This window comes from Streptomyces sp. NPDC048521, assembly GCF_043199855.1.
Lineage (GTDB): Bacteria > Actinomycetota > Actinomycetes > Streptomycetales > Streptomycetaceae > Streptomyces.
Window position 1 is genome coordinate 1 of record NZ_JBICWR010000019.1, and the last position, 56,574, is coordinate 56,574.

The window sequence follows — 56,574 nt, forward strand, 5'->3', positions numbered from 1 at the left end:
GAACTGCTCGTTCGACATGATCTGCAGGCCCGGCCGGGCCAGCTCGGCGCGCATGAGCAGCGCCATCACGCCACCGATCAGGAAGAACGCGAACGACGTCGCCAGATACAGCGTGCCGATCGTCTTGTGGTCGGTGGTCGTCAGCCACTTCACCACGACATTGCCGGGCTGCTTGCGCCGGACCGGCAGCTCGTCCGCGTACGAGCCTTCAGCCGCCGCGGCACCCTGGGGTTCGTTGAGGATGCTCACAGGATGTTCGACTCCCGGTTCTTCTCGTGGGGCGTCTGCTCGATGCCCGCGGGAATGTAACCGGTCTGCCCCTTCTTGACGAGGTCCTTGAGGTGCTGCTCGTAGCGCTCCGGGGAGACGACCTTCACGTTGAACAGCATCCGGGCGTGGTCGACGCCGCAGAGCTCGGCGCACTTGCCGAGGAAGGTGCCCTCCTTGTTGGGGGTCACCTGGAAGGCGTTGGGGTGGCCCGGGATGACGTCCTGCTTCATGAGGAACGGCACCACCCAGAAGGAGTGGATGACGTCACGCGAGGTCAGGACGAAGCGGACCGTCTTGCCCTTGGGGAGCCAGAGCGTGGGACCGGGGTTGCCCGTCTGCGGGTTCCGCGTGCCGGGCGTACCGACGTCGTAGACACCGCCGGCGTTCGCCGGGAAGTTCTTCTTGTACCGGTCCGGGACACCGGCCAGGTTCTTGTCGGTCTTGGCATCGCCGGTGGAACCCGGGACGTTCTCGATGTAGTTGAAGCCCCAGCTCCACTGGAAGCCGACCACGTTGACCGTGACATCGGGCTTCTTGGACATGTCGAGGAGCTTCGACTCGTCCCGGGCGGTGAAGTAGAAGAGCACCGAGATGATGATGATCGGGACCACCGTGTACAGGGCCTCGATCGGCATGTTGTACCGAGTCTGCGGAGGAACCTCGACCTTGGTGCGGCTGCGCCGGTGGAACATGGCGCTCCACAGGATCAGGCCCCACACCAGCACGCCGACGGCGAGCGCGGCAGCCCAGGAGCCCTGCCACAGGGAGAGGATCCGCGGAGCCTCTTCCGTGGTCGGGGTGGGCATGCCAAGGCGGGGGAAGTCCTTGTATGTGCAACCGGTTGCGGTCGCCAGGACCAGGCCCGCGGTCAGTGCCTGCAGCAGCTTCCGCCGCATCGGGCGCCGCGGCGAGCGGTCGGAGCCGTTGGGACTCACGTAGCGCCTTCCCGAGAGTCTCGCCCGCGCGGTCGGCTGCGGCCTTCTCGCTGGTCGGTCGCCGCCCTGCGTCGGGCAGGGGTTTGGATGTTTATGCGGACCAAACCCTAGCCGACGCCTTTCGGGGGTTCGCGGGGAGGGGGGCATACGCGCCGCCTGTCACTCCGAAGGGGTGGGATTGGGTGCCTAAAATCTTGGGTTGTCGCGGTTTGGGTTGCGCCTGCGGGTGCGTTGTGGCTGGTCGCGCCGTTCCCCGCGCCCTTCTTTCCGCACCGGCGTTCTACCGTTGAGCTGTGTCCTACTTCGACTCCGCCTGTGCCGCACCCCTCCATCCCGTAGCACGCCAGGCGCTTTTGGCCTCCCTGGACGAAGGGTGGGCGGACCCCGCCCGGCTCTACCGGGAGGGGCGCAGGGCCCGCATGCTGCTCGACGCCGCTCGGGAGGCGGCGGCCGAGGCGGTCGGCTGCCGGGCCGACGAGGTGGTGTTCACGCCCTCCGGGACGCGGGCCGTACACACGGGTGTCGCGGGGGCGTTGGCCGGGCGGCGACGGGTCGGACGCCACCTGATCGTGTCAGCGGTCGAACATTCCTCGGTACTCCATTCGGCGGAGGCCTTCGAGGCCGACGGCGGAGAGGTCACGAGGGTGGCCGTGAACCGGGCCGGAGCCGTCGACCCCCGGGCCTACGCCGCCGCGCTCCGGGCGGACACCGCGCTGGCCTGTCTGCAGTCGGCCAACCACGAGGTGGGGACCGTGCAGCCGGTGGCCGAGGTGGCCGAGGTGTGCCGGGCGGCCGGGGTGCCGTTGCTGGTGGACGCGGCGCAGTCGCTGGGGTGGGGGCCGGTCGAGGGTGACTGGTCGCTGCTGGCGGCGAGTGCGCACAAGTGGGGCGGGCCGTCGGGGGTGGGGCTGCTCGTCGTACGCAAGGGTGTGCGGTTCGCCGCCCAAGGCCCGCTGGACGAGCGGGAGTCGGGGCGGGCACCCGGGTTCGAGAACATCCCGGCGATCGTGGCGGCCGTGGCCTCCCTGCGCGCCGTGCGGGCCGAGGCGGCCCAGGAGGCGGTACGGCTGCGCGCGCTGACGGAGCGGATCCGGACGCGGGTGCCGCAGCTGGTGCCGGACGTGGAGGTGGTCGGCGACGCCGAACGGCGGCTGCCGGGGATCGTCACCTTCTCCTGTCTCTATGTCGACGGAGAGGCGCTGCTGCACGAGCTGGACCGGGCGGGCTTCTCCGTCTCGTCCGGCTCCTCCTGCACGAGCAGCACGCTGACGCCCAGCCATGTGCTGAAGGCGATGGGGGTGCTGAGCGAGGGCAACGTGCGCGTCTCGCTGCCGGCGGGGGTGGCGGAGGCGGACGTGGAGCGATTCCTCGAGGTGCTGCCGGATTCGGTGGCGGGGGTGCGCGAGAAGCTGGGAGCGCCCGCACCGGCGACAGCGGTACGGGCGCGGGAGCTGGTCGTCGACTCCCTCGGCAAGCGCTGCCCGATCCCGGTCATCGAGCTGGCCAAGGTGATCGGGGACGTGCCCGTGGGCGGCACGGTCCGGGTGCTGTCGGACGACGAGGCCGCCCGCCTGGACATCCCGGCGTGGTGCGAGATGCGGGGCCAGGACTACGTCGGTGAGGAACCGGCGGACCGGGGTACCGCGTACGTGGTCCGCCGGGTGAGCTGAACGGGGGGCCGGGGGCGGAGCCCCCGAAGGGGCGCGGGGCCGTGTCGACCCGCGGCTTCGCCGCGTGGACGCGACCAGCCCCCGCGCACCGCACGAGAGGGAGGAACCTCAACCGAGGTGGGCCCGCACCTCCTCCGCGGCCGACTCCCCGTACGCCTTGGTGAACCGCTCCATGAAGTGCGCCCGCCGCAGCTGGTACTCCTGCGTGCCGACCGTCTCGATGACCAGCGTGGCGAGCATGCAGCCGACCTGCGCGGCGCGCTCCAGGGAGACGCCCCAGGCGAGGCCGGACAGGAAACCCGCCCGGAAGGCGTCGCCGACGCCCGTCGGGTCGGCCTTGCGCTCCTCATCCGGGCAGCCGACCTCGATCGGGTCCTCGCCGACGCGCTCGATGCGCACGCCGCGCGAGCCGAGCGTGGTGACGCGATGGCCGACCTTGGACAGGATCTCCGCGTCGGTCCAGCCGGTCTTGGACTCGATGAGCCCCTTCTCGTACTCGTTCGAGAAGAGGTACGTCGCGCCGTCCAGCAGTATCCGGATCTCCTCGCCCTCCATGCGGGCGATCTGCTGGGAGAAGTCGGCGGCGAAGGGGATGTTCCGGGAGCGGCACTCCTCCGTGTGGCGGAGCATGGCCTCCGGGTCGTCGGCGCCGATCAGGACCAGGTCGAGGCCGTCCACGCGGTCGGCGACGGTCTTCAGCTCGATCTGGCGGGCCTCGCTCATCGCGCCGGTGTAGAACGAGCCGATCTGGTTGTGGTCGGCGTCGGTGGTGCACACGAAGCGGGCGGTGTGCAGCGTCTCGGAGATGCGGACCGACTCGGTGTCCACGCCGTGCCGGTCGAGCCAGGCCCGGTACTCGTCGAAGTCGAAGCCGGCGGCACCGACCAGGATCGGCTTGGTGCCGAGCTGGCCCATGCCGAAGGCGATGTTCGCGCCGACGCCGCCCCGGCGCACGTCCAGGTTGTCGACCAGGAAGGAGAGCGAGACCGTGTGCAGCTGGTCCGCGACGAACTGGTCGGCGAAGCGGCCGGGGAAGGTCATGAGGTGGTCGGTGGCGATGGAGCCGGTGACTGCGATGCGCACGTCGGCATTCTCCTGCGGGAGGCTGGGTTGACAGTTCACGCTACCCGTTCGCGCCCCGCCACTGAAGCTGGCAAAACTACCCGATAGTAGATCTTTCTTCGCGGGCCGGAGCATGCCTACGGTGCGGTCATGACGAACCTCAAGGTCCACTCCAGCGCCCCGGCCGACCTAGAGGGCGACCTCGCCGGCCTGCGCGGCGACTGCGCCCGGATGGCTCCGCACTGGGCGGTTCCCGAGCGCCCCGAGTCGCGGCCGGTGCCGCCGTCCCGCATCCACGGGGTGACCGTGCCGGCGCGGTCCGCGCGGCTGCTGGACGCGATGTCGGACTACGGCGACTGACGCGCGGGGCGTACCCCGGGGAACCGGGCGCTCCCCTCCCGCGTCCCATCGCCGTCCCCCTTGACGGGGAGTGCGGGCTACGACGCGGCGAGGAGCGATGCGGTGAACACCGAGGGGCCTGAGAACTCCGGTGACGCGGAGGTTCCGGAGACTTCCGGGGAGCATGCGGCGCAGGAGCCGCGGGCCGGCGACGGGGACGCGGGTGAGCGGTCCGCCCGGCGCCGCTCCCCGCTGGTCGTCGCCTGTGTCGCGGCCGCGGTGCTGCTGGTCGGCGGCGGTGGCGCGTACCTCGCCGCGAGCGGTGGCCCGGACGGTTCCGCGAGTCCGGGTACGTCCGGCGGTGGCGGCACTCCGCCGCCGCTGGCCCTGGACGGCTGGACGGGCATGAACGGCACCGCGTCCGGGGAGCCCGACCCCTACGGCGCGAGGTACGCGGCGCGGGGCGAGCTGCCCGAGGGGCCCGGTTCGGCGCCGGTGTACGGGCCGCGGGGCGAGGTGGGCAAGGACGCGGTGGCCCGGCTGGCGAAGGCGCTCGGGATGGACGGGGCGCCGGTGGCCGAGGGACGGATCTGGCGGGTCGGCGGCAAGGACGGTTCCGGGCCGAGCCTGCACGTGAACCGGGACGCGCCGGGCAGCTGGACCTACAGCCGGTACGCGCCGGGCACCGACAACTGCACGAAGGGGACCCTCTGCGTGCACGACCCGATGGGCCCCGCCGGCACCCCGGTGAGCGCCCGGAAGGCGACCGGGGTGGCGGCGCCGGTGCTGAAGGCGGCCGGGCTGGACGACGCGAAGACCGACGCGAGCCGGGTGCTGGGCGCCCAGCGGGTGGTCAACGCCGATCCGGTGGTGGGCGGGCTGCCAACGTACGGCTGGACGACCGGCCTGACCGTGGGCGCGAAGGGCGAACTGGTCGGCGGCCACGGACTGCTGGGCACGCCGGCGAAGGGCGACACGTACCCCGTGCTGGGCGCGCAGAAGACGCTCGCGCTGATGAACGGGGCGGCCAGGAGCGGCCACCGGATGGGGATCGGCGGCTGCGCCACCCCGGTGCCGGCGAAGGACCGGCTGGAGCAGCCGTGCGGTGCGTCCACCGGGGTGCCCAAGCGGACGGCGGACACGGTCACGGTCGAGAAGGCGGTGTTCGGGCTGGCCGCGCACTCGGTCGGCGGGCGGCAGGCGCTGGTGCCGTCCTGGCTGTTCGAGGTGCGGGGGCCGGCGGCGCGGGACACGTTCACGGTGACGTATCCGGCGGTCGACCCGGAGTACCTGACCGCGGCCCGGTCGGCACCTTCGACGGGGCCGTCCGCCGCTCAGGGGACCCGGGACGTGAAGGTGACCGGGTACACGGCCGACGGCCGGGAGCTGAGCGTGAGCTTCTTCGGCGGGGTGTGCGCCGACTACACGGCGTCGGCCAGGGAGAGCGGCGGCCGGGTGACGGTCACGGTCACCGAGAGGCCCTGGCCGGACAAGGTGTGCGTGCTGATCGCCAAGGAGTACGTGAAGACCGTACGGCTGGACGCGCCGCTGGACGGGCGGACGGTGGTCGGCGCCGACGGTGAGCGGATCGCGAAGTCCGAGCCGGGAGCACTGCGGCCGCAGGCCCGCTGACCGCACGGGACGGACGAAGGCGGCGGCCCCCGTGCGGGGGCCGCCGCCTTCTCGCGTCAGACCGTGACGCTCAGTGCGTCATGACCCGTCGGCTCAGCTGAAGGAGTCGCCGCAGGCGCAGGAGCCGGTCGCGTTCGGGTTGTCGATCGTGAAGCCCTGCTTCTCGATCGTGTCCACGAAGTCGATGGTCGCGCCGCCCAGGTACGGAGCGCTCATGCGGTCGGTGACGACCTTGACCCCGCCGAAGTCCTTCTCCACGTCACCGTCGAGCGAGCGCTCGTCGAAGAAGAGCTGGTAACGCAGGCCGGAGCAGCCGCCGGGCTGGACGGCGACGCGCAGGGCGAGGTCGTCACGGCCTTCCTGGTCGAGCAGGGCCTTGACCTTGGACGCGGCGGCGTCGGTCAGGACGATGCCGTCGGTGACGGTGGTGGTCTCGTCCGATACGGACATCTACATCTCTCCCGGGTTGTACGGAGACTGCTTGCCGACGAGTGCAACCGGCGCTTCCGCGGATTCATTCCGGGCCGGGCATTCGCGTGGTCGCGTTTTCACTTCTTTCTTCATGCTCGCACACGCCCGGCGGCAGACACAGTGGCGCGGACGGGAGCCGGGCGGGATTCACGTCACATCGACGCTATGGCCATCGTCAAAGTGACGTGAAGCAGTTATGATAGATAGCGTCAGTTAGACGAAAAGTAGAAAGGGTGCGTGCCGTGACCACCGCCCAGACCCCGGAACTCGACGTACAGCCGACTCCGCTCGCCCTGCTCCTGCTCGGCCGCGAGGCCGACCCGAAGAGCGAGCGGGGCGTCGAGTGCCCCGGTGACCTGCCGTCGCCGTCCGACCCCGACCTGGTCGAGCGCGCCCGCGCGGCCAAGGAGAAGCTCGGCGACAAGGTCTTCGTGCTCGGCCACCACTACCAGCGTGACGAGGTCATCCAGTTCGCCGACGTCACCGGCGACTCCTTCAAGCTGGCCCGGGACGCGGCCGCGCGCCCGGACGCCGAGTACATCGTCTTCTGCGGTGTGCACTTCATGGCCGAGTCGGCGGACATCCTGACGTCCGACGACCAGAAGGTCGTCCTCCCCGACCTCGCCGCCGGCTGCTCCATGGCCGACATGGCGACGGCCGAGCAGGTCGCCGAGTGCTGGGACGTGCTGACCGAGGCCGGAATAGCCGAGCAGGTCGTGCCGGTCTCCTACATGAACTCCTCCGCCGACATCAAGGCCTTCACCGGCAAGCACGGCGGCACCATCTGCACCTCGTCGAACGCCGAGCGCGCCCTCGACTGGGCCTTCGAGCAGGGCGAGAAGGTCCTGTTCCTGCCGGACCAGCACCTGGGCCGCAACACCGCCGTCCGCGACATGGGCATGTCCCTGGACGACTGCGTGGTCTACAACCCGCACAAGCCGAACGGCGGGCTGACCGCCGAGCAGCTGCGCGCCGCGAAGATGATCCTCTGGCGCGGCCACTGCTCGGTCCACGGCCGCTTCGGCCTCGACTCGGTGAACGACGTGCGCGAGCGGATCCCCGGCGTGAACGTCCTCGTCCACCCCGAGTGCAAGCACGAGGTCGTCGCCGCGGCGGACTACGTCGGTTCGACCGAGTACATCATCAAGACCCTCGAGGCGGCCCCGGCCGGTTCCAAGTGGGCCATCGGCACCGAGCTGAACCTGGTCCGCCGGCTGGCGAACCGTTTCGCGCCCGAGGGCAAGGAGATCGTCTTCCTCGACAAGACGGTCTGCTTCTGCTCGACCATGAACCGCATCGACCTGCCCCACCTGGTCTGGGCCCTGGAGTCCCTGGCCGAGGGCAACCTGGTCAACCGCATCGAGGTCGACAAGGAGACGGAGGCCTTCGCCAAGCTGGCGCTGGAGCGGATGCTGGCACTGCCGTAGCCCGGCGGTGTGACGCGCGAAGGGGGCCGCACCCGGTGGTGCGGCCCCCTTCGCGTGCGGCTACACCTGAGCCGGCTCCGGGTCCTGCGAGACGTCCGTCGCCTTGGCCTCCCGCTTGGCCTCCCCCTTCGCCGCCCGCTTCTTCGCCCGGCGCTCCTTGCGCAGCTCCAGCATCGCGTACAGCGTCGGGACCAGCAGCAGCGTCAGCAGGGTGGACGTGATCAGACCGCCGATGACGACCACCGCCAGCGGCTGGGCGATGAAGCCGCCCTCGCCGGTGACGCCCAGGGCCATCGGGAGCAGGGCGAAGATCGTCGCCAGGGCCGTCATCAGGATCGGGCGCAGACGGTGTCGGCCGCCCTCGACCACGGCCTCCACGACGCCGTAGCCCTGCCTGCGGTACTGGTTGATCAGGTCGATCAGCACGATCGCGTTGGTCACCACGATGCCGATGAGCATCAGCATGCCGATCATCGCCGGGACGCCCATCGGGGTGCCGGTGGCGACCAGCAGGCCGATCGCGCCGGTCGCCGCGAACGGGACGGAGACCAGCAGGATCAGCGGCTGGGCGAGCGAGCGGAACGTCGCGACCAGGAGCATGAAGACGATCGCGATCGCCGCCAGCATCGCCAGGGCCAGGTTCTTGAACGCGTCGTCCTGGTCGGAGGAGACGCCGCCGATCTCGGCCTCGGCGCCCGCGGGCAGGTCGAGGGCCTTGATCCTCGACTGGAGCCTGGCGCTGACCGCGCCCGTGTCGTCGCCGGTCGGCTTGGCCGTGACGGTCGCGGCCCGCAGGCCGTCGATCCGGGTCAGCGACACCGGGCCGTCCACCAGCTTCACCGTGGCGATGTCACCCAGCTTCACCGGGCCGAGGCGCAGGTTCTTCAGCTGGGCCGACGTGGTCGCGGGCTTCGCCGACCGCACGACGACATCGCGCTCGGTGTCGTCGAGGATCGCCTTGGCCGCCGTCGTGCCGCGCACGGCCTGGGTGACCGCGGCGCCCAGCTTCTGGTCGTCGAACCCGGCCGCGGCGGCCTCGGCGTCGGCCCTGACCGAGATCCGGGGCACGCTCTGGGCCAGGTCGCTGGTGACGTCGGTGACGTGGTCGAGGCCGGCCACGGTCGAGCGGACCTGCTCGGCCGCCGTCCGCAGCACCTGCGGGTCGGAGGCCTTCACGACGACGCTCAGGTCCTGGCTGCCGAAGCCGTCACCGGCCGAGACGGTGGTCGTGCCGATGCCCTTCAGCTTCTTCAGGCCGTCCTCGAGGTGCGTCCGGACGTCGTCGTAGGACGCGGAGTCCTTCAGCATCACCTGGTACGACGCCTGGTTGGAGTCCGTGCCGCCGCCGAAGGCCGCCATGAAGCCGGAGGAGCCGACGGTGACCTGGTAGTCCTTGACGCCCTCGGTGGAGGCGAGCAGCTTCTCGACCCGCCGGGCCTGCGCGTCGGTGGCCGCGAGGCTGGTGCCGGGCTTCAGCTCCTGCTTGACGGTGAGGACTTCCTGCTCGCCCTGTTCGAAGAAGTTCGTCTTCAGCAGTCCGGACATGCCGAAGGTGAGGACGAGGACCACGACCGCGATCAGCACGCTGGTGAGCCGGCGGCGCGTCGCGAACCGCAGGACGGGGACGTAGGCGCGCTGCAGGCGGCTGCTGGCCTCCTTCTCCTCGGCCTTGCGGCGGGCCTGCTCGGCGTCCTCGGGCGTGTCCTTGGGGGCGCGCAGGAACCAGTACGACAGGACCGGGACGACCGTCAGCGAGACGAGCAGGGAGGCCAGCAGGGCGGCCGTCACCGTGATGCTGAACGAGCCGAACAGGGCGCCCACCATGCCGCCGACCAGGCCGATCGGCAGGAACACGGCGACCGTGGTGAGGGTGGAGGAGGTGACCGCGCCGGCCACCTCGCGCACGGCGCCCAGGATCGCCTCCTGGCGCTCCTCGCCGTAGCCGAGGTGCCGCTTGATGTTCTCCAGGACCACGATCGAGTCGTCGACGACCCGGCCGATGGCGATGGTCAGCGCGCCGAGCGTGAGCATGTTCAGCGACAGGCCGCGCGTCCACAGCACGATCAGCGCGAGGACGACGGACAGCGGGATGGACACCGCGGTGACCAGCGTGGAGCGGACCGACGCGAGGAAGACCAGGATGATCAGGACGGCGAAGAGCAGGCCGAGCGCGCCCTCCGTGGTCAGCCCCTTGATGGACTTGGACACCGCCGGGCCCTGGTCGCTGACGACCGTGAGCTTCGCCCCGGCGCCGAGGTCCCGCCGCAGGCCGGGCAGCTTGTCCTCGACCGCGTTCGAGATGGCGACCGCGCTGCCGTCGTGGTCCATCGTCACGTTGACCGCGAGGCTGGGGCGGCCGTCGGTGCGGGTGAGGGAGTCGGCCGGGGCCGGCTGCTCCTCGACGGTGGCCACGGCCCCGAGCCGTACGGGCTTCCTGGCGCCCTCGCCGGTGACCATCAGGTCCCGGATCTGCTTCAGCGAGGTGAAGCCGCCGCCGACCTGGACGGTGCGGTTGGCGCCGTCCTCGTCGAAGGAGCCGGCCGGGACGGTGGCGCCGCCGGCCTGGAGGGCCTGGCCGAGGGCCGCGGAGGTGAGACCGGCCCGCGCGAGCTTCGCGTCGTCCGGGGTGACGGTGACCTGGAGGTCACGGACGCCGGTGACCTGCACGCGGCCGACGCCGTCGATGTCCTTCAGGGCCGGGACGACCGTCTTGTCGAGCTGGTCGGCGAGGGCCTGCTGGTCCTTGTCGGAGGTGACGGCGAGCACCACGGTCGGCATGTCGTCGGTGGAGCCGGAGACGACCTGCGGGTCGACGTCGTCCGGGAGCTGGTTGCGGGCCCGGTTGACGGCCTGCTGGACGTCGGAGACGAGCCGCTCGGTGTCGTTGCCGTAGTCGAAGGACGCCATGATCACGGCGTTGCCCTCGCTCGCGGTGGAGGTGACACCGGTGACGCCGTCGACCGCCTGGAGGTTGTCCTCGATGGGCTCGACGACCTGCTTCTCCACCACGTCGGGGGAGGCGCCCTGGTACGGCGCGATCACCGACACCATGGGCAGTTCGATGGTGGGCAGCAGCTGCTGCTTGATCTGGGGTATCGCGATCAGCCCGAAGGCGAGCGCGACGAGCGACATGAGGCCGATGAGGGCCCGTTGCGCGAGGCTGAACCTGGACAGCCAGGACATGGGGCGGGATCTCTCTTCTGTGAGCGGCAGAAGCGCTTCCGGGAACGGGGGAAGCGACGACGGGACGCACAGGTGAGCGCCCACCCCCACACCCTGAGCCATCACGGAGGGCCGATCCGTAGGCCCCAGGTCCAGTTCCTTACCCGGCACCTACTCCGCGCGCAGTACGCGCGGGTGCAGATCAGTCCGTCCTCGGACGGACCAGCCCGGACTCGTACGCGATCACGACGAGCTGGGCCCGGTCGCGGGCGCCGAGCTTGGCCATGGCCCGGTTGACGTGCGTCTTCACGGTCAGCGGGCTGACCTCCAGGCGCTCGGCGATCTCGTCGTTGGAGTGGCCGCCGGCGACCTGCACGAGCACCTCCCGCTCCCGGCCGGTGAGCGTGTCCAGGCGCTCGGAGCGGGCGGGGTCGCGGCCGTCGTCGCCCTGGGCGAGGAAGCGGGCGATCAGTCCCTTGGTGGCCGTCGGGGAGAGCAGCGCCTCCCCGCCCGCGGCGACCCGGATGGCGTTGAGCAGTTCCTCCGGCTCACTGCCCTTGCCGAGGAAGCCGGAGGCGCCCGCGCGCAGGGACTGGACGACGTAGTCGTCCACCTCGAAGGTGGTCAGGATGACCACGCGCACGTGCGCGAGCGAGGGGTCGGCGCTGATCAGACGGGTGGCGGCGAGGCCGTCGGTGCCGGGCATCCGGATGTCCATGAGGACCACGTCGGCGGCCTGCTCCTTGGCCAGCCGGACCGCTTCGGCGCCGTCCGACGCCTCCCCCACCACCTCCATGTCGGGCTCGGAGTCGACCAGCACCCGGAACGCGCTGCGCAGCAGTGCCTGGTCGTCGGCGAGCAGGACACGGATCGTCATACGGGCTCCCCCGGGGCCGTCGTGCGGGCACCCGTACGGGTGCCGGTACGGGTCTCGACCGGCAGGATCGCATGGACGCGGAAGCCGCCGCCGTAGCGGGGTCCGGTGGTCAGGGTGCCGCCGAGGGCGGTGACCCGCTCGCGCATGCCGAGCAGCCCGTGCCCGCCGCCGGCCTCGGGCACCGCCGCCTCGCCGGCGCCGTCGTCGAGGACGGTGACCTCCACGTTCGGTCCGACGCGTACGACGCTGACCTCGGCCCTGGCCGTGGGGCCCGCGTGCTTCTGCACGTTCGTCAGGGCCTCCTGGGCGATCCGGTAGGCGGCCAGGTCGACGGCGGCCGGCAGTTCGGTGCCCTGGTCGGCACGGGCCACCTCCACCGGGAGGCCCGCGCTGCGGAAGGTGCTGGCCAGCTCCTCCAGGCGGCTGAGGCCGGGGGCGGGTTCCGTCGGCGCCTCGGGGTCCCCGGACTGACGGAGCAGCCCGACGGTGGCGCGCAGCTCGTTCAGGGCGCTGCGGCTGGCCTCACGGACGTGGGCGAGCGCCTCCTTGGCCTGGTCGGGCCGCCTGTCCATGACGTGCGCGGCGACCCCCGCCTGCACGTTGACCAGCGCGATGTGATGCGCCACGACGTCGTGCAGGTCACGGGCGATGCGCAGCCGCTCCTCGGCGACCCGGCGGCGGGCCTCCTCCTCGCGGGTGCGTTCGGCACGCTCGGCGCGTTCCCGGATGGCCTGCACGACCGCGCGGCGGCTGCGCACGGCGTCCCCGGCGGTGGCGCCGATGCCGGTCCAGGCGAGCACGCCGAGGTTCTCCTGCGCGTACCAGGGCAGGGGGCCGCCGAGCATGGCGGCCGCGGTCAGCACGGTCATGGTGAGCAGGCCGACCCGCCAGGTGGTGGTGCGGTCGGTTGTCGAGGCGACGGTGTAGAGCGCGATGACGGCGGACATCGCGACCGGGGCGCGCGGGTCGCCGGTGACGCACTCGATCAGGGAGAGCGTGCCGGCGACGGCGAGGACGGTCTTCGGGGCGCGGCGGCGGAAGACGAGCGCTGCCGCGCCGAGGAGCATGAGGAGGAGGCTGAGCGGGTCGGGGGTGTGGACGCCCCAGGTGACGCCGTGGCCGTCCTTCGGCACGACGAAGGAGCCGGCGACCATGCACACCAGGACGCCCGCCGCGACGGCCGCGTCCAGCGCGAGGGGGTGGGCCTTCAGGCTGCACCGGGCACGTTCGAGAGTGCTCACGGAAGGAACAGTACGGGGGGCGGCGGCACAGGTCCGCTGTCCGGCCGCCCGCAGTGGGGACGACGGCCTCAGCCGGGGAGCAACCCGTCGTCGCTCAGCAGCTCCCGGACCTCCTCGAGCGTCGCGTCGGGCGACGGGAGGATCAGCTCGGAGGGTTCCAGCGCGTCGTCCGGCAGCGGGGTGCCGAGCCGGCGGACCGCGTCCAGGAGGGCGGTGAGTGTGCGCCGGAAGCCGTCCCCGTCGCCGCTCTCCACCTCCGCCAGCAGCTCGTCGTCCAGCTTGTTCAGCTCAGGGAAGTGGGAGTCGTCCAGCCTCACCTGGCCCTCCCCCATGATCCGTACGATCACGTCGGCCCTCCTCGGCTCGGGCCCCGGCTCCGGGCTACTGCTTGTCGAAGCGCGGGGTGTCCTGCGGCTGCTGCTGGGACTGCCCCTGGCCGGTGCCGCCCTCGATCGCCTGCTGCGGGGAGCCTCCGGCCAGCTCGGCCTTCATGCGCTGCAGTTCCAGCTCTACATCCGTACCACCGGAGAGCCGGTCCAGCTCGGCCTGGATGTCGTCCTTCGCCATGCCGGACTGGTCGTCCAGGGCGCCGGAGGCGAGCAGTTCGTCGATGGCGCCCGCCCGGGCCTGGAGCTGGGCGGTCTTGTCCTCGGCGCGCTGGATGGCCATACCGACGTCGCCCATCTCCTCGGAGATGCCGGAGAAGGCCTCGCCGATGCGGGTCTGGGCCTGGGCGGCGGTGTACGTCGCCTTGATGGTCTCCTTCTTCGTACGGAAGGCGTCCACCTTGGCCTGCAGGCGCTGGGCCGCCAGGGTGAGCTTCTCCTCCTCGCCCTGGAGGGTCGCGTGCTGGGTCTCGAGGTCCGTCACCTGCTGCTGGAGGGCGGCGCGGCGGGACAGCGCCTCGCGGGCCAGGTCCTCACGGCCCAGCGCGAGCGCCTTGCGTCCCTGGTCCTCCAGCTTGGTGGACTGCTGCTGCAACTGGTTGAGCTGGAGTTCCAGGCGCTTGCGGGAGGTCGCCACGTCGGCGACGCCGCGACGCACCTTCTGCAGCAGCTCGAGCTGTTTCTGGTACGAGTAGTCGAGGGTCTCGCGCGGGTCCTCGGCCCGGTCAAGGGCCTTGTTCGCCTTCGCGCGGAAGATCATCCCCATACGCTTCATGACACCGCTCATGGGCTTCGCGCGCCCCCTTCTGACGGACTCCAGCTCACCGATCCTGCGACAGAACCCACAGTACGGGCCCTGCCTCCATTACCGCACTGTTCGGGGAGTGATGCGCTCATCCCCAAGGACGACTGCGGACCGCACCGCTCCGGCGTAGGGAGTAGGTGATCCCCACCGGGAAACCCGCCGGCAACCCCGCCGTGCCTCCGCGTGCCTCCCTCATGCCTCCCGGCGGAACTTCTCCGGATCGTCCCCTCTGTCCCCCTACAGACGTCCGGCGTTGCGGGATCGTTCCCCGCCGGGCTGGGGTCCATGCCGGTGCAGCCCTTACCCTTGGGTTTTGTGTTCCGTAGCCGTGCCAAGGAAGAGAAGGCCCCGACCGCCGACCAGGCGCCGGTGACCCTCTCCAAGCAGCCCCGTGACCCGCAGGCCCCCAAGGGTCGGCCCACGCCCAAGCGCAGTGAGGCCCAGTCCCAGCGCCGCAGCGTCGCCCGCACCCCGACCAACCGCAAGGAGGCCGCGAAGCGTCAGCGCGAGGAGCGGCGTCAGGCGCTGGAGCGCCAGCGCCAGGCGCTGGCCAGCGGTGACGAGCGCTATCTCCCGGTCCGGGACAAGGGGCCGGTCCGCAAGTTCGCCCGCAACTGGGTGGACTCACGGTTCAACGTGGCGGAGTTCTTCCTGCCGCTCGCCGTGGTGATCCTCGTGCTCAGCGTGGTGCGGGTGCCGGCGATCCAGAGCGTCGCGCTGCTGCTGTGGCTGGTCGTGATCGTGCTGATCGTGGTGGACGCGGCGTTCAGCGGCTTCCGCCTCAAGAAGCGGCTCAAGGAGCGCTTCCCGGACGAGAAGACGCGTGGCGCCGTGGCCTACGCCCTGATGCGCTCCCTGCAGATGCGCCGGCTCCGGCTGCCGAAGCCGCAGGTCAAGCGCGGAGAGCGGCCCTGAGCGCTGACGCTTTCACCGGGGGTGCGGCCGACGCCTGGCTGAACAAGCTGGGCGGGCTGCGCGATGTCGTACGGCAGGAGCTGGTGGCCCGGCAGCTGGACGAGCAGATAGCCGGGCGGTTCCCGGTCGGGCAGCGGCTGCGGGTACTCGACGTGGGGATGGGTCAGGGCACGCAGGCCCTGCGGCTGGCCCGGCTCGGCCACCAGGTGACCGGGGTCGAGCAGGACGCGAGGATGATCTCCGCCGCGCGTCAGGCCCTGGCCGGTGAGCCGGAGGGCATCCGCGCGCGGGTACGGCTGGTGCAGGGCGACGGGCGGGACACCGGGGTGCACTTCCTGCCGGGCAGCTTCGACGTGGTGCTGTGCCACGGGGTCCTGATGTACGTCGAGGAGCCCGACCCGCTGGTGGCCGGCCTGGCCCGGGTGCTCGCGCCCGGCGGGCTGCTGTCGCTCCTCGTGCGCAACGGCGACGCGCTCGCCATGCGGCCGGGCCTGTCCGGGGACTGGGCGGGCGCGCTGGCCGCGTTCGACACCACCGCCTACCGCAACCGCCTGGGCCTGGACGTACGGGCCGACCGGCTGGCCTCCCTCACCGCCACGCTCGCCGGCATCGCGGCCCCGCTGCACGCCTGGTACGGCGTCCGGGTCTTCACGGACACGGCGGCGGACGACACCGAGATACCCGAGGACCTGGAGACGCTGCTCGCGGCCGAGGAGCGGGCCGGGCGCACCGACCCCTACCGGGGGGTGGCGGCGCTGCTCCATCTTTGTGGCGTACGGGGCTGAGCCCGTTCGGGGCAACAACGCGGGCCGGGTGATCACCTCGCGGTGAGACTCGGGACATGGACGCTTGCCGTACCCGTGCCCTCAGGAAGGCCATCTCCCCCTCGGCGCTCAGGAAGGCCGTCGCCGCCGCCGCGCTGGTGTGCTGTGCGGCCCTCGCCGCCGGCTGCAGCGATCCCGGCACCCCGGCCGGGCAGGACACCGCGGCGGCCACCCGGGCGGCCGCGCCGCTGGCCGCGGGCGATCTGCAGAGCCGGTTCCAGAAGGTCATCAAGGACGTCCTGCCGTCGGTCGTGCAGATCCAGGCCAGCCAGGACCTGGGTTCCGGGGTGGTGTACGACGGCGCCGGGGACATCGTCACCAACGCGCACGTGGTCGGGTCGGAGAAGACCTTCAAGGTGACCACGGCCAGCAGCGAGGAGCCGCTCTCCGCGCACCTGGTGTACTCGTACCCCGAGCAGGACCTCGCCGTGATCAAGCTGGACCGGGTGCCGACCGGGCTGAAGCCCGCGGTGCTCGGGGACTCCGAGAAGGTGCAGGTGGGTCAGATCGTGCTGGCCATGGGCTCGCCGCTCGGGCTGTCGTCCAGCGTGACCCAGGGCATCGTCTCGGCGACCGGACGGACCGTCAGCGAGGGCCGCACCGATGGTGGTACGGGCGCCACCATCGCGAACATGGTGCAGACGTCGGCCGCCATCAACCCCGGCAACAGCGGCGGCGCCCTGGTCGACCTCGACGGTCAGGTCATCGGCATCCCGACGCTCGCGGCGGCCGACCCCGGCCTCGGCAGCGCGGTGCCCGGCATCGGCTTCGCCATCCCGGCATCGATGGTGCGGACGGTCGCCGAACAGATCGTCCAGCACGGCAAGGTCGTCGAATCCGGGCGGGCGGCGCTCGGCATCACCGCACGGACGGTCGTGGACGACAGCTACCAGCCGGCCGGGGTCGCGGTGGTCACCGTCCGGAGCGGCGACGCGGCCGACAAGGCGGGGCTGCGGCCCGGCGACATCATCACCAGGCTGGGCGACCGGCCCATCACCACCATCACCTCGCTGTCGGAGGCACTGGCGGTGGACAAGCCGGGCCGGCGCACCTCGGTGACGTACCTGCGGGACGGCACCGAGAAGACGGTCGAGGTGACGCTGGGCGAGCAGTGAGGAGGGGCCGCCCCCTCCTCACTGCCGACCGGGTCAGGCGTCGGCGTGAAGGCTCATCGGCCCGTAGATCTCGGCGCTCTCCTCGAACAGCCGCACCTGGTCGGCCCCGCCTTCCAGCAGCGCCTTCCAGTGCTCGCCGATCCAGGACTCGGCATCCCCCTGCGTCGTGAACTCCTCGGGCTGCACCGCGGGCTGGACCTCCGTCCCGTCGGCCTTCTCGAACCGCCACGTCCATGCCGTCATGTGGGCCTCCTTGTGATCCAACTCCCTCGCAGCGTATGCGCTCCGCCGGGTCGACCGTTAGACGTCGCGGATCATCCGCGGGCCGGTGGGCGGTCCGGCGCGCGCAGCGGCGGGGCCGCACGGGGTACCGCCGCGCGCCCCGCACGGGCGTCCCGTCGGGGCCGCCAGTGCGCGAGACCTGGGAGGACAGGCGAAAATCAGTCCGTGGAAATCACTCTGCTCGGTACCGGTGCCCCCGCGGGCCTGCCTCGCCCCGACTGTCCCTGCGCCGCCTGTGCGACCGCGGTCGGGCCGGACGCGCGGGCGGCGACCGCGTTGCTCGTCGACGGGGCGCTGCTGCTCGATCTGACCCCGGGCGCGGCGTTCGCGGCGGCACGGGCGGGGCATTCGCTGGGCGGGGTACGGCAGGTGCTGCTGTCGCATCCGCACAACGGTCCCGCGGTGGAGGTGCCGGCCGGGCTGCCGCAGCCCGGACGCGTTCCGGACGGGCGGGAGTTGGCGCTGCTGACGGGGCATCGGGTGCGGGCCGTGGCGATGGACGCGGGCGGCACCGGGTACGCGGTGACGGGTCCGGACGGGCAGCGGCTGCTGTATCTGCCGCCGGGCGGGGCCCCGGCCGGTCTGGAGGAGGCGACGGCGGAGTCGTACCAGATGGTCCTCGCCGACGTGGTGGGCCGCCCGGACGCGCTCGCCCGGCTGCGTGCGGTCGGCTCGGTCGGTCCGACGACGGACGTGATCGCCGTCCACCTCGACCATGACGTGCCGCCCGGACCGGAGTTGTGGCGGCGGCTCGCGGCGGCCGGGGCGCGGGCGGTGCCGGACGGTACGACGCTGGTGGTCGGGGTGTACGAGGACGTGCCGGACGTGCCGCGCCGGACACTGGTGCTCGGCGGGGCGCGCTCGGGGAAGTCGGTGGAGGCCGAGCGGCGGCTGGAGTCGTTCCCGGAGGTGCTGTACGTGGCGACCGGCGGGACGCGGGGCGGTGACACCGAGTGGGCGGCGCGGGTGGCCGCGCACCGGGAGCGGCGGCCGGGGTCGTGGCGTACGACCGAGACGACGGATCTGGTGCCGCTGCTGGCGCAGGACGGGCCGCCACTGCTGATCGACTGTCTGTCGCTGTGGCTGACGGACGTGATGGACGAGTCGGGGGCGTGGGACGACGCGGAGTGGGCGGACGGGGGTGAGAAGGCGTTGCGGGAGCGGGTGCGGGAGTTGACGGCGGCGGTGCGGGCGACTCGGCGGACCGTGGTGGCGGTGTCGAACGAGGTGGGCTCCGGAATCGTCCCCGCCACCGCGTCCGGGCGCCGGTACCGTGATGAACTCGGGCGGCTGAACGCGGCGTTCGGGGCGGAGTGCGAGCAGGTGGTGCTGGTGGTGGCCGGGCAGGCCCTGGTACTGCGCGGCTGAGGACCGCCGGTGCCGTCGCCGGCCGCGGGTCGCGGCTGCGGCGCGTGGCAGGTGCGGGCCGCCGCGGTTCCCCGGGGGGCGCGGGAGCCGCGCGACCGGCCGCGAGGCCCGCGGCCGGCGACGTCGCGCGGCTACCCCGGACCCTTCCGCGCAACGATCCGGTACGCGTTGGAGAACGGCGTTCGGCGCAGCAAGGGGGCCAGGGTGTGGTCCAGGATCGAGGCCGTGTCGAGCAGGGGTGCCGCCACCGCTCTCAGCAGGGGGTGGACGGGGGCCAGGAGCAGGGCGACGGCCGCTGACAGGTCGTAGGGGAGATGCGGGGCGCTGCGGTCCGTGACCAGGACCGTGCAGCCGAGGCTCTCCAGTTCCGCGCGCAGGTTGGCCGGCGGCAGCAGGTGCAGGTGGCGGGGCTGGCCGTACGGAAGCCACCACTTGCCGAGCAGGGTGGCGAACGCGGAGCGCGGGTCGGGTACCTCGACGACGAGGTGGCCGCCGGGGCGCAGTGCGGTGAGGGCGGCGCGGAGTTCGGCGCGCGGGTCGGGCGCGTGTTCCAGGTGGCGGAACATGCTGACCACGTCGTAGCGGGCGCGCAGCCGGGCCGCCATGCCGGGCGTCGTGAGGTAGCCGCGGTGGGCCTCCTCGACCCGGCCCTCCAGGAGCGCCTGCTCCACGCGCGCTGTGAGGTCCAGGCCGTCGAAGCTGGTGTACGGGAAGAACTCCTTCGCCGCCTCGGGGAAGTCGGCGTGGCCCGTGCCCACGTCCAGCCAGCTCTCCGGTTCGGGCAGTGACGACAGCTTGTACGCGGTGGCGCGGTGCCGGCGGCGGACCGCGCGGGCGGACAGGACGCGGTCGGTGAACTCCTCCAGCTGCCGTTCGTAGAAGTCCCGGTGGAAGAAGGCGAGTCCCTCGGCCGTGAGCCGGGGGTTCTGGAAGGCGTGGGCGCAGTCACGGCACTCGTCGAGGACGAAGCTGCCCGGCCGGTGCCGCAGCGGGTCGGTCGTGCGCACCCGGGTGCGCAGCCGCGAGGAGCCGCACCAGGGGCAGTCCTCGCGGCGCGGCTCCAGGAACGTGTCGGTGGTGCCCGGGGTGACGTACGGCGTGGAGGGCGTGGTCGGCATGGGCGACTCCCTGTGCGACATTCCGCTGCAAAGCGGAACGTATGGGATACCGATCTTGGGTGCAACGACGGCGTGCCGATGTGGTGGCCATGTGACGCCGACGCGTTCGTTCGCTGGCGGTACTGTTCGGCGAATGAGCAGGCTTAATCTGGACGACTTCACCGATCTGATCGAGCGCCCGGACGGGGGCGTGCGCCGTGACGCCGAGGCCCGGCGGGAGCGTCAGATCGTGCCGCCCGGGGCCCTGGGGCGCCTCGACGAACTGGGCGAGTGGCTGGCCGCCGCGCAGGGGACCGTACCGGTACGGCCGGTCGAACGGCCGCGGGTGGTCCTGTTCGCCGGTGACCACGGCATCGCCGAGCTGGGCGTCTCCGCGCGGCCCGCGGGCGGCGCCGAACAGCTGGTGCGGGCGGTGCTGGAGGGGGCGAGCCCGGTCGCGGTGCTCGCGCGGCGGCTCGACGTGCCCGTACGGGTGGTGGACCTGGCCCTGGACAGCGATCCGGACGCCTTCCCGGAGGACGTCGTACGGCACCGGGTGCGGCGGGGCAGCGGCCGTATCGACATCGAGGACGCGCTCACCCTGGACGAGGCCGAGGCGGCCCTGCGGGCGGGCATCGCGCTCGCCGACGAGGAGGCCGACTCGGGTACGGACCTGGTGGTGCTCGGCGACATCAGCGTGGGCGGGACCACGGCGGCGGCGGTGCTCGTCGCCGCGCTGTGCGGGACCGACGCGTCCGTGGTGACGGGGCGGGGCGGGCTCGCCATCGACGACCTGGCGTGGATGCGCAAGTGCGCGGCGGTCCGGGACGCGCTGCGGCGGGCGCGGCCGGTGCTCGGGGACCAGCTGCAGCTGCTGGCGGCCGTGGGCGGTGCCGACCTCGCGGCGATGACCGGGTTCCTGCTCCAGTGCGCGGTGCGGAAGCTGCCGGTGATCCTGGACGGCGTGGTGGCCGCCGCCTGCGCGCTGGTCGGGCAGCGGGTCGCCTTCCGGGCTCCGGACTGGTGGCTGGCCGGCCACGACAGCGGGGAGCCGGGGCAGGCCAAGGCGCTGGACCGGATGGCGTTGGAGCCGCTGCTGGAGCAGGGCGTGAAGGTCGGCGAGGGCGCGGGCGCGCTGCTCGCGCTGCCGCTGGTGCGGGCCGCCGCCGCCCTTGCCGCCGAGCTTCCCGAGCAGGAGCCGGGAGAAGCGGTGGAGACGGCAGGAGAGGCAGCGGAAGAGGAGGAGTAGGGGCTGCGTGGTCCGGCGCCGTCGGATCACCCCGTCCCGCTGAGCGCCGTCGCGGCGGACGAACTGAGCGCCGTCGCGGCGGAAAAGGGGCGTGTGCCGAGGACGCGTCGCGGCAGGAAGGGTGCGCCGAGCGCCTCGGCCGCGGCAGCGCAGGTACACCACGGCGGCCTGAATTGTGCGGTTCGCCAGGGCGGCGCCCATATGATCCTGGCTCATGGGAGATGCCCGAATTGCCGCGCAGCCGCAAGCCGAACCAGGGCGCCCGAGCGAGGCGGGGCGGCGGTCCACGGGGGCTTCCCGGCAAGCCGCCGCCCTCGCCGTCTGGTATCTGCGGACCGTCGCGTTCATCAACTTCCTCAGCGCCGTGTGGGTCTCGCTCGGCCAGGACGTGCGCCGGCACAACCAGGACGACTTCTTCACCCCGTACCTGCTGACGGCCGGCTTCGCCTCCGGTGTGTTCACCGCGTTCCTGGCGATCACCATGCGGCGCAGGAAGCGGGCCGCGTGGATCCTGAACCTCGTGCTCAGCGGGGCCTTCCTCGCCCTGTTCGCGTTCGCCATGGCGTTCCCGGAGATCCGGGGGTACGCGCAGAACTGGATCTCCCTGGTGCTGACGGCCGCCTTCGTCGGGGCGCTGCTGGTGGGGCGCCGGGAGTTCTACGCCAAGGGCGACCGGTCCAACCCGCGGCTCGCGGCCACGGTCGCCGTCGGCGGCGGGCTGCTCGCCTCGCTGCTGGCCGGGCTGCTGGTGACGGTCACCGACCAGGCGCCGGACGCGGCCCGTGCGACCTTCCTGGAGCGCTGGCACTACGGCACCCTGCGGCTGGTGTCGGTGGCCGCCGAGGAGTCCCGCTTCCCCGGCATCGACCCGCCCAACTGGGCCAACGTGGTGATCAACGTGCTCAGCACGGCCCTGGTGCTCGCCGTGTTCTACGCCGCCTTCCGCTCCCGGCGGGCCGTCGACCCGCTCACCGAGGACGACGAGAAGCGGCTGCGGGCCCTGCTGGACCGGCACGGCGAGCGGGACTCGCTCGGCTACTTCGCGCTGCGCCGGGAGAAGAGCGTGGTGTGGTCGCCGACCGGGAAGGCGGCCGTCGCCTATCGCGTGGTCGGTGGGGTGAGCCTGGCCTCCGGGGATCCGATCGGGGACCCGGAGGCCTGGCCGGGGGCGATCGCGCCGTGGCTGGCGAAGGCGCGGGCGCACGGCTGGATCCCGGCGGTGATGGGGGCGAGCGAGGAGGCCGGCACCGTCTACGCCCGGCACGGTCTGGACGCGCTGGAACTCGGTGACGAGGCGATCGTGGAGGTCGCCGAGTTCACGCTGGAGGGCCGGGCGATGCGGACCGTCCGGCAGGCCTACAACCGGGTGAGACGGGCCGGGTACCAGGTGCGCATCCGGCGGCACGAGGACGTCCCGGCGGCCGGCATGGCGTATCTCGTGGAGCGCGCGGACGACTGGCGGGACGGGGCGACCGAGCGCGGTTTCAGCATGGCCCTCGGCCGGCTCGGGGACCCCGAGGACGGGCAGTGCGTGATGCTGGAGTGCACGGACGCCGACGGCCGGCTGCGGGCCCTGCTCTCCTTCGTGCCCTGGGGGCCGAACGGGCTGTCGCTGGACCTCATGCGACGCGACCGGGACTCCGACAACGGGCTGATGGAGTTCATGGTCATCGAGCTGCTGCGGCGGGCCGACGAGATCGGGATCACGCAGGTCTCGCTCAACTTCGCGATGTTCCGGTCGGTCTTCGAACGTGGTGCTCGCCTCGGCGCCGGACCGGTGCTGAGGCTGTGGCGGTCGCTGCTCAGCTTCTTCTCCCGCTGGTGGCAGATCGAGTCGCTGTACCGCGCCAACGCCAAGTACCGGCCCATCTGGGAGCCGCGGTTCCTGCTCTTCGAGAAGAGCGCGGACCTGCCGCGCATCGGCCTGGCCTCGGCCCGCGCCGAGGGCTTCCTGGAGGCGCCGGGACTGCCCAAGTGGCTGCACCGCAGGCACCTGGACACGCACCGATGACCGCACGGACCGCCGCACGGACGAGGAACGCTTGATGGGAACGGTCGCCCGCTGGGCCCGCGCCGAGTGGGGGCCGCTGTACGCCACCGTGCGCGAGCCCCTGCTGAACAGGCGCCTGCGGGCGCTGCCGATGACGCTCGCCGCGGTGTGCCTGACGGCCTGTCTGCAGTACGTGCAGAACCGGCCGTGGGGGTTCCAGCCGGTGCAGGACCTGGGTGCCGTACGGGCCGAGGACCCGCTGTGGCCGGCCCTGCTGCGCACTCCCCTGTCGCTGTTCGTGCCCGCGCTGGACCTGCCGGTGTGGGGTGCGCTGGCGCAGATCCTGCTCGTGTTCGGGATCGCCGAGCTGTGCCTGGGCTGGTGGCGGACGCTGGTCATCGCGTACGTCGCCACGCTCGCCGGGACGCTGTACGCGCGCGTGGGGATCACGCTCGGCCCGCACGCCCCGTTCGGGCTGCCCTGGGCCGACGCACAGGTGGTGGACACCGGCCCGTCGGCGGCCGTGGTGGGGCTCGCGGTGTTCGTGAGCTGGCGGTACGGCGCCCATCTCACGGCGGGTGCGGTGACCGTGGCGATGGTGGTGGAGGTGCTGGTCAAGGAGAACCTGGCCGGCAAGGAACATCTGGCCGCGCTGATGGCGGTGGGGGTGCTGTGCCTGGCGGTGGCGCTGCGGTACGGGCACGGGCCGCGGCGGTCCCTCCGGTGGCCGCGCCGTGCTCAGCGGCGGCCGGGCAGCCGGGCCGGCCGGGGGTCGGGTTTGCCGCCGATCCAGTCCTGAACGGCGCGGCGCGGCCGGGCCCAGCGGCGGTCGTGGCGGTAGGCGCGCAGGGCCGCCCTGGCGCGGGCGCGGGGACGGCGGCCGTAGAAGCGGCGGGCCCACGGTGAGCCGGGGCGGGCCAGCCGGACGGCGCCGACGAGCGCGAGCAGCGGCACGATCACCCCGAAGATCGCGATGCGGGTCTTGCCCTTGCCCAGGGCCATGAGCGCGAAGAGGAAGTTGGCGGCGACGGTGCCGATGACGCCGCCGCGGTCCTGCAGTTCGTCCTGGGTCAGGTCGTTGACGCCGAACGGGGCGAAGCCGGACAGCAGCAGGCCGACCAGGGCGGCGGTGAGCACGACGACCTCGACGCTCTTGCGGCCCTCCTCGCTCCAGTAGACGTCGTCCAGGTGCAGGATCAGCGCGAACTCGTCCAGGACCAGCCCGGCGCCCATGCCGAAGAGGACGGCGGCGACGGCCCCGCCGACGCCGTGCCGGTCGCTGGCGACCGCGCCGAAGCCGCCGGCGACGGTGAGGACGACGCCCGGGACGACGTGGTGGATGTGCAGCTCGCCCGCCTTGACGTTGCCGAACGGGCCCTTGCCTGCCCGGATCAGGCGGGTGACGACCCGGGTGATCGCGAAGGTCAGTACGAAGGCGGCGAGGGCGAGCAGCAGCGGGAGTTTGCCCGGCTCGACGATGTTCCGCACCCACCAGTGCCCCATATGCGCACCTTATCCCTGGGGGCGGGAGGCGGCCTCGCGACCGCCGGATAACCTGCGCCGGTGCGCAAGTCCTCCCCTCTCGACGGCCTCCGCTTCGCCTTCGGCACGCTCACCGTGCTGCCCGTCCGGGTGCACCGGTGGGATCGGGAGGCGGCACGCGGCGGGATGCTGACCGCCCCGGTGGCCGGTCTGGTCGTCGGCGGCTGCGCGGCCGGGCTGGGGTTGCTGCTGCTCGCGCTGGGCGCCGGTCCGCTGCTCGCCGCCGTCGCCTCCGCGGCCGTACCCGCCGCGCTGACCCGCGGGCTGCATCTCGACGGGCTCGCCGACACCGCCGACGGGCTCGGCAGCGGCAAGCCCGCCGAGGACGCGCTGCGGATCATGAAGCAGTCGGACATCGGGCCGTTCGGAGTGCTCACCCTCGTCCTGGTGCTGCTGGCCCAGGTCGCCGTGCTGGCCCAGCTCTACGCCGGCTCGTGGACGCGGGGCGCGCTGGCCGCCGTCGTCTCGGCGACCGCCGCCCGCCTCGCGCTCACCCTGGCCGCGCGCACCGGAGTGCCGGCCGCCCGCCCGGAGGGGCTGGGCGCGGCGGTGGCCGGGGTGGTCCCGAAGGGCGCGGCACTGACCGTGGCGAGCGGCGCGGCCGTCGCGGCCGGGGCGGCGGGCGCCTGCCTCGGCGGGTACGACGGCGTGCGCACCGCCCTCGCGGTCCTCGCCGGCGTCGCCGTCGCCGAACTCCTGCTGCGCCGCTGCACCCGCCGCTTCGGCGGCGTCACCGGGGACGTGTTCGGCGCCCTGGCGGAGACGGCGGCGACGACGACGCTCGTCGTGCTGTCCCTGGGCCGCTGAACGCCCGCGGGGGACGGCGCGACCGGCCACGCGCGGGAAGGCGTCCTGGGTGCCGTACCAGTCAGGGTCGGCACATCCGTGCCGCAACCGCAAAGAGTCGGAACTCATGCGGGCAGGCAGATGGCCCGCCGGAACCCGACGAGTGCGGCTCGGGGCACCGGCGTCCCGGAGGGAGAAGTGGCCACGGCGCCACGCACAGGTGGACACCCGCTGGAATGAGCGAACGCCCGCACGCGCGTAGTCTCGTCCCGGGTGTTCGCCGACAGGGTGAAGGCCCCGGTTGCCACCTTTCCCCGGGCCTGGGCCTAGGGTCGGCTCTCGGGCCCGGTCGACCCACCCCATATCGGCCACAGCAACTTCACATCGGAAGCGAGATCTCACCACCGTGACTGCTCTGACTCTCAGCACCGCCGCGGCGCCCGGCCTGCGGGCCGACGCGATCGTGATCGGTGTCGCCAAGGGCGCCCAGGGCCCCGTCGTAGCGCCGGGCGCCGAAGCCGTGGACAAGGCATACGACGGCAAGCTGGCCGGCGTCCTGGAGACCCTCGGCGCCTCGGGTGCCGAGGGCGAGCTGACGAAGCTGCCCGCACCGGCCGGCTTCAAGGCCCCGCTCGTGGTGGCGGTGGGCCTGGGCGCGGAGCCCGACGCCGAGAACGCCGGCGACAGCGACGCCGGCTACGACGCCGAGGCGCTGCGCAAGGCCGCCGGTGTGGCCGCCCGCGCGCTCGCCGGGTCCAGGAAGGCCGCGTTCGCGCTGCCCGTCGACAGCCCCGGCGCCGTCGAGGCGATCGGCGAGGGCGTGCTGCTCGGCGCGTACTCCTTCGACACGTACAAGGACAACAACCGTCAGGCGCAGGGCGCCAGGGCCAGGAACGGCAAGGCGCCGCTGGCCGAGGCCGCGCTGCTCGGCGGCAAGCCGCGCGACGCCGCCCACAAGGGTGCCGTCGCCCGCGCGATCGCCGTCTCCGAGGAGCTGAACCGCGCCCGCGATCTGGTCAACACCCCGCCGAACGACCTCACCCCCGCCGCGTTCGCCGGCATCGCGCAGGCAGCGGCCAAGGAGCACGGCATCAAGGTGCAGGTGCTCGACGAGAAGGCGCTGACCAAGGGCGGCTACGGCGGCATCCTCGGCGTCGGCGGCGGTTCGGCCGCGGCCCCGCGCCTGGTGAAGCTGTCGTACACGCACCCCAAGGCGGACAAGCACCTGGCCTTCGTCGGCAAGGGCATCACCTACGACTCGGGCGGCATCTCCCTGAAGCCGGCCGGCCACAACGAGACGATGAAGTGCGACATGAGCGGTGCCGCCGCCGTGTTCGCCGCCGTCGTCGTCGCCGCCCGGCTCGGCCTGGAGGTCAACGTCACCGGCTGGCTGGCGCTGGCCGAGAACATGCCGTCCGGCACCGCCGTGCGCCCGGGCGACGTGCTGCGCATGTACAGCGGCAAGACCGTCGAGGTCCTCAACACCGACGCGGAGGGCCGGCTGGTCCTCGCCGACGCGCTGTGGGCGGCCTCGCAGGAGAACCCGGACGCGATCGTGGACGTCGCCACGCTGACCGGCGCGATGATGCTGGCGCTGGGCAGCCGGACCTTCGGTGTCATGGCCAACGACGACGCGTTCCGCTCCACGGTGTACGAGGCGGCGGAGGAGGTCGGCGAGCCGGCGTGGCCGATGCCGCTGCCGGAGCACCTGCGCAAGGGCATGGAGTCCTCCGTCGCGGACATCGCGAACATGGGCGAGCGGATGGGCGGCGGTCTGGTCGCCGGTCTGTTCCTGCGCGAGTTCGTGGGCGAGGGGATCACCTGGGCGCACCTCGACATCGCCGGTCCGGCGTTCAACGAGGGGGGTCCGTTCGGGTACACGCCGAAGGGCGGCACCGGGTCCGCCGTGCGGACGCTGGTGCGGCTGGCGGAGCTCACGGCCGCGGGTGACCTGGGATGATGTTCGTCCACTAGCCCGGATCGCCTTGTTCCGCACGGCGACTGCAGGGGCGCGGGGGGCCGGTCACGCCGCTCCCCGCGCCCCTTCGGCTCGGCCGCGTCCCCGTTCGTCGGAAGTGAACGTGGGACGTCTCACACCCCGGCCCGGCGTCTCGATCCCTTCCGACAAGTGCAAAGATGGAGCCCGGCAGGACAGGGCCCCCACCGAAGGGCCGAAGCATCAAGCGGCCGGACACCAGCCGCCTGCCGGTCATCGGAGACCGGCGCACGGCGCACATGCATGGAGGACGTGACGTGGCGAACGACGCCAGCACCGTTTTCGACCTAGTGATCCTCGGCGGTGGTAGCGGTGGTTACGCCGCGGCCCTGCGCGGGGCGCAGCTGGGCCTGGACGTCGCCCTGATCGAGAAGGACAAGGTCGGCGGCACCTGCCTGCACCGGGGTTGCATCCCCACCAAGGCCCTGCTGCACGCGGGCGAGATCGCCGACCAGGCCCGCGAGAGCGAGCAGTTCGGCGTCAAGGCCACCCTCGAGGGCATCGACGTCCCGGCCGTCCACAAGTACAAGGACGGCGTCGTCGCCGGCCTGTACAAGGGTCTGCAGGGGCTCATCGCCTCCCGCAAGGTGACCTACATCGAGGGTGAGGGCCGGCTGTCCTCCGCGACCTCCGTGGACGTGAACGGCCAGCGCATCCAGGGCCGCCACATCCTGCTGGCGACCGGCTCCGTGCCCAAGTCGCTGCCCGGCCTGGAGATCGACGGCGACCGCATCATCTCCTCCGACCACGCCCTCGTCCTGGACCGCGTGCCGAAGTCCGCGATCATCCTGGGCGGCGGTGTCATCGGCGTCGAGTTCGCCTCGGTCTGGAAGTCCTTCGGCGCCGACGTCACGGTCATCGAGGGCCTGAAGCACCTCGTCCCGGTCGAGGACGAGAACAGCTCGAAGCTTCTTGAGCGCGCGTTCCGCAAGCGCGGCATCAAGTTCAACCTCGGCACCTTCTTCCAGAAGGCCGAGTACACCCAGGACGGCGTCAAGGTCACCCTCGCCGACGGCAAGGAGTTCGAGGCCGAGGTCCTGCTCGTCGCCGTCGGCCGTGGCCCGGTCTCGCAGGGCCTGGGCTACGAGGAGCAGGGTGTCGCCATGGACCGTGGCTACGTCCTGGTCGACGAGTACATGCGGACCAACGTCCCGACCATCTCCGCCGTCGGTGACCTCGTCCCGACGCTCCAGCTCGCGCACGTCGGCTTCGCCGAGGGCATCCTGGTGGCGGAGCGTCTGGCCGGTCTGAAGGTCGTTCCGATCGACTACGACGGTGTCCCGCGGGTGACGTACTGCCACCCGGAGGTCGCCTCCGTCGGTATCACCGAGGCCAAGGCCAAGGAGATCTACGGCGCGGACAAGGTCGTCGCTCTGAAGTACAACCTGGCGGGCAACGGCAAGAGCAAGATCCTCAACACCGCGGGCGAGATCAAGCTCGTCCAGGTGAAGGACGGTGCCGTGGTCGGCGTCCACATGGTCGGCGACCGCATGGGCGAGCAGGTCGGCGAGGCCCAGCTGATCTACAACTGGGAGGCGCTGCCGGCGGAGGTCGCCCAGCTCATCCACGCCCACCCGACGCAGAACGAGGCGCTCGGCGAGGCGCACCTCGCGCTGGCCGGCAAGCCCCTGCACTCCCACGACTGAGCCTTCGGTCAACGGGCGCGACGACACAGACTTCCGCAATTCGTTAGGAGCAACCGAAACCATGGCGGTTTCCGTAACCCTTCCGGCGCTCGGTGAGAGCGTCACCGAGGGCACTGTCACCCGCTGGCTGAAGGCCGAGGGCGAGCGCGTCGAGGCCGACGAGCCGCTGCTCGAGGTCTCGACCGACAAGGTCGACACCGAGATCCCCTCGCCCGCCGCCGGTGTGCTGGCCTCCATCAAGGTCGCCGAGGACGAGACCGTCGAGGTCGGCGCCGAGCTGGCCGTGATCGACGACGGCACGGGTGCGCCCGCTGCCGCTCCGGCCCCCGCGGCCGCCGAGGCTCCGGCCCCGGCCGCTCCGGTGGCCGAGGCCCCGGCCCCCGCCCAGGCCCCCGAGGCCCCGGCCCCCGCCCAGGCCCCCGAGGCCCCTGCCGCTCCGGCCGGTGGCGCCGAGGGCACCGACGTGGTCCTGCCCGCGCTCGGCGAGTCCGTCACCGAGGGCACCGTCACCCGCTGGCTGAAGTCGGTCGGCGACTCCGTCGAGGCCGACGAGCCGCTGCTCGAGGTCTCCACCGACAAGGTCGACACCGAGATCCCGGCGCCCACCTCCGGCGTGCTGCTCGAGATCGTGGTCGGCGAGGACGAGACCGCCGAGGTCGGCGCCAAGCTCGCCGTCATCGGCGCCCCCGGTGCCGCCCCGGCCGCCGCTCCGGCCCCGGCCGCCCCGGCACCCGCCGCCGCTGCCCCGGCCGCCCCCGCGGCTCCGGCCGCTCCGCCGGCCCCCGCGGCTCCGGCTGCCCCGGCCGCGCCCGCCGCCCCGGCCCCGGCCCCGCAGGCGCCGACGGCTCCGGCCCCGCAGCAGGTGACGACCCCGGCCCCCGAGCCGGTGCCGGCCGCTCCGGCGCCCGCCCCGGCCCCGGTGACCCCGGCCACCGCGCCCACCGCGCCGACCGCCACCCAGGCGACCGACGAGGGCGCCTACGTCACCCCGCTGGTGCGCAAGCTCGCCGCCGAGAACGGCGTCGACCTGGCCACCGTCAAGGGCACCGGCGTCGGCGGCCGCATCCGCAAGCAGGACGTCCTCGCCGCCGCCGAGGCCGCGAAGGCCGCCGCCGCTCCGGCTCCGGCCGCTGCCGCCGCTCCGGCCAGGAAGTCCCCGGCGCTCGAGGTCTCCCCGCTGCGCGGCCAGACCGTCAAGATGCCGCGGATCCGCAAGGTCATCGGCGACAACATGGTCAAGGCGCTGCACGAGCAGGCCCAGCTGTCGTCGGTCGTCGAGGTCGACGTCACCCGCCTGATGAAGCTGCGCGCCAAGGCGAAGGACTCCTTCGCGGCCCGCGAGGGCGTCAAGCTCTCCCCGATGCCGTTCTTCGTCAAGGCCGCCGCGCAGGCGCTGAAGGCCCACCCGGTCATCAACGCCAAGATCAACGAGGCCGAGGGGACCATCACCTACTTCGACACCGAGAACATCGGTATCGCGGTGGACTCCGAGAAGGGCCTGATGACCCCGGTCATCAAGAACGCCGGTGACCTCAACATCGCCGGCATCGCCAAGGCCACCGCCGACCTGGCGGGCAAGGTCCGGGCGAGCAAGATCACCCCGGACGAGCTGTCCGGTGCGACCTTCACCATCTCCAACACCGGTTCGCGTGGCGCGCTGTTCGACACGATCATCGTGCCGCCGGGCCAGGTCGCGATCCTCGGCATCGGTGCCACGGTCAAGCGTCCGGCCGTCATCGAGACCGAGGAGGGCACGGTCATCGGCGTCCGCGACATGACCTACCTGACCCTCTCCTACGACCACCGTCTGGTCGACGGCGCCGACGCGGCCCGTTACCTGACGGCGGTCAAGGCGATCCTGGAGGCGGGCGAGTTCGAGGTCGAGCTCGGCCTCTGATCTCCCCGATCAGGCAGTACGGCGCCCCGTCCGGAGCTTTCCGGGCGGGGCGCCGCCTTTTCGGCGGGTCGGCCGCACCTCCCCCGGGCGTGGGAAACCGCGCGACCGGTCACAAACCCGCCCGCACCCGACCGCCGGCGCCGCGCACCGAACCCCCAGGCGCCGGGAACACCGTGTGCGCCTCGTCTCACCTGCACCAAAGCACCACGACGCGCCCTACCCGCGGAGCGAACCCGCCGTATTGTCTTAGCGTCAGCCCTCCCTAAGGAGCCCCCATGACCACGCCCGTCGTCCACTCGCTGCGCGAACAGATCCGCGAGCACATCGTGGAGGGAATCGTCAGCGGGCGCTGGCAGCCGGGCGAGCGGATCGTGGAGCGCCGGATCGCCACGGAGCTGGAGGTCAGCCAGACGCCGGTCCGCGAGGCCCTGCGCGAGCTGGAGTCGCTGCGGCTGATCGAGTCCGCGCCGAACAAGGGCGTCCGCGTGCGGAACCTGACCGCGGCCGACCTGGAGGAGAGCTACCCCGTCCGGGCCGGCCTGGAGGCCATCGCGGCGGAGCTGGCCGCCGACCGCCTGGCGCAGGACTGCTCGGCACTGGAGCCGCACGTGCTGGCCCTGTACGAGGCGGACCGCGAGGCCGACGGCACGGCACAGGTCCGGCACACGGTCGGCTTCCACCGCGAACTGGTCCGCGCGGCGGACAACTCGGTGCTGCTGCACACGTGGGAGGGCCTGGGCATCGAGGTCTTCACGGCGCTGTCGATCCGCTGGCTGGGCACGGTCCAGCAGTCGTACGCGGAGGAGCACGAGGAACTGGTGCAGGCGTTCAAGCGCCGGGATCCGCGGATCGCCGAACTGGTGAAGGCGCACGTCCTGGGCTGTGCTCCGCGCGCTTGACGGCAGGCGAGCATACCTGTGCTCACCTGCGAAAACCTTGGTCATATACGGCACCGGGTGCCCGCTGAAAAGGCACCGCGTGCCTACTTTCTCGTAATCGAGAAGTTTTGCCCTCAACCCTTTGATCGATCATCGATCAGGGAGTTACAGTCGCCGACGGACTTCCACCGAAGTCCCTGCCCTGTCCTGCCAAAGACCAAGGGCACCCCCGAACCCTTACCGATGAGGGAACCCCCTTCGACTGAGGAAGGCGGCGACATGACCGACCCCAACGCCATCCAGCCGAGCGCGCTCGACCAGCTCCCGGACCGCGACCCCGAGGAGACCGCCGAGTGGCAGGCCTCGCTCGACGCCGTCGCCAGGGAGGCCGGGCCGCACCGCGCCGCATACCTGATGCGCCGCACGCTGGAGCGCGCCGAGGCGGGCGGCATCGCGCTGCCGAAGCTCCTCGAGACGGACTACGTCAACACCATCCCCACCTCCGCCGAGCCGGGCCTGCCCGGTGACCCGGAGATGGAGGCCCGGATCACCGCCTGGAACCGCTGGAACGCGGCCGCGATGGTGACCCGCGGCTCGAAGTACGGCGTCGGCGGCCACATCGCCACCTTCGCCTCCGCGGCCTGGCTGTACGAGACCGGCTTCAACCACTTCTTCAAGGGCAAGGAATCCCAGGAAGCGGCCGGCTCCGGCGACCAGCTGTACATCCAGGGCCACGCCTCCCCCGGTATCTACGCCCGCGCCTTCCTCGACGGCCGCTTGACCGAGGCGCACCTCGACAACTTCCGCCAGGAGGCCGGCGGCAACGGCCTGCCGTCGTACCCGCACCCGCGCCGCCTGCCCTGGCTCTGGGAGTTCCCGACGGTCTCCATGGGCCTCGGCCCCCTCTCGGCGATCTACCAGGCGCGCTTCAACCGCTACCTCACCAACCGCGGCATCAAGGACGTCTCCGCGTCCCACGTCTGGGCCTTCCTCGGCGACGGCGAGATGGACGAGCCCGAGTCGACCGCGGCCCTCGCGCTCGCCGCCCGTGAGGAGCTGGACAACCTCACCTTCGTCATCAACTGCAACCTGCAGCGCCTCGACGGCCCGGTCCGCGCCAACTTCAAGATCGTGCAGGAGCTGGAGGCCCAGTTCCGCGGCGCCGGCTGGAACGTCGTCAAGACGCTGTGGGGCTCGGCCTGGGACGAGCTGTTCGCCCTCGACACCACCGGCGCGCTCGTACGCCGCCTGCGCCAGGTACCGGACGCGCAGATCCAGACGTACCAGACCCGCGACGCCGCCTACATCCGCCAGGACTTCTTCGGTGCCGACCCGGCACTGGCGGAGATGGCGAAGCTGCTGAGCGACGACAAGATCCTCGAGTGCTTCCACCTCTCGCGCGGTGGACACGAGGCCCGCAAGGTCTACGCCGCCTACAAGGCCGCCGTCGAGCACAAGGGCGCGCCGACCGTGATCCTGGCCCAGACGGTCAAGGGCCACACCCTCGGCGAGGGCTTCGCGTCGAAGAACGCCAACCACCAGATGAAGAAGCTGACGGTGGACGAGTTCAAGGCGATGCGCGACCTGCTGGAGCTGCCGATCAAGGACAGCGACTTCGCCGACGGCGTGGTCCCCTACGGCCACCCGGGCGCCGACTCCCCCGAGGTCCGCTACCTCCAGGAGCGCCGCGCGGCCCTCGGCGGCCCGGCCCCGGCCCGCCGCACCCACGCCCTGGCCCCGCTGCCCGCCCCCGCCGAGAAGGCCTTCGCCTCCTTCGACAAGGGCTCCGGCTCCCAGAACGTGGCCACCACCATGGCCTTCGTCCGCCTGGTCAAGGACCTGGTCCGCGACAAGGAGACGGGCAAGCGCTGGGTGCCGATCGTCCCCGACGAGGCGCGCACCTTCGGCATGGAGAGCCTGTTCCCCTCCCTCGGTATCTACTCCCCCAAGGGCCAGACGTACGAGCCGGTCGACCGCGACCAGCTGATGTACTACAAGGAGGCCAAGAACGGCCAGATCCTCAACGAGGGGATCACCGAGGCCGGTTCGATGGCCGACTTCATCGCCGCGTCCACCGCGTACGCGACGCACGGCGAGGCGATGATCCCGTTCTACATCTTCTACTCGATGTTCGGCTGGCAGCGCACCGCCGACCAGATGTGGCAGCTCGGCGACCAGCTCGGCCGCGGCTTCCTCGTCGGCGCGACGGCGGGCCGGACGACCCTGACGGGCGAGGGCCTCCAGCACGCCGACGGCCACTCCCCGGTGATCGCCGCGACCAACCCGGCCGCGCTGACGTACGACCCCGCGTTCGCCTACGAGATCGCGGTGATCGTCCGTGAGGGCCTGCGCCGGATGTACGGCGAGGCCAAGCCGGGCGAGGACCAGAACGTCTTCTACTACCTGACGGTCTACAACGAGCCGCTGCCGCAGCCGGCCAAGCCGCAGGGCCTGGGCATCGACGAGGGCATCGTCAAGGGCCTGTACCGCTTCAACACGGCGGAGTCCGCGGGCGTGTCCGTGCCCGCCAACGCCCCGCGGATCCAGCTGCTGGGCTCGGGTACGGCGATCCACTGGGCCCTTCAGGCGCAGCGACTGCTGGCCGAGGAGTGGGGCGTGGCCGCGGACGTGTGGTCGGCGACCTCCTGGTCGGAGCTGCGCCGGGACGCCATGGAGGCCGACGCGGCCCTGCTGCGCGGTGAGGAGCGCGTGCCGTACGTCCGCCAGGCGCTGCAGGGTGCCGAGGGTCCGGTGCTGGCCGTCAGCGACTACATGCGCCAGGTCCCCGACCAGATCGCGCAGTGGGTCGAGCAGGACTGGTCCTCCCTGGGCGCCGACGGCTTCGGTCTCTCCGACACCCGTGAGGCGGCTCGCCGCCACTTCGGCGTCGACGCCCAGTCGATCGTCGTCGCGGCCCTGGCCCAGCTCGCCAGGCGCGGCGAGGTCAAGGCGACGGCGGTCAAGGAGGCCCGGGAGAAGTACGGCCTGTAGGACGGCCGACGGGGGTGACCGGCGGTTCGGTACCGCCGGTCACCGCACATCGGGGCCGAGCGCCGTCGCGGCGGACGAGAGGGTGCACGCAGCTTCGCGTCCGCCGCTTCCGCGTTCCCCGCCCTCGAAGGCGGCCCGGCATCATGAGAGGCATGCGTGCCGCCCGCCTCATCAAGATGGTGCTCCTCCTGCAGTCCCGGCCCGCCATGACCGCTGCCGAACTCGCGCGGGAGCTCGAGGTGTCGGAGCGGACGGTCACCCGGGACGCGCAGGCGCTGTCGGAGGCGGGGGTGCCGGTGTACGCCGACCGGGGGCGGGCCGGTGGGTACCGGCTGGTCGGGGGATACCGGACGCGGCTGACGGGGCTGGCCCGCAGCGAGGCCGAGGCGTTGTTCCTGAGCGGGGTGCCGGGGGCGCTCAGGGAGATGGGTCTTGAGGACGCCGCCTCGGCGGCCCGGCTGAAGGTGTCGGCCGCGCTGCTGCCCTCCCTGCGGGACGCCCCGGACAGTGCCGCCCAGCGCTTCCACCTGGACGCGCCCGCCTGGTTCCGGGAGCCGGAGACACCCGCGCTGCTGCCCGTGCTCGCCGAGGCGGTGTGGGCGGACCGGTGCGTCATCGCCCGGTACCGGCGCCCGGGCGCGAAGCCGGAGGGGCGCGCCGGCGCCTCGGCAGCGGCCGAGGCGCCCCGCGGGCGGAGCGGCCATGAGGCTTCCGGCGAGGTGGAGCGGACCCTGGAGCCGTACGGTCTCGTGCTGAAGGCGGGCGTCTGGTACCTGTGCGCGCGGGTGGCCGGCGGGGGCTCGTTCCGGACCTACCGGATCGACCGGTTCACCGGTCTGGACATCCTGGACGAGCGTTTCGGCCGCGATCCGGACTTCGACCTGCCCGGCCACTGGGCGGCGCAGGCCGAGCGGTTCGCGCGGTCGATCCTGCGCGCCGAGGTCGTCGTACGGCTGTCCCCGGAGGGTGTGCGCAGGCTGCCGTACGCCGTCGATCCGCTGTCCGCGCGGGAGGCGCTCGGCGGCCTGGGCGAGCCGGACGCCGAGGGCCGGGTGACGGTGACCCTGCCGGTGGAGTCGGAGGAGGTCGCGCACACCCAGCTGACCGCGCTCGGCCCGGAGGCGGAGGTGCTGGCACCGGCGGGCCTGCGGGAGCGGTTCGCCGCGGACGCGGCCCGGATCGCGGCGCTGTACCGGCGCGCGAACCCCGGCTGCCGAGATGCCGGGTAACGATCCGCGGTACTCCGCGTGCGGGCCACCGGCCGAGGCCCGATGCTGGTGCCGTGATGGACGAGACGGAGTTCTGGGAGCTGATCGACGCCACCCGCGCGGCCGCCGAGGGCGACCCGGAGGAGCAGGCCGACCTGCTGGTGGAGCGGCTGCTCCGGCTGGACCCCGACCTGGTCCTGGACTTCGCCCGTCACTTCGAGGCCCGCTACAACCGCGCCTACCGGTGGGACCTGTGGGGCGCCGCCTGGGTGCTGCTGGACGGGTGCAGCGACGACGCGTTCGACTTCTTCCGGTGCTGGCTGATCGGCCAGGGCCGGGAGGTGTACGAGGGCGCCCTGCACGACCCGGACTCCCTGGCCGAGTTGCTGGACGAGTTCGACGAGGAGATCGACGGCGACGGCGAGGAGCTGGGCTACGCGGCGGACGAGGCCTACGAGCAGCTGACCGGCACCGTCGCGCCCGACCTGGGCATCGCCCCGGCCCCCGCCGAGCCTGCGGGCAGGCCCCTGGACCTCGAGAACGAGCGGGCGCTGGCGGAGCGGTATCCGCGGCTGTGGGAGCGTTTCAAGGACTGACCGCCGGTCTCATGCCGTCGTGCGCCCGCGGCTGGTGTCCGTCGGCGGGCGGGCCTGGGGCCGGTCGGCCTTCACCGCGCGGTGCTGCGGGCGGCGTCGGCCTGGTCGAGGGCGGACGCGGTGACCGCCGCCGGGCCGAGGACGACGGTCACGACCGCGCAGACCACCGCCCAGGGGCCGCGCGCGGTCCGGGGCCGGTCGGCCCGTTCCCGCGCGGAGTGCGTACGGCTGCTGTCGATGGCTGGCTCCCCACCTCCGGTCGGCTTGTGTCGTCCTCGACCGTAGGGGGCGGTGCTCGCAGCGGGCTGCGTGGCTACGGCGTCCCTGTGGGCGTCCGGCCCTGCAGCCGGGCCGCGGTGGCCCGGATCTCGGGGAGGCGGGCGGTGAGGGCCGCGCCGGGGCAGCTGGTCATGAAGCCCTCGTTGTGGCCGGACACCGCGGGCAGGGTGGCGCTGCTGCCCGTCTTGTAGCGGCTGAGGCCGTTGCTGGAGACCAGGCGGACGCTGCTGCGCGGGTCGATGCCGGCGAGGCCGAGCTTCCAGGCGGCCAGGGCGGCGATGGCGTCGGTCATGGCCCGGGGCACGGGGACGCCGGCGGTGAAGGTGCCGAGGGCGGCGATGCCGGTGGTGCGGTGGTTGAAGCCCTGGGCGTGGGCGCCGGTGACGGGCCGGTCGGAGCCTCCGGCGCGGCCCTCGTAGATGGTGCCGCAGCGGTCGACGAGGAAGTGGTAGCCGATGTCGTCCCAGTGGCGGGTGCCGGTCTGGCCGGCGTACAGGTGGCGGATGATGCGGGGCGCGTCGGCGCAGTCGTAGCCGTTGGGCGAGTCGGTGTGGTGGAGGAAGACGGCGACCACCCGGTCGTCGTAGCGCGGGGGCGGCTGGGTGTGCCCGGTGGTGCGGTCCAGCCAGGCCGAGCGGGGCCGGATGGGCGGCCGGGCGGCGCGGTGGGCGGCCGGGGGCCGGGCACCGGCGGGGCGGGCCGCGGCGAGGCGGTCGGATCGGCTCGTGACGGAGTGCTCGACTTCGCGGGCGCACAGGGGCAGTGCGAGGCAGGCCAGCAGGCCGGGCAGGCAGCCGAGCAGCACCGGCAGGGCGCCCGGGACCCGTGCGCCGCGTCGTCTCGGTGGCCCCGGGGCTCTTCGGAGGACACGCATGATCCCACTCTCGGTGTGTCGGGCCGTGCCCGCGATGTGCGCTGTGCCACCCGGTGGAACCATCGTCCTGGTCCGGGACGTTTCTGTGGGTACCCGCGTACGTGGCCGGTTCGCCGCCCGGCGGCCGTCGCGTGCGCGTGACTGATCAGCGGACCCGCCCCGTCCGTACTGAGGGGTCCGAGAGAAAGGCGGCTCCGTGGACCTGCTCGACCTGGTGCTTGTGCTGGTGATCCTCGTCTACGCGGTGTCGGGTTACCGGCGTGGCCTGGTGGCCGGATGCGTGTCCCTGGCCGGGTTCGTCGGCGGCGCGGCCGTCGGTGTGTGGGTACTGCCGTGGGTGACGGGGCTGGTGGAGCGGGGCTCGGCGCAGGCGACGGTGCTCGCGGTGCTGACGGTGCTGGTGCCGGCGGTGGCGGGGCACGAGCTGGCGGGCAGGCTGGCGCTGCGGTTGCGCGGCGAGCTGGACCGGGGTCCGCTGCGCGTGGCGGACGGGGTGGGGGGCGCGGCGGCCAACTCGGTCGCGGTGCTGATCGTGGCCTGGGTGGCGGCGAGCGTGCTGGGCGCGGCCCCGTCGCAGACCCTGACGACGGCGATACGGAACTCGGCGCTGCTGGGCACGGTGCAGCAGGCGATGCCGCAGACCACGCCCGCGTGGTTCGCGCGGGCCACGTCCGCACTGACCGAGGCGGGTTTCCCGCAGGTCTTCAACCCGTTCGAGAACGAGTCGACGGCCCAGGTGGCCCGGCCCACCGGCGACAGCGTCACCCCGGCCGCGGCGAGCGCCGCCAAGCTGAGCACGGTGAAGATCGAGGGCGCCTCGGGCACCGAGGGCCGGGAGGGCAGCGGCTTCGTGTACGCCGCGCGGCACGTGATGACCAACGCGCACGTGGTGGCGGGCATCGACCGGCCGAGCGTGCGGGTGGGCGGGGTCGGGCGGTCGTACGAGGCCCGGGTGGTGCTCTTCGATCCCGACCGGGACGTGGCGGTGCTGTATGTGCCGCAGCTACGGGCGCCGGTGCTGCGGTTCGACACCGGTGCCGTGCGCGGGGACTCGGCGGTGGTGGCGGGCTATCCGGAGGACGGGAACCTGAATCTGCAGGCGGCGACGGTGGCGAACCGCGTGGAGGCGACCGGCCAGAACATCTACAACGACCGCGCGGTCACCCGGGAGATCTACTCGATCCGCTCCACGGTCCGGCCGGGCAACTCCGGCGGCCCGCTGCTGACCACGGACGGCAAGGTGTTCGGGGTGATCTTCGCCCGCTCCACCTCGGACGCCGAGACGGGGTATGCGCTGACGGCGTCCGAGGTGGCGGGCGACGCCCGGCGCGCGGCGGCGGCGACGACAGCGGTGGACACGGGCGACCTGGTCGACTCCTAGGGCCTGGGGTCGACGGGCAGCGGCCTGTGAACGGCATTCACAGCTGACGGCCCATGAGGATGTCGTCGACGTACCGGCCGTCCAGGTGGAACTCCTCCGGCAGCACGCCCTCGACGGTGAAGCCCTCGGACTCGTACAGGGTGCGGGCCGGGGCGTTGTGCCCGAGGACGCGCAGGGTCAGGCGCCGCGCCCCGCGCCCGCGCGCCTCCTCGACGGCGGCCCGGATCAGCGCGCGCCCCAGGCCCCGCCCGCGCGCCTCCTCGGCGACGGCGAAGCCCTGAATGGCGAGGACGTGCGCGTTCGAGGCGAGCGGGGTCGGGTGGGCGAGGCGGATGTAGCCGACGATGCGTCCCTCGGCTTCGGCGACCAGGTAGCCGTCCGGGCTGTGGCGCTCGTCGAAGAAGGGGTCGTACGGCGGCTGCGGCTCGGGCATCACCGCGTGCAGGGGGGACCAGGTGGCCCGGTCGAGGACGGACAGTTCCGCGTCGTCGTCGAGGCGGGCGGTGCGTATGTACGGATCCGGCATGACGATCACCTTAGGGCCGGCTCTCCTGGGGTCCCAGCGCGTTTCGTGCCGGCCGCCGTCATGCTGGGGCCATGGAACGTTCGCGAATCGCGGTGGCCGGCGCGTCCGGTCTGATCGGCAGCGCTCTGGTGCGGTCCCTGACCGCGGACGGGCACGAGGTGGTGCGTCTGGTGCGCCGGGCGCCCGGGGGCCCGGACGAGGTCCGCTGGGACCCCGCTCGGCAGTACGTGGACGCGGCCGGGCTGATCGGCTGTGACGTGGTGGTCAACCTGGCCGGGGCCGGGGTGGGCGACCGGCGCTGGACACCGGAGTACAAGCGGCTGATCCGGGACAGCCGGGTGCTGGGCACGGCCACGCTGGCCGAGGCCGCGGCCTCGCTGCCCCAGCCGCCGCGGGTGTTCCTGAACGGCAGCGCGATCGGCTACTACGGCGAGACCGGCGACCGGGTGGTGGACGAGAGCGCCCCGCCGGGCGACGGCTTCCTGCCCCGGCTGTGCGTGGAGTGGGAGGAGGCGGCGGCGCCGGTCGAGGAGGCGGGCGTACGGACGGTGTTCCTGCGCACGGGGCTGGTCGTGGCGCGCGGCGGTGGGGCCTGGGCGCGGCTGTTCCCGCTGTTCCGGGCGGGGCTCGGGGGGCGCCTGGGCGACGGGCGGCAGTACTGGTCGTACATCGCGCTGCACGACGAGGTGGCCGCGATCCGGCATCTCATCGACGGCGAGGCGCTGTCCGGCCCGTTCAATCTCACGGCGCCCCAGCCGCTGACGAACCGTGAGATCACCGAGGCGATGGCCCGGGTGCTGCGCCGGCCGGCGCTGTTCGCGGTGCCCGCGCCGGTGCTGCGTAGGGTGTTGGGCGAGATGGCCGGGGATGTGCTGGGCAGCCAACGGGTGGTGCCCCGGCGGTTGCTGGAGTCGGGGTTCCGGTTCGCGTTTCCGGGCATCGAGGATGCGGTACGGGCCGCCTGATGTACGCCAGGGATGTCCTGTGATCTCGTGAGATCTCTTGGGACCGTATGCGACCTCTATGCGACCGTGCCCTGTTGATGCGCGTCTGTCTATGACCGATCGCGGCCCTAACCTCGACCCGAACTCGGGTATTGCTGGAGCCCGTTGGGGGCATGACGTCTCCACCGGCCGCGCAACCACAGGAGGGGCCTCGTGCTTGAGCCCGCGTACCAGGTGGACGTCGTCATCGTGGGAGCAGGAATCGCCGGACTCTCGGCGGCCCACCGGCTGACCAGCGCAGGAATCACGACCGCGGTGCTGGAGGCCGCCCCCTATGTCGGCGGCCGCATGTCGACGGAGAAGGTCGACGGCTTCCGGCTCGACCGCATCGGACAGCTGCTGTCCACGTCGTATCCCGAACTGCGGCTGACACCGGGCCTGGGCGCTCTGACCGTGCGCCGCTTCGCGCCGGGCGTTCTGCTGCACCGCGACGGCCGCACCCAGCGCGCGGGCGCGCCGGCGGCCGGAGGGAGCGCAAGGGGCGCACGGGGCGCGCTCCATGTGGTGCGCGCCCTGGCAAGCTCCCCCAGGGCTACGGCGGCCACGCCCGGCCGGACCGGTGCGCCGGTCGGCGGCGCGGTGGACCAGGCCCGGCTGGGCGCCGCGCTGGGCCGGATCGCGGCCACCCCGGTCGAGCGCATCCTGAACCGCCCGGAGCTGCCCGCCGCCCAGGCCCTCGCCCGGCGCGGGGTGCCGGCCCGCACCATCGACGGCTTCCTGCGCCCGCTGCTCGCCGCGCTGCTGTGCGACCCGGAGCTGACCACCTCCAGCCGGTGTGCCGACCTGGCGCTGCGCGCCTTCGCGAGCGGGCGGCTGGGCGTGCCGGAGGGCGGCGCGGAGATGCTGCCGGAGCTGCTGGCCCGGACACTGCCGCCCGGCACCGTGCACACCGGGGTGCGGGTCACCTCCGTGTCCACGACGTCGGTGGCCACGGCCGAGCACGGCGAGGTCCGCTGCCGGGCGGTGCTGCTGGCGACGGACGCGCGCGCCGCGGCGGGGCTGCTGCCGGGGCTCAGGGTGCCGGACTTCCACCCGGTCACGGTGGTGCACCACACCACCGACGACCCGGCGGTGGCCCTCTCGACCGGTACCTCGCTGCTGCTGGACGCCGACCGGGGCGGACCCGTGGCGCACACGGCGGTACTCAGCAACGTGGACCCGAGCCGGGCGCCGGGCGGCCGGGTGCTGATCTCCTCGACCGTGCTGGGCACCCCGCCGGAAGGCGTGGACACGGCGGTCCGCATCCATCTCTCCCGGCTCTACGGCACCTCGACGCGCCGCTGGGAGACGCTCGCCGTGCACCACACGCCGGAGGCGGTCCCGGCGATGCGTCCGCCGCACGACCTGCGCCGGCCGGTACGGCTGCTGGCCGGGCTGTACGTCTGCGGCGACCACCGGGACACCAGCACGGTCCAGGGCGCGCTGCACTCGGCCCACCGGGCGGCGGCGGCGATCCTGTCCGACCTGGGCGCGGGTTCGATGCACAACGCCGACCCGGCCCCGACCCTGCCGCGGGCGGCCTGAAGCCACCGACACCGGCCGGCACCAGCCGGGTGGCCGCGAACGGCACACACCAGGCCGGCAGCGCCCCGAACGGCGCGCACCAGGCCGGCGGTGTGCAAGCCGAGGCACGTCGCCGGTTCACCACCGCCGGTCTCGCACGTCGTGGCTGACCACCGTCGCCACGGAACCTCCGCACCGGCAAGTCGATCACGACCGCCGCCACGGCGAACAACCACCGCGGCACGATCCGACGGCACCCGACCCCGCCCGGCGATCGCACCGCGACTCCGCGGCGGAACCTCCGCACCACCAGTCGATCGGGCCCGCCGCCACGGCGGACAACCAGGGCGGCGGTGCAACGAACCCGCTCGGTCATCGCAGCGCGGTTGCGGGTCTGGCCGGCCGTCAGCCGAGCGCGGCCACCTTTTCCCGGTAACCCCTGGCCGGTGCCGCGTCCCGGTAGGGCTCCAGGCGGCGTTCGAAGTCCCTTACGTACTCGATCGCGCGAGCGCTCCGCATCTCCACCGCCTGGCCGGCGGCTTCCGCGGCGAGCGCGCAGGCCTGGTCGAGTTCGCCGAGGCCGAGGCGGGCGGTGGCGAGGACGACCCGGCAGAACAGGCGGCTGCGGGCGTAGGAGGGGGCGCGGAGCTGGAGGGAACGCTCGGCGTGCTGGGCGGCGGCCCGGAACTGCTGAAGATCCCGGTGGCAGTGCCCCAGCTCGTCGGCGAGCTGGGCCTCGTCGAAGAACTTGGCCCAGTACGGCACCTCGTCCCCGGGCCGCGCCGCCTCCAGGGCGCGCTCGGCCCGGACCAGCGCCGCGGTGCACGCCCGCACCTCGCCCAGGACCCCGTGCGCCCGCGCCTCGGACGCGTGCAGCAGCGCCTGGACGACCGGCGGGGCACCGGTGCCGACCCCCTGCTGCGCGACCCGGGCCAGCTGCACGGCCTCCCTGCCGTGGCCCAGGTAGACGGCCTGGCGGCTCATGGTGACCAGGACGTAGGAGCCGTAGGCCCGGTCGCCGGCCGCCTGGGCGAGGCGGAGGGCCTGGACGAAGTAGCGCTGGGCGAGTCCGTGCGCGGCGATGTCGTACGAGGTCCAGCCCGCGAGCCGGGTCAGGTCGGCGGCGGCCGCGAACAGCCGGCGGCCGGTCTGCTCGTCGTAGCTGCCGCGGAGCATCGGCTCGCACTCGTGCTCCAGGTAGCGCACCAGGGCCTGTCGGGCGTGGCCGCCGCCGAAGCGGTCGTCGAGGGTGCGGAAGAGCTCACCGACCGAGCGCAGCGCGGCGATGTCGCCGCCGGTGACCTTGTGACCGGGACCGCGCTCGGCCTGCCCGCGGACCCGCGGCGGGCCGACCGGCTGGGGCCTGGCCGCACCGGGCCGTGCCTGCGGGGGCACCCGGGGGGCCGGTTCCCGGGCCACCTTGTCGTCCGACTTGCCGATCAGCCAGTCCCGGCTGGGCACGACGAGCCCCGCCGGGGTGAACGCGATCTTGCGCAGCTCGGCGTGGCTGCCGGAGTCCTTGCGCCACAGCCCGCTGACGATGTCGACGGCCTCCTCCGGGGTGGCCGCGAACTCCAGCCCGGCGTACACCGGTGCGCAGGCGTCCAGGCCGAGGTCCTGGGCGGTGAGCCGGCGCCCGAGCCGGCGGGTGAACACCTCGGCGATGAGGGCGGGGGTCGTACCGCGCGGCTGCTGTCCGCGCAGCCAGCGGGTGACCGATGTCTTGTCGTATCTGAGGTCCAGCCCGTGCTCGAGGCCGAGCTGGTCGACGCGACGGGCCAGACCCGCGTTGGAGAACCCCGCTTCTGCGATGAGCGCGGCGAGCTGGCGGTTGGGGGTGCGCTGCGCGGGTCGGTCCGTCATCTGCGGTGCGGTCTCCTGCCTTCCGGGCCTGTCGAAGTGCCCGGATTGCCTTTGAGCAGCCCTTATGGCCTCACGAACGGCGCGAATGTAGCGGAGAGTGAGCAGACGATCGCACACTTCGCCGTACATTCATCCGATCGTGTGAGGAACGCCCGCAGGGCTGACGTACGCCGGTCGGACGTACAGTGGCGTGGGCGCGTTACGCGCCTGGCACACCGGTCGCTGAGGGAGGCGCTTGCCGTGAGTGAGTTGCGGTTCGTCCGTATGGGGTTCGGTGCGGAAGCCGTCGAGTACCAGGAGGCCTGGGACGAGCAGCGCCGGGTGCACGCGGCCCGGTTCGCCGACGAGGTCCCGGACACCGTGCTGCTCCTGGAGCACCCTCCCGTGTACACGGCCGGCCGGCGCACCGAGGACAGCGAGCGCCCGCTGGACGGCACCCCGGTCATCGACGTGGACCGCGGCGGCAAGATCACCTGGCACGGCCCCGGCCAGCTCGTCGGCTACCCGATCCAGAAGCTGCCCCGTCCCGTGGACGTCGTCGCCCATGTACGACGCCTCGAGGAGGCCCTGATCCGCACCTGCGCCGAGTTCGGCCTGGAGACCACCCGCATCGAGGGCCGCAGCGGGGTGTGGGTGCTCGGCGACCCGGTCGAGCAGCGGCCCTCGCTCGGAGGGCTCTCCCTCGACTTCGACCCGCGGATCGCCGACGAGGAGTTCGACCCTCGCCTCAACGGCCCCGAGTACGCCCCCTCCAACGCCGGCCAGCGCCGCGAGGACCGCAAGATCGCCGCCATCGGCATCCGCGTCGCCAAGGGCGTCACGATGCACGGCTTCTCCTTCAACGTGAACCCCGACAACCGGTGGTTCGACCGGATCATCCCGTGCGGCATCCGGGACGCGGGGGTGGCCTCCCTCGCCGACGAGCTGGGCCGGGACATCACGGTCGAGGACGTCCTGCCGGTGGTGGAGCGGCACCTGAGGGACGTACTGGAGAACGCGGACCTGAAGCCGAGGGTGATCGAGAAGACGCCGGCATAAAAAGCGGCATAAAAAGCGGGCCGTCCGGCGTTTGACGACGAGGCCGCAGGCCGATGGCGGGCCCCGGGGGCGGCAGCTCCCTGAGGCCGCCACCCACGCCGGGCCACCAAATCAACGGGCGTACCCTGAAGAACGCCGAAGAATCAATCGCTAGGGAGCCGGTCGTGTCCGCAGTCGCACCCGACGGACGCAAGATGCTGCGCCTGGAGGTCCGCAACAGCCAGACCCCCATCGAGCGCAAGCCCGAGTGGATCAAGACCCGGGCGAAAATGGGTCCCGAGTACACGAAGATGCAGAATCTCGTGAAGAGCGAGGGCCTGCACACGGTCTGCCAGGAAGCCGGCTGCCCGAACATCTACGAGTGCTGGGAGGACCGCGAGGCGACCTTCCTCATCGGCGGCGACCAGTGCACCCGGCGCTGCGACTTCTGCCAGATCGACACCGGCAAGCCCGAGGCACTGGACCGTGACGAGCCGCGCCGCGTCGGCGAGTCCGTGGTCACCATGGATCTGAACTACGCCACCATCACCGGCGTCGCCCGCGACGACCTGGAGGACGGCGGCGCCTGGCTGTACGCCGAGACGGTGCGCCAGATCCACCAGCAGACGGCGGACCGCGAGGGCGGCCGGACGAAGGTGGAACTGCTGGCCCCCGACTTCAACGCGATCCCCGAGCAGCTCGCCGAGGTCTTCTCCTCCCGCCCCGAGGTCTTCGCGCACAACGTCGAGACGGTCCCGCGGATCTTCAAGCGGATCCGCCCCGGCTTCCGCTACGAGCGCTCCCTGAAGGTCATCACCGAGGCCCGCGATTACGGCCTGGTCACCAAGTCCAACCTGATCCTCGGCATGGGCGAGACCCGTGAGGAGGTCAGCGAGGCGCTCAGGCAGCTGCACGACGCCGGCTGCGAGCTGGTCACCATCACCCAGTACCTGCGCCCCTCCGTCCGGCACCACCCGGTGGAGCGCTGGGTGAAGCCGCACGAGTTCGTGGAGCTGAAGGAGGAGGCCGAGCAGATCGGCTTCTCCGGCGTGATGTCCGGCCCGCTGGTCCGCTCCTCGTACCGCGCCGGGCGCCTGTACCAGATGGCGATCGAGAAGCGTGGCTCGTACATCGCCGCCCAGGCGGTGTGAGCCGAGCGTGTGAATTCGCGCACAAGTACCTACTGGCCAGTAATGGCCGAGACGACGCGGTCCTGACCGTCCTCGCTGATGAGGGCGACCCTCAGGGCCGCGTCGGCGTTCCGGCGCCCGGTTTTCAGGCTTCATGTGCGTTTGACCGGCCGGTCACGCCCTGGTAACACCAATCAGTGACTCTGTTATCACGCCCCGTACGTCCAGACCGAGGGGGGACCTCGCTCATGCAGGCCGCGCCGGTTCGCGCCACCGCCATCCCGTCCTTCACCGACGCCCTCCGGGCCGTCGAGTCCCTGCTCATGAGCGGCGGACAGCGCACCGCCCGCCGCAACGCCTGGACCTCCGTCCTGGAGGACCGCCGCCGTGCCAAGGACCGGGTCGAGGCGCAGCGTTTCCTGGAGCAGGCCGCGACCCGCTCCTGACCTCCTTCCCGCCGGGCACCGCCGTCGTCGGCACTCCTGGAGCCACGTAGACTTCGTGGCATGGCGAGGAAGGAAACCGCGGCGGACGCCGCGAACGCAGGGCGACTGAAGCAGATCGCCCTCACGTACAAGATGACCCGCAAGGCCGACAAGAAGATCGGTCTTGTACTCGCGGCCGTCGGCATCGGCACCCTCGGTGTCTTCCTCGCGATCGGCTTCTTGATCGGGCACCCGGTCTATCTGGGCATCTTCGGCCTGCTGATCGCCCTGCTGGCGACGGCGATCGTGTTCGGCCGCCGGGCCGAACGGGCCGCCTTCGGCCAGATGGAGGGCCAGCCGGGTGCCGCGGCAGCAGTGCTGGACAACATCGGCCGGGGCTGGACGACCACTCCGGCGGTGGCGATGAACCGCAGCCAGGACGTGGTGCACCGGGCGGTCGGGAAGGCCGGCATCGTGCTGGTCGCCGAGGGCAACCCGAACCGGGTGAAGAGCCTGCTGGCCGCCGAGAAGAAGAAGATGAACCGCATCGTCGCGGACGTACCGGTGCACGACCTGATCGTCGGCAACGGCGAGGGCCAGGTCGAACTGAAGAAGCTGCGCACGACCATGCTCAAGTTCCCGCGCGTGCTGACCGGCCCCCAGGTGACGGCCACCAACGACCGGCTGCGCGCCCTGGGCGACCTGATGAGCAACATGCCGCTGCCCAAGGGGCCCATGCCCAAGGGCATGCGGATGCCGAAGGGCCGCTGAGCCACGGTCGGCCGACGCGAGGATCCTACGAAGCGGCGCCGAACCGCGCCGGACAGCAGTCCGGGGCGGGTCGGCGCCGCTTCGTCGATCCGTGACACGCCGCCGAACGGAGCATCCGGCCGGTAATCGGCTCATGCGCTCCTAGCCTTCGGGATGTGACAAAACGCCATATCTCGTATCTCGCATGTGCGACGGCGCTCCTCGGCGCGCTCGTCGGTACCGCCCCGGCGTCGGCCGCCCACCGGCTCCACGTGGTGCATCCGGGTGAGTCGATCCAGAAGGCGGTGAACGCCGCCCGGCCTGGAGACACGGTGCTCGTCCTGGCCGGCACCTACCACGAGAGCGTCACGGTGAGGACGCCGGGACTGACCCTGCGCGGCGTGGGTCACCGCACGGTGATCGCGCCGGTCCGGAAGGCGGGCGCGAAGCCGGCCGCCAAGCCCGCGGCGGCCAAGGCCGCGCCGGGTGCCCGGAAGACCTCCGTCAGCTGTCGCGAGGCCGGCAACGGCATCTGCGTGGTCGGCGGCAAGGACAAGGCCCTCCCGGACGTCACCGTCGCCGACCTGAAGGTGACCGGTTTCTCCAAGACCGGCCTGTGGTCCATGGGGACCGACCGCCTGACCGTGCGGCGGGTGACCGCCGACGACAACGGGCAGTGGGGCATCGCCCAGGAGCACTCCACCCGCGGCGTCTTCCGGGAGAACACCGCCCGGCGCAACGGTGACGCGGGCCTGTTCCTCGCCAACAACGTGAAGGCCGAGCAGGGCGCCGCGAACAGCAAGGGCACGCTGGTCCAGGGGAACCATCTCGAGGGCAACCGGATCGGCATCACCGTTCGCCGGCTGCGGAACCTCTACGTCACGGGCAATCAGCTCACCGGCAACTGCGCGGGCGTGTTCCTCGTGGGCGACGAGAACAAGCCGAAGGCGGGCGCCCTGACCGTCAGCGGCAACCGCGTCGTGCGCAACAACAAGTACTGCGCGAAGACCGCCCGGCTGCCCTATCTGCAGGGCTCCGGCATCGTGCTGACCGGCACCGAGAAGACCCTGGTCACGCGGAACGTGGTCACCGGCCACTCGGGCAAGTCCCCCCTGTCGGGCGGCATCGTCCTGTTCAAGAGCTTCGTGGGCGTCACGAGCGAGCGGAACCGGATCACCGGCAACCAGCTGGAGAACAACTCCCCCGCGGACCTCGTCAACCAGGAAGCCACCAAGAGCGGCAACGCCTTCGACCGCAACTCCTGCCGGGCCTCCAAGCCCGCGGGACTGTGCTGAGCGGGCCGTACCCCACCCACGCAAGGAAGGAAGGCGGCACATGACCGCACCATCCCCCGAGCTCTCGGCTCCCCTCGAGCAGGGGGCACCCCCACCCCCTCCGCCGTCCATGCGGCTGAGAGAGCTCGTGTTCGGGGCGGCATGTGCCGCCGCCGTCCGCGCGGCCGCCCGGCTGGGCGTCGCCGACGCACTCGGGGACGCCCCGATGACCGTGCAGGAGCTCGCGGCCGCGGTGAAGACCGAGCCGAAGCCGCTGCACCGGCTGCTGCGCGCCCTGTCCTGCTACGGCGTCTTCGCCGAGCGGCCCGACGGGACGTTCGCCCACACCGAGATGTCCCGGCTGCTGCGCGAGGACGACCCGAACAGCCTGCGGTACATCTCCCTGTGGTGCACCGAGCCGTGGACCTGGGACGCCTGGCCGAAACTGGACGAGGCGGTGCGCACCGGCAGGAACGTGGTCGAGGACCTCTACGGCAAGGAGTTCTTCGTCTACCTGAACGAGGACGCCCCGGAGTCCGCCGACGTCTTCAACCGCGCGATGACGACCTCCAGCGAGCAGTCGGCGCGTGATGTCGCCGCGCTCCTGGACCTGTCCGGCGCCTCGTCCGTCGCGGACCTCGGCGGCGGGCAGGGGCACGTGGTGGCGAGCCTGCTGGACAAGTACCCGGCGATGCAGGGCTCGCTGCTCGATCTGCCGCGGGTCGTGGAGAACGCCCTGCCGAGGCTGCGCCAGGGTGGTGACCTGGCCGACCGGGCCCGGATCGTCCCCGGTGACGTCCGCGTGTCCGTCCCGGTCAAGGCCGACGTCTACATCATCAAGAACATCCTGGAGTGGGACGACGAGTCCACGGCCAGGCTGCTGCGCAACGTCGTCGAGACGGGCGGTCCCGGCACGCGGGTCGTCGTCATCGAGAACCTCGTCGACGACACCCCGTCGATGCGCTTCAGCACCGCGATGGACCTACTGCTGCTCCTGAACGTGGGCGGGGCCAAGCACACCACCGCCAGCATGGTGGGCCGGCTCGAGGCCGCGGGCCTGACGGTCGGCGACATCCGGCCGGTCAACCCCTACCTGCACGCGTTCGACTGCACGGTCCCCGCGTAGTTCGGACTCCCCCCGGAGAACACCGGTGCCGGGCCCGCGTCGGACGCGGGCCCGGCACCGGTGGCCGGACGGGGTTCAGGCGCCGGCCTCGCGCTCCCACAGGTAGAAGCGCTGTGCCATCGCGTCCTTCGGGGACCGCCAGGTCTCCGGGTCGTACGCGCTGACGTACGCCGAGAGGCGCTCGCTGACCTCCTTGAACTCCGGGTGCGACGTGACCTTGGCGATCGCCGGCCCCGGCTCGCGCTCGGACTCGATGAGGTGCATGTACACGTCGCCGAACTGGAAGAGGCTGCGCCGGACGACACCGACGAGGTGGGGCAGCTCTCCCCGGTCGGACTCCGCGAACACCTTCGCGATGTCGGGGGCGGAACCCGGGGCCATACGGGCGACGATCAGGGCCTGGTGCACGGTCTTCTCCTGTCGTCCGGCTCAGTCGGCCAGGGCCGGGGCGGGACGGTGACCGGCGGCCGCCTTCTCGATCTTGTCCCGGATCAGGGCCATCTGGACCTTGGAGTTCTTGTTGATGTTGTCGGTCATCCAGTCGTCGTCGACGGGCGCGTCCGGCTTCATCGCGAAGTCCTGCGTCCAGACCATCCGGGTGCCGGCGGGGACCTCCTCGTACCGCCAGTGGATGTCCATGTGGGCGAAGGGCCCGGTCTCGACCCGGCGCGCCTTGACGGTGAGGCTGTCGCGGTGCGGCTCACGCTCGGAGACCCAGCTCCAGACCGTGCCGTTGTCGTCCGGGTGCATGGTGAGCCGGAACGTCGTCTTGTCGCCCTCCTTCTTGAGGACCTCCACCGACGCGTACTCGCTGAACAGCTGCGGCCACCGCTCCAGGTCGTTGGTCATGTCCCAGACCAGGTCCAGCGGGGCGGCGATGGTGATCTCGTTCTGGGTGTGTCCTGCCATCTCAGGCTCCTGCCATCAGGGTGGTGTTGACGAGGTTGAGGAACTGCTGGGGCGTCTTGCAGCGCTCCGCGTCGACCGGCATCGGGGTGCCGTGCGCGTTCTCCAGTTCGCCGACGATGCCGAGCAGGCCCAGCGAGTCGACGCCGAGGACGTCGAAGCCCGTGTCCGGCTTCTCCTGGAGCTGCTGCGGGCTGACGGTGACCCCGGCGGCCTTCTTCATCAGCGCGGCGAGTTCTTCCACGGTGATCTGGGGCATGTGCTTCCTCCTTTGCTGTGCTCACAGCTCATTTCGGTCGCCGGCGCCGTGTCGCAGCACCAGCGCCGAGTTCGACCCCATGAGTCCACGGCTGAGGACCAGCGCCGTCCGCAGTTCGGCGACGCGGGCACGGCCGGTCACGAGGTCGAGGTCGTGGCAGACGTCGAAGACGTTCGGCGTCGGCGGGATCAGGCCGTGTTCCATCGCGAGCACGGCCGCGGCGGTGTCCAGCACGGGGGCCGCGCAGTACCCGCGGCCGATCCCCGTCTTGGGTGCCGTGACCGGCACCCGGGTGCCGTGGCCGCCGAGGGCGTCGGCGAGTGCCAGCGCCTCGGCCCGGTCCGCCTCCGGCACCCCGAGGGCGTCGGCGAAGACCACGTCGACCTCCTCGGGGGCGCAGTCGGCCTCCCGCAGGGCCTGCCGGATGGCCTGGGCGAGGCCCTCGCGGGTCTCGGCCCACCGGGAGGCGCCGGTGAAGGTGGCCGCGTGGCCCGCCACCACCGCCCGGACCTCGGCGCCGCGTTCGCGGGCTGCGCCCGCCGCCTCCACCACGAGCATCGCGCCGCCTTCGGCCGGTACGAACCCGCACGCCCCGTCCGTGAACGGGCGGTACGCCCGGGACGGGTCCGCCTCCCGGCTCAGTTCGTCGTAGCCGAGCTGGCAGACCATCGAGTACGGCGCGAGCGGCGCCTCGGTGGAGCCGGCCACGATCACGTCGGTGCCGCGCCGCACCGCCCGTGCCGCGTGCGCGAGGGCGTCCAGGCCGCCGGCCTCGTCGGAGGCGACGACGGAGCAGGGGCCCTTGAAGCCGCGGCGGATGGAGACCTGGCCGGTGCTCGCTGCGTAGAACCAGGCGATGGACTGGTAGGGGCCCACGAACCGGCTGCCCTTGCCCCACAGTCGCTGCAGTTCGCGCTGGCCGAACTCGCCGCCGCCGGACCCGGCCGCGGTGACCACGCCGATGGAGTACGGCGCGTCGGGGGTGTCGGCCTGCCTGAGCCGGGCGTCGTCCAGCGCGAAGTCGGCCGCGGCCATGGCGTAGTGCGTGAACCGGTCGGTCTGGACGAGGAAGCGCTCCTCGATCGTCGCGGCCGGGTCGAAGGCGCGGACCTCACCGGCCACCTTGAGGGGAAGGTGCTCGCACCCCTCGCGGGTGACCCGGTCGAGGACGCTGAGGCCTTCCTGGGTGGCCTTCCAGAAGGCGTCGGTGCTGGTGCCGTTGGGCGCTACCACGCCGATGCCGGTGACGGCCGCACGCCGGTCCTGTGGTTCGCTCATCGTGTCCTCACTCCCTCGGCCGGGTCAGGATCACCGCGGACTGGAAGCCGCCGAACCCGCTGCCCACGGACAGCACGCTGGTCAGGTTCCGTTCGCGGGCGACCCGTGGGACGTAGTCCAGGTCGCACTCGGGGTCGGGGATCTCGTAGTTCGCGGTCGGCGGTACGACCTGCTTGGCGAGGGCCAGCACGCAGGCGACCAGCTCGATGGCGCCGATCGCTCCGAGGGAGTGCCCCACCATGGACTTGATGGAGCTCATCGGGGTGTCGTAGGCGTGGTGTCCGAGCGCCCGCTTCACGGCCGCCGTCTCGTGGCGGTCGTTCTGCCGGGTGCCGGAGCCGTGCGCGTTGACGTAGTCGATCGCCGTCGGGTCGAGCCGTGCCTGGTCGAGGGCGGTCGATATGGCTCGCGCCATCTCCAGGCCCTCCTTGGTCAGACCGGTCATGTGGTAGGCGTTGCCGAAGGTCGCGTAGCCGCCGAACTCGCAGTACACATGGGCACCGCGGGCCCGGGCGTGCTCCAGTTCCTCCAGGACGAGCACCGCGCCGCCCTCACCCATGACGAAGCCGTCACGGTTGTTGTCGAAGGGCCGGGAGGCGTGCGCGGGGTCGTCGTTGTTCGGGGACGTGGCCTTGATCGCGTCGAAGCAGGCCATGGTGATCGGGGAGATCGGGGAGTCCGAGGCCCCGGCGATGCATATGTCGGCCCGGCCTTCCTGGACGGTGTGGAAGGCGTACCCGACGGCGTCCAGGCCGGAGGTGCAGCCGGTGGACACGGTCTGCACGGGACCATGAGCGCCGAAACGTTCCGCCACCGCGGAGGCCACGGTGCTCGGCGAGAACGCCCGGTGCAGCTGCGGCTCCGCCTCGGTGTGGTCGACGTCCCAGCGCTGCCCGCGATGGCTGACCAGGACGTAGTCGTGCTCCAGCCGGGTGGTGCCGCCGACGGCGGTGCCCAGGGAGACCCCGACCCGCCAGGGGTCCTCCCGGGCCAGGTCGAGACCGGAGTCCCGTACCGCCTCGTCGCCGGCGACCAGGGCGAACTGTATGTACCGGTCCGCCCGTTCGACCTGCTCGGCGTCCAGGCCGTGTGCGGCGGGATCGAAGTCGCACTCGGCGGCGATCCGTGACCGCAGTCCGGTCGGGTCGAAGAACGTGATGCCCCGCGTCGCGGTACGGCCTTCGGCCAGCAGATTCCAGAACGCCGGTACGCCGATCCCGCCCGGAGCCACGATGCCTATGCCGGTGACCGCCACGCGCCGGGTCATGAACGGACCTGCCCCCGGCCGGCCGGCTCGGCGGCGACGGCCTCCGTCTCCTCCGTGTCGACGTGGCCCAGGTTCGGGCGCGGGGCCAGCGGACCCAGGTGGAAGACGATGCGCGCCTCCACGTTGCCCACGTTGCGGAACCGGTGCCGCATGTTGATGGGGATCATCAGCCCCTGCTCCGGCCGGAGCGGGTGCGGCTGACCGTCCAGGTCCACCTCCAGCTGCCCGCAGGTGACGTACACGAACTCCTCGGAGTAGGGGTGGTAGTGCTCGCCGATGCGGTCACCGGGCTTGATGATGGCCACGCCCATGAAACCGCTGGTGGAGCCCACCGTGGCCGGGGTGAGCATGGCGCGCAGATCGCCGCCGCGCCGGGTGTTGGGCTCGACCTCGCTGAGGTCCACGATTTTCGGAAGGGGTTTGATCACGACGTTCCTCCGTGGGTGTGCTGTGCCTGAGGGATCAGGCGTCCGGCGAGCGGCGGTCGGTGATGAGCTCCATGCCGACGGCTTCGCCGTCCAGCAGGGCGTTCAGCGGGGCCTGGGCCGCGGACTTCGGCAGGGCGGGCTCGACGCCCAGACCGGGGCGCACGTCGACCAGCCGTACGACGACGTCGTCCCGCTGGAAGATCGTGCTGCCCAGGACCGGGCCGGCCGGGTCCTCCACCGCCGCCTCGTCCTGCCGGGCCAGCAGTTCGGCCAGCTCCATCCCGCGGCCCGGCCGGGCCGGGTAGTACAGCGCGTGCCGCTCGCCCTCGGGCAGGTCGTCCGCGGTGACGTGGTGCACGGCCGGCAGCGCCGCCCGGGTGAAGAACACGCGCGCGGACTCCTGGTCGTTCAGGTCCCGCTCCTGCTCCAGGTACGGGTTGATGGCCTCCTCGACGGCCCGTACCTCGGGCTGCCGGGCGACGTGGCGCAGCGCCGCGAGCAGGTCGCCACGCACCTCGATGGCCCGGACGACCCGGTTGCCGTGCATGAAGAGGGAGGTGCGGCACAGGCGGGTGGTGTCGTCGACCCGCGCCTCGGGCGAGGCGTAGTTCGCCAGGATCTCCGCGACCTTCTTCTCACTGCCCGGCTTGACGGTGAAGGTGAGCGCGTGCCGGATCACGCCGTCGCCGATGCGCGGGGACGCCTGCAGCCGGCGCTGCGCGCCCGCCGCCTCGCCACCGGTCTCCCGGACGACGTGGAAGCGCAGCGACCTGGTGTCGCGGATGCAGCTGTGCATCGGCTGCACCATCCGCACGTGCTCCTCGCTGTTCACCCAGGCGAGGAACGGCGGGGCGCTCTCCCACTCACTGGTGATGAGCCATTGGGAGGGATTCTCGATCGACTGGCACAGCTGGTCGCTGACGTGCCCGGGAACGGACGCGACCTGTTTGCCCATCTCTTCGTAGGCCTCGAGGAACTGCTGCTGGGCGCCGTCGTACACGTCCACCAACAGGACGACCCGGAGGCGGGAGCCGTCGAACACGGACTGCGAGACCCGCTTCGACACCTGACGCGTCAACTGCTGCGAAACCTTTTCCGACGTGGTGGTCATGCTGCGCACATCTCCTTCACGGGGGGCAGAGGCGAACGCCGGCCGCCGATGACGCGACGTCAGCGCCTTTTGATCCTGTGCCGGTCCGCCGATGCGCGCGACTCGCGTGAACCACGCGGGTGATTGAGCACGCGGAAGCCCTCCCAGAGGGCATGGAAACTCCAACACTCCCCGCACCCCACCCCCTGCTCAGGAGTCCTTGATGCAGCAGAAAGCCGATCACCAGGTTCCCGTCCTCGTCGTGGGCGGCTCTCTGGTGGGCCTGTCCCTCTCCCTGTTCCTGGGCCGTCTAGGCGTACGGCACATGCTCGTCGAGCGGCACTCCGGGACCTCGATCCATCCACGCGGCCGCGGCAACAACGTGCGGACGATGGAGCTGTTCCGGGTGGCCGGCGTCGAGCCGGACATCAAGACGGCGGCCTCGCTCCTCGCGGACAACCACGGGATCCTGCAGACCCCGACCCTGGCCGGCGACGCCGGCGAGTGGCTGTTCAAGGAGATCGACCCGGGTGGCGGCCTCGCCAGGTTCAGCCCCACCGGGTGGTGCCTGTGCAGCCAGAACGACCTGGAACCGGTGCTGGTGAAGGGGGCCCGCGCGCTCGGCGGCGACCTCAGGTACTTCCACGAGCTGGAGTCCTTCGCCCAGGACCCCGAAGGAGTGACGGGGTTCGTCCGGGACCGCGACAGCGACCGGCTCTACACGGTCCGCGCGGACTACCTGGTCGCGGCCGACGGACCGCGCAGCCCCGTCCGGGGACGGCTCGGCATCGGGCAGAGCGGACCGGGTGACCTCTTCGCCAACGTGAGCGTCACCTTCCGGTCCAAGCTGCTCGCCGACGTCGTCGGCGAGCGGCGTTTCATCTGCTGCTACCTCACCGACCCCGGAGCCGACGGCGCGCTGCTGCCCGTCGACAACAAGGAGAACTGGGTCTTCCACGCCCCCTGGCACCCGGAACACGGCGAAACGCTGGAGGAGTTCACCGAGGAACGGCTCCAGCGGCACATCCGCCACGCCGTCGGCGTCCCCGACCTCGATGTCGAGATCACCGGAAAGGCGTCCTGGCGCGCCGCCGAACGCGTCGCCGAACAGTACGCGGCCGGCCGGGTGTTCCTGGCCGGCGACTCCGCCCACGAAATGTCCCCGACCGGCGCGTTCGGCTCCAACACGGGCATCCAGGACGCCCACAACCTGGCCTGGAAGCTGGCCGCCGTCCTGGGCGGCTGGGCCGGACCCGGACTGCTGGAGACCTACGACGCCGAGCGCCGGCCCGTCGCCCTGGCCACCAGCGCCCGTGCCTCCGCCCGCTCGGTGGAGCACAGCCACCCCGGTTTCGCCCCGGCCCCGGGCATCGGCGGCGGCAAGCGCGGCGGCATCCTCAACGTCGTCCTCGGCTACCGCTACCCGGAGGGCGCCGTCGTGGGCGCCGACCCGTCCCAGCCGGTCGTACCCGACGGGATGCGCCTGACCGGGGAGCCGGGCAGCCGGGCCCCCCACATGTGGCTGCGCCGCACGGGC

The 56,574-nt window shown here is 72.3% G+C and carries 50 protein-coding genes and 1 pseudogene (1 of these 51 only partly in view); 29 read left to right on the top strand and 22 right to left on the bottom strand.

Annotated features, from left to right (window positions below; translation table 11 throughout):
- Positions 1-249: pseudogene (locus tag ACGFRF_RS33265) on the bottom strand (cytochrome ubiquinol oxidase subunit I); the annotation flags it as partial.
- On the bottom strand, positions 246-1,205 hold the full coding sequence (coxB, locus tag ACGFRF_RS33270; RefSeq protein ID WP_393746376.1) for a cytochrome c oxidase subunit II: 960 nt from the start codon (positions 1,203-1,205) through the stop codon (positions 246-248). The pseudogene ACGFRF_RS33265 and the gene coxB, both read right to left, overlap by 4 nt.
- Before the next feature lie 293 nt (positions 1,206-1,498).
- On the opposite strand from coxB, the gene ACGFRF_RS33275 reads away from it, so the two are divergent.
- Entirely contained in the window at positions 1,499-2,875 is a 1,377-nt protein-coding gene (locus tag ACGFRF_RS33275) for a cysteine desulfurase/sulfurtransferase TusA family protein (protein ID WP_393746378.1), read from the top strand.
- A gap of 108 nt (positions 2,876-2,983) precedes the next feature.
- Here ACGFRF_RS33275 and ACGFRF_RS33280 read toward each other — a convergent pair whose 3' ends face one another.
- Positions 2,984-3,958 carry a carbohydrate kinase family protein gene (locus ACGFRF_RS33280; protein WP_393746380.1) on the bottom strand — a complete coding sequence of 325 codons (975 nt, stop codon included), beginning with the start codon at positions 3,956-3,958 and terminating at the stop codon, positions 2,984-2,986.
- Between the two features lie 129 nt (positions 3,959-4,087).
- Between ACGFRF_RS33280 and ACGFRF_RS33285 the strand changes: the two genes are divergently transcribed.
- Together ACGFRF_RS33285 and ACGFRF_RS33290 are read left to right on the top strand one after the other, a co-directional pair.
- Positions 4,088-4,297, top strand: a complete 210-nt coding sequence (locus tag ACGFRF_RS33285; protein ID WP_393746381.1) for a hypothetical protein — start codon at positions 4,088-4,090, stop codon at positions 4,295-4,297.
- A gap of 102 nt (positions 4,298-4,399) precedes the next feature.
- The gene (locus ACGFRF_RS33290) at positions 4,400-5,908 is read left to right on the top strand and encodes a hypothetical protein (protein WP_393746383.1); all 1,509 of its coding nucleotides are present in this window, start codon (positions 4,400-4,402) and stop codon (positions 5,906-5,908) included.
- Between the two features lie 93 nt (positions 5,909-6,001).
- Here ACGFRF_RS33290 and ACGFRF_RS33295 read toward each other — a convergent pair whose 3' ends face one another.
- Complete coding sequence (locus ACGFRF_RS33295; RefSeq protein WP_111002424.1) at positions 6,002-6,358, bottom strand: iron-sulfur cluster assembly accessory protein; 357 nt, start codon at positions 6,356-6,358, stop codon at positions 6,002-6,004.
- Between the two features lie 263 nt (positions 6,359-6,621).
- Here ACGFRF_RS33295 and nadA point away from each other — a divergent pair, with 263 nt between their 5' ends.
- On the top strand, positions 6,622-7,806 hold the full coding sequence (gene nadA, locus ACGFRF_RS33300; protein ID WP_393746385.1) for a quinolinate synthase NadA: 1,185 nt from the start codon (positions 6,622-6,624) through the stop codon (positions 7,804-7,806).
- Between the two features lie 60 nt (positions 7,807-7,866).
- On the opposite strand, the gene ACGFRF_RS33305 is transcribed toward nadA, so the two are convergent.
- The 5 genes from ACGFRF_RS33305 to ACGFRF_RS33325 form a co-directional block, all read right to left on the bottom strand.
- Entirely contained in the window at positions 7,867-10,989 is a 3,123-nt protein-coding gene (locus ACGFRF_RS33305) for an efflux RND transporter permease subunit (protein WP_393746387.1), read from the bottom strand.
- Between the two features lie 181 nt (positions 10,990-11,170).
- Positions 11,171-11,845 carry a response regulator gene (locus tag ACGFRF_RS33310; protein ID WP_393746389.1) on the bottom strand — a complete coding sequence of 225 codons (675 nt, stop codon included), beginning with the start codon at positions 11,843-11,845 and terminating at the stop codon, positions 11,171-11,173.
- Entirely contained in the window at positions 11,842-13,086 is a 1,245-nt protein-coding gene (locus ACGFRF_RS33315; protein WP_393746391.1) for a sensor histidine kinase, read from the bottom strand. The genes ACGFRF_RS33310 and ACGFRF_RS33315 overlap by 4 nt, the downstream gene beginning before the upstream one ends.
- A gap of 68 nt (positions 13,087-13,154) precedes the next feature.
- Positions 13,155-13,433 (bottom strand): hypothetical protein, encoded by a 279-nt coding sequence (locus ACGFRF_RS33320; RefSeq protein WP_393746393.1) that lies wholly within the window; start codon positions 13,431-13,433, stop codon positions 13,155-13,157.
- A gap of 34 nt (positions 13,434-13,467) precedes the next feature.
- Complete coding sequence (locus ACGFRF_RS33325; protein WP_393746395.1) at positions 13,468-14,259, bottom strand: PspA/IM30 family protein; 792 nt, start codon at positions 14,257-14,259, stop codon at positions 13,468-13,470.
- Between the two features lie 303 nt (positions 14,260-14,562).
- Here ACGFRF_RS33325 and ACGFRF_RS33330 point away from each other — a divergent pair, with 303 nt between their 5' ends.
- The 3 genes from ACGFRF_RS33330 (at position 14,563) to ACGFRF_RS33340 (ending at position 17,131) form a co-directional block, all read left to right on the top strand.
- On the top strand, positions 14,563-15,192 hold the full coding sequence (locus ACGFRF_RS33330) for a DUF3043 domain-containing protein (RefSeq protein WP_393746397.1): 630 nt from the start codon (positions 14,563-14,565) through the stop codon (positions 15,190-15,192).
- A gap of 83 nt (positions 15,193-15,275) precedes the next feature.
- Complete coding sequence (locus tag ACGFRF_RS33335; RefSeq protein ID WP_393746399.1) at positions 15,276-15,977, top strand: class I SAM-dependent methyltransferase; 702 nt, start codon at positions 15,276-15,278, stop codon at positions 15,975-15,977.
- A gap of 56 nt (positions 15,978-16,033) precedes the next feature.
- Entirely contained in the window at positions 16,034-17,131 is a 1,098-nt protein-coding gene (locus tag ACGFRF_RS33340) for a S1C family serine protease (protein ID WP_393746401.1), read from the top strand.
- 33 nt (positions 17,132-17,164) lie between these two features.
- Here the strand turns inward: ACGFRF_RS33340 and ACGFRF_RS33345 are convergent, their stop codons facing one another.
- Positions 17,165-17,374, bottom strand: a complete 210-nt coding sequence (locus tag ACGFRF_RS33345) for a hypothetical protein (RefSeq protein ID WP_393746403.1) — start codon at positions 17,372-17,374, stop codon at positions 17,165-17,167.
- Between the two features lie 204 nt (positions 17,375-17,578).
- Here ACGFRF_RS33345 and ACGFRF_RS33350 point away from each other — a divergent pair, with 204 nt between their 5' ends.
- Positions 17,579-18,781 carry a bifunctional adenosylcobinamide kinase/adenosylcobinamide-phosphate guanylyltransferase gene (locus ACGFRF_RS33350; protein ID WP_393746405.1) on the top strand — a complete coding sequence of 401 codons (1,203 nt, stop codon included), beginning with the start codon at positions 17,579-17,581 and terminating at the stop codon, positions 18,779-18,781.
- A gap of 131 nt (positions 18,782-18,912) precedes the next feature.
- Here the strand turns inward: ACGFRF_RS33350 and ACGFRF_RS33355 are convergent, their stop codons facing one another.
- Positions 18,913-19,899, bottom strand: coding sequence for a class I SAM-dependent methyltransferase (locus ACGFRF_RS33355; protein ID WP_393746407.1), 987 nt, complete (start codon positions 19,897-19,899; stop codon positions 18,913-18,915).
- A 133-nt stretch (positions 19,900-20,032) separates the two neighbouring features.
- On the opposite strand from ACGFRF_RS33355, the gene cobT reads away from it, so the two are divergent.
- From cobT to ACGFRF_RS33370, 3 genes are all read left to right on the top strand, one after another.
- The gene (gene cobT, locus ACGFRF_RS33360) at positions 20,033-21,127 is read left to right on the top strand and encodes a nicotinate-nucleotide--dimethylbenzimidazole phosphoribosyltransferase (RefSeq protein ID WP_393746409.1); all 1,095 of its coding nucleotides are present in this window, start codon (positions 20,033-20,035) and stop codon (positions 21,125-21,127) included.
- A 214-nt stretch (positions 21,128-21,341) separates the two neighbouring features.
- Positions 21,342-23,138 carry a phosphatidylglycerol lysyltransferase domain-containing protein gene (locus ACGFRF_RS33365; protein WP_393746411.1) on the top strand — a complete coding sequence of 599 codons (1,797 nt, stop codon included), beginning with the start codon at positions 21,342-21,344 and terminating at the stop codon, positions 23,136-23,138.
- Positions 23,139-23,172: 34 nt separating this feature from the next.
- Complete coding sequence (locus ACGFRF_RS33370) at positions 23,173-23,916, top strand: hypothetical protein (RefSeq protein ID WP_393746413.1); 744 nt, start codon at positions 23,173-23,175, stop codon at positions 23,914-23,916.
- Here ACGFRF_RS33370 and ACGFRF_RS33375 read toward each other — a convergent pair.
- A complete protein-coding gene (locus ACGFRF_RS33375; protein ID WP_393746415.1) occupies positions 23,856-24,620 on the bottom strand; it encodes a hypothetical protein in 765 nt (254 codons plus the stop codon). The genes ACGFRF_RS33370 and ACGFRF_RS33375 overlap by 61 nt on opposite strands.
- A gap of 60 nt (positions 24,621-24,680) precedes the next feature.
- Between ACGFRF_RS33375 and ACGFRF_RS33380 the strand changes: the two genes are divergently transcribed.
- The 8 genes from ACGFRF_RS33380 (at position 24,681) to ACGFRF_RS33415 (ending at position 36,657) form a co-directional block, all read left to right on the top strand.
- Complete coding sequence (locus ACGFRF_RS33380; protein ID WP_393746417.1) at positions 24,681-25,466, top strand: adenosylcobinamide-GDP ribazoletransferase; 786 nt, start codon at positions 24,681-24,683, stop codon at positions 25,464-25,466.
- A gap of 385 nt (positions 25,467-25,851) precedes the next feature.
- Positions 25,852-27,405 (top strand): leucyl aminopeptidase, encoded by a 1,554-nt coding sequence (locus ACGFRF_RS33385; RefSeq protein ID WP_393746419.1) that lies wholly within the window; start codon positions 25,852-25,854, stop codon positions 27,403-27,405.
- A 293-nt stretch (positions 27,406-27,698) separates the two neighbouring features.
- Positions 27,699-29,087 carry a dihydrolipoyl dehydrogenase gene (lpdA, locus tag ACGFRF_RS33390; RefSeq protein WP_393746421.1) on the top strand — a complete coding sequence of 463 codons (1,389 nt, stop codon included), beginning with the start codon at positions 27,699-27,701 and terminating at the stop codon, positions 29,085-29,087.
- 61 nt (positions 29,088-29,148) lie between these two features.
- Positions 29,149-30,984, top strand: a complete 1,836-nt coding sequence (gene sucB / locus ACGFRF_RS33395; RefSeq protein WP_393746423.1) for a 2-oxoglutarate dehydrogenase, E2 component, dihydrolipoamide succinyltransferase — start codon at positions 29,149-29,151, stop codon at positions 30,982-30,984.
- Positions 30,985-31,259: 275 nt separating this feature from the next.
- Complete coding sequence (locus ACGFRF_RS33400) at positions 31,260-31,883, top strand: GntR family transcriptional regulator (protein WP_393746425.1); 624 nt, start codon at positions 31,260-31,262, stop codon at positions 31,881-31,883.
- A 258-nt stretch (positions 31,884-32,141) separates the two neighbouring features.
- On the top strand, positions 32,142-34,853 hold the full coding sequence (aceE, locus tag ACGFRF_RS33405) for a pyruvate dehydrogenase (acetyl-transferring), homodimeric type (RefSeq protein ID WP_393746427.1): 2,712 nt from the start codon (positions 32,142-32,144) through the stop codon (positions 34,851-34,853).
- Between the two features lie 152 nt (positions 34,854-35,005).
- Positions 35,006-36,082 (top strand): helix-turn-helix transcriptional regulator, encoded by a 1,077-nt coding sequence (locus tag ACGFRF_RS33410; protein WP_393746429.1) that lies wholly within the window; start codon positions 35,006-35,008, stop codon positions 36,080-36,082.
- A gap of 56 nt (positions 36,083-36,138) precedes the next feature.
- Entirely contained in the window at positions 36,139-36,657 is a 519-nt protein-coding gene (locus ACGFRF_RS33415) for a DUF4240 domain-containing protein (RefSeq protein ID WP_393746657.1), read from the top strand.
- Between the two features lie 313 nt (positions 36,658-36,970).
- On the opposite strand, the gene ACGFRF_RS33420 is transcribed toward ACGFRF_RS33415, so the two are convergent.
- The gene (locus ACGFRF_RS33420; RefSeq protein ID WP_393746431.1) at positions 36,971-37,810 is read right to left on the bottom strand and encodes a peptidoglycan recognition protein; all 840 of its coding nucleotides are present in this window, start codon (positions 37,808-37,810) and stop codon (positions 36,971-36,973) included.
- Positions 37,811-38,006: 196 nt separating this feature from the next.
- Between ACGFRF_RS33420 and ACGFRF_RS33425 the strand changes: the two genes are divergently transcribed.
- Positions 38,007-39,191 carry a MarP family serine protease gene (locus ACGFRF_RS33425; RefSeq protein WP_393746433.1) on the top strand — a complete coding sequence of 395 codons (1,185 nt, stop codon included), beginning with the start codon at positions 38,007-38,009 and terminating at the stop codon, positions 39,189-39,191.
- A 37-nt stretch (positions 39,192-39,228) separates the two neighbouring features.
- On the opposite strand, the gene ACGFRF_RS33430 is transcribed toward ACGFRF_RS33425, so the two are convergent.
- Complete coding sequence (locus tag ACGFRF_RS33430) at positions 39,229-39,717, bottom strand: GNAT family N-acetyltransferase (protein ID WP_393746435.1); 489 nt, start codon at positions 39,715-39,717, stop codon at positions 39,229-39,231.
- Between the two features lie 71 nt (positions 39,718-39,788).
- Between ACGFRF_RS33430 and ACGFRF_RS33435 the strand changes: the two genes are divergently transcribed.
- On the top strand, positions 39,789-40,682 hold the full coding sequence (locus ACGFRF_RS33435; RefSeq protein ID WP_393746437.1) for a TIGR01777 family oxidoreductase: 894 nt from the start codon (positions 39,789-39,791) through the stop codon (positions 40,680-40,682).
- 192 nt (positions 40,683-40,874) lie between these two features.
- Positions 40,875-42,245 carry an NAD(P)/FAD-dependent oxidoreductase gene (locus tag ACGFRF_RS33440; protein ID WP_393746439.1) on the top strand — a complete coding sequence of 457 codons (1,371 nt, stop codon included), beginning with the start codon at positions 40,875-40,877 and terminating at the stop codon, positions 42,243-42,245.
- Positions 42,246-42,629: 384 nt separating this feature from the next.
- Here the strand turns inward: ACGFRF_RS33440 and ACGFRF_RS33445 are convergent, their stop codons facing one another.
- Positions 42,630-44,087, bottom strand: coding sequence for a regulator (locus ACGFRF_RS33445; RefSeq protein WP_393746441.1), 1,458 nt, complete (start codon positions 44,085-44,087; stop codon positions 42,630-42,632).
- 240 nt (positions 44,088-44,327) lie between these two features.
- Here ACGFRF_RS33445 and lipB point away from each other — a divergent pair, with 240 nt between their 5' ends.
- From lipB to ACGFRF_RS33475, 6 genes are all read left to right on the top strand, one after another.
- Positions 44,328-45,125: a lipoyl(octanoyl) transferase LipB gene (gene lipB, locus ACGFRF_RS33450; RefSeq protein ID WP_393746443.1), complete on the top strand. Its 798-nt coding sequence runs from the start codon at positions 44,328-44,330 to the stop codon at positions 45,123-45,125.
- A 164-nt stretch (positions 45,126-45,289) separates the two neighbouring features.
- Positions 45,290-46,255: a lipoyl synthase gene (gene lipA / locus ACGFRF_RS33455; RefSeq protein ID WP_393746445.1), complete on the top strand. Its 966-nt coding sequence runs from the start codon at positions 45,290-45,292 to the stop codon at positions 46,253-46,255.
- A 227-nt stretch (positions 46,256-46,482) separates the two neighbouring features.
- Positions 46,483-46,680, top strand: coding sequence for a hypothetical protein (locus ACGFRF_RS33460; RefSeq protein WP_393746447.1), 198 nt, complete (start codon positions 46,483-46,485; stop codon positions 46,678-46,680).
- A gap of 60 nt (positions 46,681-46,740) precedes the next feature.
- Positions 46,741-47,430 carry a DUF4191 domain-containing protein gene (locus tag ACGFRF_RS33465; protein ID WP_393746449.1) on the top strand — a complete coding sequence of 230 codons (690 nt, stop codon included), beginning with the start codon at positions 46,741-46,743 and terminating at the stop codon, positions 47,428-47,430.
- A gap of 155 nt (positions 47,431-47,585) precedes the next feature.
- Positions 47,586-48,704 (top strand): nitrous oxide reductase family maturation protein NosD, encoded by a 1,119-nt coding sequence (locus ACGFRF_RS33470; protein ID WP_393746451.1) that lies wholly within the window; start codon positions 47,586-47,588, stop codon positions 48,702-48,704.
- Between the two features lie 109 nt (positions 48,705-48,813).
- Positions 48,814-49,809 (top strand): methyltransferase, encoded by a 996-nt coding sequence (locus ACGFRF_RS33475; RefSeq protein WP_393746659.1) that lies wholly within the window; start codon positions 48,814-48,816, stop codon positions 49,807-49,809.
- 75 nt (positions 49,810-49,884) lie between these two features.
- On the opposite strand, the gene ACGFRF_RS33480 is transcribed toward ACGFRF_RS33475, so the two are convergent.
- The 7 genes from ACGFRF_RS33480 to ACGFRF_RS33510 are packed head-to-tail and all read right to left on the bottom strand — an operon-like array spanning position 49,885 to position 55,058.
- The gene (locus ACGFRF_RS33480) at positions 49,885-50,217 is read right to left on the bottom strand and encodes a TcmI family type II polyketide cyclase (RefSeq protein WP_393746452.1); all 333 of its coding nucleotides are present in this window, start codon (positions 50,215-50,217) and stop codon (positions 49,885-49,887) included.
- 21 nt (positions 50,218-50,238) lie between these two features.
- Complete coding sequence (locus ACGFRF_RS33485) at positions 50,239-50,718, bottom strand: SRPBCC family protein (protein WP_393746454.1); 480 nt, start codon at positions 50,716-50,718, stop codon at positions 50,239-50,241.
- 1 nt (position 50,719) lies between these two features.
- Entirely contained in the window at positions 50,720-50,974 is a 255-nt protein-coding gene (locus tag ACGFRF_RS33490) for an acyl carrier protein (RefSeq protein WP_393746456.1), read from the bottom strand.
- Between the two features lie 21 nt (positions 50,975-50,995).
- Positions 50,996-52,252, bottom strand: coding sequence for a beta-ketoacyl synthase N-terminal-like domain-containing protein (locus tag ACGFRF_RS33495; protein WP_393746458.1), 1,257 nt, complete (start codon positions 52,250-52,252; stop codon positions 50,996-50,998).
- A gap of 7 nt (positions 52,253-52,259) precedes the next feature.
- The gene (locus tag ACGFRF_RS33500) at positions 52,260-53,519 is read right to left on the bottom strand and encodes a beta-ketoacyl-[acyl-carrier-protein] synthase family protein (protein WP_393746460.1); all 1,260 of its coding nucleotides are present in this window, start codon (positions 53,517-53,519) and stop codon (positions 52,260-52,262) included.
- Positions 53,516-53,947 (bottom strand): cupin domain-containing protein, encoded by a 432-nt coding sequence (locus ACGFRF_RS33505; protein ID WP_393746462.1) that lies wholly within the window; start codon positions 53,945-53,947, stop codon positions 53,516-53,518. The genes ACGFRF_RS33500 and ACGFRF_RS33505 overlap by 4 nt, the downstream gene beginning before the upstream one ends.
- A 34-nt stretch (positions 53,948-53,981) precedes the next feature.
- Positions 53,982-55,058 (bottom strand): SchA/CurD-like domain-containing protein, encoded by a 1,077-nt coding sequence (locus tag ACGFRF_RS33510; RefSeq protein WP_393746464.1) that lies wholly within the window; start codon positions 55,056-55,058, stop codon positions 53,982-53,984.
- 202 nt (positions 55,059-55,260) lie between these two features.
- On the opposite strand from ACGFRF_RS33510, the gene ACGFRF_RS33515 reads away from it, so the two are divergent.
- Positions 55,261-56,574 carry the 5' portion of an FAD-dependent oxidoreductase gene (locus ACGFRF_RS33515; RefSeq protein ID WP_393746466.1) on the top strand. The gene runs 333 nt beyond the window's last position, so only the first 1,314 of its 1,647 coding nucleotides appear in the window; it begins with the start codon at positions 55,261-55,263; its stop codon lies off the right edge, out of view.

Excerpts from the sequence above, each read along its gene's own strand:
- ACGFRF_RS33285 (WP_393746381.1), top strand. The coding sequence starts at position 4,088 with ATGACGAACCTCAAGGTCCACTCCAGCGCCCCGGCCGACCTAGAGGGC.
- ACGFRF_RS33295 (WP_111002424.1), bottom strand. The coding sequence starts at position 6,358 with ATGTCCGTATCGGACGAGACCACCACCGTCACCGACGGCATCGTCCTG.
- ACGFRF_RS33305 (WP_393746387.1), bottom strand. The coding sequence starts at position 10,989 with ATGTCCTGGCTGTCCAGGTTCAGCCTCGCGCAACGGGCCCTCATCGGC.
- ACGFRF_RS33310 (WP_393746389.1), bottom strand. The coding sequence starts at position 11,845 with ATGACGATCCGTGTCCTGCTCGCCGACGACCAGGCACTGCTGCGCAGC.
- ACGFRF_RS33325 (WP_393746395.1), bottom strand. The coding sequence starts at position 14,259 with ATGAGCGGTGTCATGAAGCGTATGGGGATGATCTTCCGCGCGAAGGCG.
- ACGFRF_RS33330 (WP_393746397.1), top strand. The coding sequence starts at position 14,563 with ATGCCGGTGCAGCCCTTACCCTTGGGTTTTGTGTTCCGTAGCCGTGCC.
- ACGFRF_RS33340 (WP_393746401.1), top strand. The coding sequence starts at position 16,034 with ATGGACGCTTGCCGTACCCGTGCCCTCAGGAAGGCCATCTCCCCCTCG.
- ACGFRF_RS33345 (WP_393746403.1), bottom strand. The coding sequence starts at position 17,374 with ATGACGGCATGGACGTGGCGGTTCGAGAAGGCCGACGGGACGGAGGTC.
- ACGFRF_RS33355 (WP_393746407.1), bottom strand. The coding sequence starts at position 19,899 with ATGCCGACCACGCCCTCCACGCCGTACGTCACCCCGGGCACCACCGAC.
- cobT (WP_393746409.1), top strand. The coding sequence starts at position 20,033 with ATGAGCAGGCTTAATCTGGACGACTTCACCGATCTGATCGAGCGCCCG.
- ACGFRF_RS33365 (WP_393746411.1), top strand. The coding sequence starts at position 21,342 with ATGGGAGATGCCCGAATTGCCGCGCAGCCGCAAGCCGAACCAGGGCGC.
- ACGFRF_RS33370 (WP_393746413.1), top strand. The coding sequence starts at position 23,173 with ATGGGAACGGTCGCCCGCTGGGCCCGCGCCGAGTGGGGGCCGCTGTAC.
- ACGFRF_RS33375 (WP_393746415.1), bottom strand. The coding sequence starts at position 24,620 with ATGGGGCACTGGTGGGTGCGGAACATCGTCGAGCCGGGCAAACTCCCG.
- sucB (WP_393746423.1), top strand. The coding sequence starts at position 29,149 with ATGGCGGTTTCCGTAACCCTTCCGGCGCTCGGTGAGAGCGTCACCGAG.
- ACGFRF_RS33400 (WP_393746425.1), top strand. The coding sequence starts at position 31,260 with ATGACCACGCCCGTCGTCCACTCGCTGCGCGAACAGATCCGCGAGCAC.
- aceE (WP_393746427.1), top strand. The coding sequence starts at position 32,142 with ATGACCGACCCCAACGCCATCCAGCCGAGCGCGCTCGACCAGCTCCCG.
- ACGFRF_RS33410 (WP_393746429.1), top strand. The coding sequence starts at position 35,006 with ATGCGTGCCGCCCGCCTCATCAAGATGGTGCTCCTCCTGCAGTCCCGG.
- ACGFRF_RS33415 (WP_393746657.1), top strand. The coding sequence starts at position 36,139 with ATGGACGAGACGGAGTTCTGGGAGCTGATCGACGCCACCCGCGCGGCC.
- ACGFRF_RS33420 (WP_393746431.1), bottom strand. The coding sequence starts at position 37,810 with ATGCGTGTCCTCCGAAGAGCCCCGGGGCCACCGAGACGACGCGGCGCA.
- ACGFRF_RS33430 (WP_393746435.1), bottom strand. The coding sequence starts at position 39,717 with ATGCCGGATCCGTACATACGCACCGCCCGCCTCGACGACGACGCGGAA.
- ACGFRF_RS33435 (WP_393746437.1), top strand. The coding sequence starts at position 39,789 with ATGGAACGTTCGCGAATCGCGGTGGCCGGCGCGTCCGGTCTGATCGGC.
- ACGFRF_RS33445 (WP_393746441.1), bottom strand. The coding sequence starts at position 44,087 with ATGACGGACCGACCCGCGCAGCGCACCCCCAACCGCCAGCTCGCCGCG.
- ACGFRF_RS33460 (WP_393746447.1), top strand. The coding sequence starts at position 46,483 with ATGCAGGCCGCGCCGGTTCGCGCCACCGCCATCCCGTCCTTCACCGAC.
- ACGFRF_RS33465 (WP_393746449.1), top strand. The coding sequence starts at position 46,741 with ATGGCGAGGAAGGAAACCGCGGCGGACGCCGCGAACGCAGGGCGACTG.
- ACGFRF_RS33475 (WP_393746659.1), top strand. The coding sequence starts at position 48,814 with ATGCGGCTGAGAGAGCTCGTGTTCGGGGCGGCATGTGCCGCCGCCGTC.
- ACGFRF_RS33485 (WP_393746454.1), bottom strand. The coding sequence starts at position 50,718 with ATGGCAGGACACACCCAGAACGAGATCACCATCGCCGCCCCGCTGGAC.
- ACGFRF_RS33490 (WP_393746456.1), bottom strand. The coding sequence starts at position 50,974 with ATGCCCCAGATCACCGTGGAAGAACTCGCCGCGCTGATGAAGAAGGCC.
- ACGFRF_RS33495 (WP_393746458.1), bottom strand. The coding sequence starts at position 52,252 with ATGAGCGAACCACAGGACCGGCGTGCGGCCGTCACCGGCATCGGCGTG.
- ACGFRF_RS33500 (WP_393746460.1), bottom strand. The coding sequence starts at position 53,519 with ATGACCCGGCGCGTGGCGGTCACCGGCATAGGCATCGTGGCTCCGGGC.
- ACGFRF_RS33510 (WP_393746464.1), bottom strand. The coding sequence starts at position 55,058 with ATGACCACCACGTCGGAAAAGGTTTCGCAGCAGTTGACGCGTCAGGTG.